46 protein-coding genes, 2 tRNA genes and 1 pseudogene (2 of these 49 only partly in view) are annotated in these 57,671 nt (G+C 39.5%); 20 read left to right on the top strand and 29 right to left on the bottom strand.

Annotation, left to right across the window (positions count from 1 at the left end; all coding sequences use genetic code 11):
- Nucleotides 1-393 (bottom strand): annotated as a pseudogene (radC, locus tag R2R28_RS06845) (RadC family protein) (it extends 305 nt beyond the left edge of the window).
- A gap of 73 nt (nt 394-466) precedes the next feature.
- Complete coding sequence (gene rpsT, locus R2R28_RS06840) at nt 467-721, bottom strand: 30S ribosomal protein S20 (protein WP_056871313.1); 255 nt, start codon at nt 719-721, stop codon at nt 467-469.
- A gap of 242 nt (nt 722-963) precedes the next feature.
- Here rpsT and R2R28_RS06835 point away from each other — a divergent pair, with 242 nt between their 5' ends.
- The gene (locus R2R28_RS06835) at nt 964-1,542 is read left to right on the top strand and encodes a phosphoribosylglycinamide formyltransferase (protein WP_316824959.1); all 579 of its coding nucleotides are present in this window, start codon (nt 964-966) and stop codon (nt 1,540-1,542) included.
- Between the two features lie 15 nt (nt 1,543-1,557).
- On the opposite strand, the gene R2R28_RS06830 is transcribed toward R2R28_RS06835, so the two are convergent.
- The gene (locus R2R28_RS06830) at nt 1,558-1,941 is read right to left on the bottom strand and encodes a hypothetical protein (protein WP_316824958.1); all 384 of its coding nucleotides are present in this window, start codon (nt 1,939-1,941) and stop codon (nt 1,558-1,560) included.
- 200 nt (nt 1,942-2,141) lie between these two features.
- The gene (locus R2R28_RS06825; protein WP_316824957.1) at nt 2,142-3,545 is read right to left on the bottom strand and encodes an MFS transporter; all 1,404 of its coding nucleotides are present in this window, start codon (nt 3,543-3,545) and stop codon (nt 2,142-2,144) included.
- A gap of 76 nt (nt 3,546-3,621) precedes the next feature.
- Here R2R28_RS06825 and R2R28_RS06820 point away from each other — a divergent pair, with 76 nt between their 5' ends.
- The 8 genes from R2R28_RS06820 to rodA all read left to right on the top strand — a co-directional run bounded on the left by R2R28_RS06820 (nt 3,622) and on the right by rodA (nt 11,683).
- Entirely contained in the window at nt 3,622-3,990 is a 369-nt protein-coding gene (locus tag R2R28_RS06820) for a helix-turn-helix domain-containing protein (protein ID WP_316824956.1), read from the top strand.
- A 17-nt stretch (nt 3,991-4,007) separates the two neighbouring features.
- On the top strand, nt 4,008-4,136 hold the full coding sequence (locus R2R28_RS06815) for a hypothetical protein (protein ID WP_316824955.1): 129 nt from the start codon (nt 4,008-4,010) through the stop codon (nt 4,134-4,136).
- A gap of 48 nt (nt 4,137-4,184) precedes the next feature.
- On the top strand, nt 4,185-5,711 hold the full coding sequence (purH, locus tag R2R28_RS06810; RefSeq protein ID WP_316824954.1) for a bifunctional phosphoribosylaminoimidazolecarboxamide formyltransferase/IMP cyclohydrolase: 1,527 nt from the start codon (nt 4,185-4,187) through the stop codon (nt 5,709-5,711).
- A gap of 232 nt (nt 5,712-5,943) precedes the next feature.
- Nucleotides 5,944-6,966 carry a rod shape-determining protein gene (locus R2R28_RS06805; RefSeq protein WP_010601761.1) on the top strand — a complete coding sequence of 341 codons (1,023 nt, stop codon included), beginning with the start codon at nt 5,944-5,946 and terminating at the stop codon, nt 6,964-6,966.
- A gap of 95 nt (nt 6,967-7,061) precedes the next feature.
- The gene (mreC, locus tag R2R28_RS06800; protein ID WP_316824953.1) at nt 7,062-7,901 is read left to right on the top strand and encodes a rod shape-determining protein MreC; all 840 of its coding nucleotides are present in this window, start codon (nt 7,062-7,064) and stop codon (nt 7,899-7,901) included.
- On the top strand, nt 7,894-8,409 hold the full coding sequence (locus R2R28_RS06795; protein ID WP_316824952.1) for a rod shape-determining protein MreD: 516 nt from the start codon (nt 7,894-7,896) through the stop codon (nt 8,407-8,409). Before mreC ends, R2R28_RS06795 begins: the two co-directional genes overlap by 8 nt.
- A complete protein-coding gene (gene mrdA / locus R2R28_RS06790; RefSeq protein ID WP_316824951.1) occupies nt 8,409-10,418 on the top strand; it encodes a penicillin-binding protein 2 in 2,010 nt (669 codons plus the stop codon). The genes R2R28_RS06795 and mrdA overlap by 1 nt, the downstream gene beginning before the upstream one ends.
- Before the next feature lie 2 nt (nt 10,419-10,420).
- On the top strand, nt 10,421-11,683 hold the full coding sequence (rodA, locus tag R2R28_RS06785) for a rod shape-determining protein RodA (RefSeq protein WP_316824950.1): 1,263 nt from the start codon (nt 10,421-10,423) through the stop codon (nt 11,681-11,683).
- A gap of 204 nt (nt 11,684-11,887) precedes the next feature.
- Here rodA and R2R28_RS06780 read toward each other — a convergent pair whose 3' ends face one another.
- Nucleotides 11,888-13,096, bottom strand: coding sequence for a hypothetical protein (locus tag R2R28_RS06780; protein ID WP_316824949.1), 1,209 nt, complete (start codon nt 13,094-13,096; stop codon nt 11,888-11,890).
- A 123-nt stretch (nt 13,097-13,219) separates the two neighbouring features.
- Here R2R28_RS06780 and R2R28_RS06775 point away from each other — a divergent pair, with 123 nt between their 5' ends.
- Nucleotides 13,220-13,801, top strand: a complete 582-nt coding sequence (locus R2R28_RS06775) for a thymidine kinase (RefSeq protein ID WP_316824948.1) — start codon at nt 13,220-13,222, stop codon at nt 13,799-13,801.
- A 211-nt stretch (nt 13,802-14,012) separates the two neighbouring features.
- The gene (locus R2R28_RS06770) at nt 14,013-14,807 is read left to right on the top strand and encodes an SDR family oxidoreductase (RefSeq protein WP_316824947.1); all 795 of its coding nucleotides are present in this window, start codon (nt 14,013-14,015) and stop codon (nt 14,805-14,807) included.
- A gap of 169 nt (nt 14,808-14,976) precedes the next feature.
- Here the strand turns inward: R2R28_RS06770 and R2R28_RS06765 are convergent, their stop codons facing one another.
- The 10 genes from R2R28_RS06765 to R2R28_RS06720 form a co-directional block, all read right to left on the bottom strand.
- Nucleotides 14,977-18,390, bottom strand: a complete 3,414-nt coding sequence (locus tag R2R28_RS06765) for a DEAD/DEAH box helicase (protein ID WP_316824946.1) — start codon at nt 18,388-18,390, stop codon at nt 14,977-14,979.
- 319 nt (nt 18,391-18,709) lie between these two features.
- Nucleotides 18,710-19,741 (bottom strand): GntR family transcriptional regulator, encoded by a 1,032-nt coding sequence (locus R2R28_RS06760; RefSeq protein ID WP_316824945.1) that lies wholly within the window; start codon nt 19,739-19,741, stop codon nt 18,710-18,712.
- Nucleotides 19,742-19,783: 42 nt separating this feature from the next.
- A complete protein-coding gene (locus R2R28_RS06755; RefSeq protein WP_316824944.1) occupies nt 19,784-21,169 on the bottom strand; it encodes an FGGY-family carbohydrate kinase in 1,386 nt (461 codons plus the stop codon).
- A gap of 14 nt (nt 21,170-21,183) precedes the next feature.
- On the bottom strand, nt 21,184-22,464 hold the full coding sequence (locus R2R28_RS06750; RefSeq protein ID WP_316824943.1) for a TIM barrel protein: 1,281 nt from the start codon (nt 22,462-22,464) through the stop codon (nt 21,184-21,186).
- A 319-nt stretch (nt 22,465-22,783) separates the two neighbouring features.
- On the bottom strand, nt 22,784-24,904 hold the full coding sequence (locus R2R28_RS06745; RefSeq protein WP_316824942.1) for a bifunctional aldolase/short-chain dehydrogenase: 2,121 nt from the start codon (nt 24,902-24,904) through the stop codon (nt 22,784-22,786).
- A 29-nt stretch (nt 24,905-24,933) separates the two neighbouring features.
- A complete protein-coding gene (rhaT, locus tag R2R28_RS06740) occupies nt 24,934-26,028 on the bottom strand; it encodes an L-rhamnose/proton symporter RhaT (protein WP_316824941.1) in 1,095 nt (364 codons plus the stop codon).
- A 443-nt stretch (nt 26,029-26,471) separates the two neighbouring features.
- Nucleotides 26,472-27,317, bottom strand: coding sequence for an alpha/beta hydrolase (locus tag R2R28_RS06735; protein WP_316824940.1), 846 nt, complete (start codon nt 27,315-27,317; stop codon nt 26,472-26,474).
- Between the two features lie 6 nt (nt 27,318-27,323).
- Nucleotides 27,324-27,797, bottom strand: a complete 474-nt coding sequence (locus tag R2R28_RS06730) for a nucleoside triphosphate pyrophosphohydrolase family protein (protein WP_316824939.1) — start codon at nt 27,795-27,797, stop codon at nt 27,324-27,326.
- A 217-nt stretch (nt 27,798-28,014) separates the two neighbouring features.
- Nucleotides 28,015-28,746, bottom strand: a complete 732-nt coding sequence (locus tag R2R28_RS06725) for a LytTR family DNA-binding domain-containing protein (RefSeq protein ID WP_316824938.1) — start codon at nt 28,744-28,746, stop codon at nt 28,015-28,017.
- A 65-nt stretch (nt 28,747-28,811) separates the two neighbouring features.
- Nucleotides 28,812-29,819 carry a sensor histidine kinase gene (locus tag R2R28_RS06720; protein WP_316824937.1) on the bottom strand — a complete coding sequence of 336 codons (1,008 nt, stop codon included), beginning with the start codon at nt 29,817-29,819 and terminating at the stop codon, nt 28,812-28,814.
- 209 nt (nt 29,820-30,028) lie between these two features.
- Here R2R28_RS06720 and R2R28_RS06715 point away from each other — a divergent pair, with 209 nt between their 5' ends.
- Entirely contained in the window at nt 30,029-32,443 is a 2,415-nt protein-coding gene (locus R2R28_RS06715; RefSeq protein ID WP_316824936.1) for an outer membrane beta-barrel family protein, read from the top strand.
- A 118-nt stretch (nt 32,444-32,561) separates the two neighbouring features.
- On the opposite strand, the gene R2R28_RS06710 is transcribed toward R2R28_RS06715, so the two are convergent.
- From R2R28_RS06710 to R2R28_RS06670, 9 genes are all read right to left on the bottom strand, one after another.
- Nucleotides 32,562-33,857, bottom strand: a complete 1,296-nt coding sequence (locus R2R28_RS06710; protein WP_316824935.1) for an esterase-like activity of phytase family protein — start codon at nt 33,855-33,857, stop codon at nt 32,562-32,564.
- Between the two features lie 266 nt (nt 33,858-34,123).
- Nucleotides 34,124-35,026: a metallophosphoesterase family protein gene (locus R2R28_RS06705; RefSeq protein ID WP_316824934.1), complete on the bottom strand. Its 903-nt coding sequence runs from the start codon at nt 35,024-35,026 to the stop codon at nt 34,124-34,126.
- A 119-nt stretch (nt 35,027-35,145) separates the two neighbouring features.
- On the bottom strand, nt 35,146-37,008 hold the full coding sequence (locus R2R28_RS06700) for an alkaline phosphatase (RefSeq protein WP_316824933.1): 1,863 nt from the start codon (nt 37,006-37,008) through the stop codon (nt 35,146-35,148).
- Nucleotides 37,002-38,525 carry a RagB/SusD family nutrient uptake outer membrane protein gene (locus tag R2R28_RS06695; RefSeq protein WP_316824932.1) on the bottom strand — a complete coding sequence of 508 codons (1,524 nt, stop codon included), beginning with the start codon at nt 38,523-38,525 and terminating at the stop codon, nt 37,002-37,004. Before R2R28_RS06695 ends, R2R28_RS06700 begins: the two co-directional genes overlap by 7 nt.
- A gap of 11 nt (nt 38,526-38,536) precedes the next feature.
- Nucleotides 38,537-41,767, bottom strand: a complete 3,231-nt coding sequence (locus R2R28_RS06690) for a TonB-dependent receptor (RefSeq protein ID WP_316824931.1) — start codon at nt 41,765-41,767, stop codon at nt 38,537-38,539.
- A 236-nt stretch (nt 41,768-42,003) separates the two neighbouring features.
- Nucleotides 42,004-42,951 (bottom strand): FecR family protein, encoded by a 948-nt coding sequence (locus R2R28_RS06685; protein ID WP_316824930.1) that lies wholly within the window; start codon nt 42,949-42,951, stop codon nt 42,004-42,006.
- A gap of 63 nt (nt 42,952-43,014) precedes the next feature.
- Nucleotides 43,015-43,578 carry an RNA polymerase sigma-70 factor gene (locus R2R28_RS06680; RefSeq protein WP_316824929.1) on the bottom strand — a complete coding sequence of 188 codons (564 nt, stop codon included), beginning with the start codon at nt 43,576-43,578 and terminating at the stop codon, nt 43,015-43,017.
- 601 nt (nt 43,579-44,179) lie between these two features.
- Nucleotides 44,180-45,184, bottom strand: coding sequence for an LLM class flavin-dependent oxidoreductase (locus R2R28_RS06675; protein ID WP_316824928.1), 1,005 nt, complete (start codon nt 45,182-45,184; stop codon nt 44,180-44,182).
- A 136-nt stretch (nt 45,185-45,320) separates the two neighbouring features.
- The gene (locus R2R28_RS06670; RefSeq protein ID WP_316824927.1) at nt 45,321-45,803 is read right to left on the bottom strand and encodes a GNAT family N-acetyltransferase; all 483 of its coding nucleotides are present in this window, start codon (nt 45,801-45,803) and stop codon (nt 45,321-45,323) included.
- A 229-nt stretch (nt 45,804-46,032) separates the two neighbouring features.
- Between R2R28_RS06670 and R2R28_RS06665 the strand changes: the two genes are divergently transcribed.
- On the top strand, nt 46,033-46,638 hold the full coding sequence (locus R2R28_RS06665; protein WP_316824926.1) for a hypothetical protein: 606 nt from the start codon (nt 46,033-46,035) through the stop codon (nt 46,636-46,638).
- A 123-nt stretch (nt 46,639-46,761) separates the two neighbouring features.
- On the opposite strand, the gene R2R28_RS06660 is transcribed toward R2R28_RS06665, so the two are convergent.
- Nucleotides 46,762-48,357 carry a S41 family peptidase gene (locus tag R2R28_RS06660; protein ID WP_316824925.1) on the bottom strand — a complete coding sequence of 532 codons (1,596 nt, stop codon included), beginning with the start codon at nt 48,355-48,357 and terminating at the stop codon, nt 46,762-46,764.
- A gap of 274 nt (nt 48,358-48,631) precedes the next feature.
- Between R2R28_RS06660 and R2R28_RS06655 the strand changes: the two genes are divergently transcribed.
- Both R2R28_RS06655 and R2R28_RS06650 read left to right on the top strand, forming a co-directional pair.
- The gene (locus R2R28_RS06655; RefSeq protein WP_316824924.1) at nt 48,632-48,988 is read left to right on the top strand and encodes a DUF1801 domain-containing protein; all 357 of its coding nucleotides are present in this window, start codon (nt 48,632-48,634) and stop codon (nt 48,986-48,988) included.
- 12 nt (nt 48,989-49,000) lie between these two features.
- Nucleotides 49,001-49,444 carry an SRPBCC domain-containing protein gene (locus R2R28_RS06650; RefSeq protein WP_316824923.1) on the top strand — a complete coding sequence of 148 codons (444 nt, stop codon included), beginning with the start codon at nt 49,001-49,003 and terminating at the stop codon, nt 49,442-49,444.
- 167 nt (nt 49,445-49,611) lie between these two features.
- On the opposite strand, the gene R2R28_RS06645 is transcribed toward R2R28_RS06650, so the two are convergent.
- Nucleotides 49,612-49,684, bottom strand: a tRNA-Phe gene (locus R2R28_RS06645).
- A gap of 354 nt (nt 49,685-50,038) precedes the next feature.
- Nucleotides 50,039-50,111: transfer RNA gene (locus R2R28_RS06640), tRNA-Phe, on the bottom strand.
- 229 nt (nt 50,112-50,340) lie between these two features.
- Between R2R28_RS06640 and R2R28_RS06635 the strand changes: the two genes are divergently transcribed.
- Nucleotides 50,341-51,636, top strand: a complete 1,296-nt coding sequence (locus R2R28_RS06635) for a (Fe-S)-binding protein (RefSeq protein WP_316824922.1) — start codon at nt 50,341-50,343, stop codon at nt 51,634-51,636.
- A 93-nt stretch (nt 51,637-51,729) separates the two neighbouring features.
- Nucleotides 51,730-52,518 (top strand): (Fe-S)-binding protein, encoded by a 789-nt coding sequence (locus R2R28_RS06630; RefSeq protein ID WP_316803965.1) that lies wholly within the window; start codon nt 51,730-51,732, stop codon nt 52,516-52,518.
- A gap of 126 nt (nt 52,519-52,644) precedes the next feature.
- On the opposite strand, the gene R2R28_RS06625 is transcribed toward R2R28_RS06630, so the two are convergent.
- Nucleotides 52,645-53,151: a hypothetical protein gene (locus tag R2R28_RS06625; protein WP_316824921.1), complete on the bottom strand. Its 507-nt coding sequence runs from the start codon at nt 53,149-53,151 to the stop codon at nt 52,645-52,647.
- 50 nt (nt 53,152-53,201) lie between these two features.
- Here R2R28_RS06625 and R2R28_RS06620 point away from each other — a divergent pair, with 50 nt between their 5' ends.
- Nucleotides 53,202-53,681: an ABC transporter ATPase gene (locus R2R28_RS06620; RefSeq protein ID WP_316824920.1), complete on the top strand. Its 480-nt coding sequence runs from the start codon at nt 53,202-53,204 to the stop codon at nt 53,679-53,681.
- 272 nt (nt 53,682-53,953) lie between these two features.
- A complete protein-coding gene (locus tag R2R28_RS06615; protein WP_316824919.1) occupies nt 53,954-56,368 on the top strand; it encodes an AsmA-like C-terminal region-containing protein in 2,415 nt (804 codons plus the stop codon).
- Between the two features lie 59 nt (nt 56,369-56,427).
- Here the strand turns inward: R2R28_RS06615 and mtgA are convergent, their stop codons facing one another.
- A complete protein-coding gene (mtgA, locus tag R2R28_RS06610; protein WP_316824918.1) occupies nt 56,428-57,156 on the bottom strand; it encodes a monofunctional biosynthetic peptidoglycan transglycosylase in 729 nt (242 codons plus the stop codon).
- Nucleotides 57,157-57,355: 199 nt separating this feature from the next.
- On the opposite strand from mtgA, the gene R2R28_RS06605 reads away from it, so the two are divergent.
- Nucleotides 57,356-57,671: the 5' portion of a DUF1080 domain-containing protein gene (locus R2R28_RS06605; protein ID WP_316824917.1), read on the top strand. 494 nt of this gene lie beyond the right edge of the window; the window shows 316 of its 810 coding nt (coding positions 1-316); the start codon lies at nt 57,356-57,358; its stop codon lies beyond the right edge, outside the window.

Below are 57,671 nucleotides of genomic sequence, written 5' to 3'. Positions count from 1 at the left end.
CTTCGTGATTGAGGTTGGCAAAAGTGTGGTGCATGTACCTGTACACGTCTCCAGAGGTGGTAATCTGGACAGTATCTTCTTCAGCAGTTTCTTTCCGCCGCAAACCGAGTTCCAGCGCTGCCATAATGGTTAGCGCCTTTGCTACACCAATGCCTTTAAACCGGGATAAATCCTGAATGGATGCCTTGCCCAGCCTGGTTAAATTGTGATCGTAAAAAGCCAGGATCCTTTTACTCAGATCAACAACGGTTTCAGTTTTACTGCCTGAACCAATTAAATTGCAATGAGTTCGGCATCGGTTAAATGCCTGCGGCCATGTAATAAAAGTTTTTCACGTGGGCGGTCTTCTTCAGCCCATAACTTAACTCCGAGTTTTTGTTCGTATTGTTCCATTTTTTTTGACAAAAAAAAGGCATCCCAACTTTTTGGTTGGGATGCCTTCCACTAATATCGTAAAAAAAATGGCTTATTTTAAACCGTTAACGAATTTCGTTAATTTTGATTTATTGTTTGCCGCTTTGTTTTTGTGGATAACATTCTTTTTTGCTAAACGATCTAACATAGAGATTACTTTTGGCAATAAATCAGATGCAGTTTTTTTATCTTCTGCAGCACGTAGTCTTTTAATAAAGGTACGTGTAGTTTTTGCCTGATATCTGTTACGTAAACGTTTTGTTGCGTTTGCTCTAATTCTTTTTAATGAAGATTTATGATTTGCCATTTCTATTTAGCCTTTTATTTTTCTTATTCGTTTCCTATAATTCGGGTTGCAAATATAGGATTAATGTTTTTAAAATGCAAAACACTTTTAACTTTTTTTTCGTTAAAATTTAACCCCGTTTCCCAACTGCAAAAATACATTAAAATTATTCATTAATAATACTTTAACTTAATTGAATAAAATTTCTTTTCGATTGAAAAAACAGCCTTAAAAATACTATTTTTGGGCAAAACGATTTTTGAGTGAAAAAACGAATAGCCATATTTGCATCAGGTTCTGGTTCTAATGCCCAAAAACTGATGGAGCATTTTAAACGGAGTAACGAAATTGAGATTTCTTTAGTGTTAACCAACAACGCTGAAGCTTATGTATTGCAAAGAGCTGATAATTTTGAAATCCCCACTCATATTTTCGACAAAAACGAGTTTTACAAAACCGATGAGGTAGTAGATCTACTCAAAAACCTGGAGATTGATTTTATTGTACTCGCTGGTTTCCTTTGGCTAATCCCCAAAAGCCTCATCCACGCCTATCCGGGCCGGATTGTGAATATCCACCCGGCTATCCTTCCTAAATTTGGCGGCAAAGGCATGTATGGCGACCACGTGCACAACGCCGTAATGGCAGCAGGCGAAGCGGAAGGCGGCATAACCATTCATTACGTTGATGAAAATTACGATGAGGGAGAATACATTTACCAGGCCCGCTATAAGATCGATAAAAACGACAACCTGGAAATGGTAAAATTTAAAGGTCAGCAGTTAGAGCACCAACATTACCCACGCATAGTAGAAACGCTGGTTAAAAAAATCAAAAAGTAAAACTAAGGGACATTCCTATTCTACCTTAAAAATTTCAGGGTCAGTTTTAGCGCACCACAACTTTAGGGTATCGCCAACCTGTAAAAAGTCGTTTCTATTGATTACTTCCTGCTTCCAGGTTTTATTATTTACTTTATAGGTAAATATAGCGTAAGGCGTTCGGCTGTTTCTATTTCTTTGCGTGTATAGTTTGGTCACAACCCCGTGAACAGGGACTCCATACTCGGCCAGCTGCCTTTTCATAAAAGATTGATGCATCAGAAACACAAAAACACCTATTGGTCCACCAACAAATAGAAAAAACAGAAATGACTTTAATTTATCCCACCTGCCACCATCACCCAACCATAAATCGCCTAAATAAAGCAGCGCCAAAATACTTGAAATGCTCAGCCACATTACCCAGTTAAACCCGAAATAACGATGAGAATGGTAAATGCCAACATAGCAACATATAAGAAGGAACAATACGATTATATAAGACCAGATTGTTTTACGTTTTGACTGAAACATTGCTTTGGTTAGTTATGAAGGGGCTAAAATAATAAAAATCATAACATTCTGTTCATCATCAATACCTACAGCCCTAAAAGGGTTTATTAACCATTATCCTGCTTCGTTTTTGACATTATCAACAATAACAAACTCACTACAACCAGGAATCCGATATTTAATAAAGTTGCCTTTTGGTAGGCTACTGCGAAACGCGTTACTATAGTTGAATGATGAAGCTGACTAAAAAACACCCCTCCAACTATAGCAACCCCAATGGCAACCGAAATTTGTTGCAGGGTTAAATAAATCCCTGATGAAGCACCCATTTTATCTTCAGCAATACTTTTTAAAGCAACTGTCATTAAAGAAGGTAAAATGGTACCACAGCCAAAACCATAAATAAATAATACGATAACGATATATAATTGTGGCGCATCATTAGAATTAAATAACATCAAATGAAAAACGAGCGCCATGATCATCATTACAGATCCGGCGAGCGATATATATTTGCCGTAACGGGCTACCAGTGGCGTAAAAAATATCGAGGCCATCACGTAACCGATTCCCTGGCAAACAAAGTACATTCCGGTACGGGCAGAACTTACGTTCATCCCACTTTGTAAATTAACGGTATTGATTAAAAAGTAAGAATCCTGAACGAGGTAATAAAACAGGGAAACTAAAAGCCCCATCCTGAAATCGAAGTTTTTGAAAAGGGAAATATTGATTAAAGGATTTTTTCCTGTTCTAATATTTAGCTGCTGGCCATAAATAAATACAACAAACAAAACCATTGATACGAGCAATAAAATAATGCTCCAAATTGGCCAACCCAGTTCCCTACCCTGAATCAAAGGATAAATAAAAGCGGTTAAGGTTAACATCAGCAATAAGCCACCTTTAAAATCAAACTTTTCCGTAATTTTTAAGGGCAATTCTTTAAGACACTTAATTCCGAGTATAACAGCCATTAAACCAATGGGTACGTTGATTAAAAAAATCAAACGCCAGCTTTGCGGAATGATTTGGAGATCAGGAATCAATCCGCCTAAAAACTGTCCGGCAACGGAAGCAATTCCGGCAATACTCCCATAAATCCCTAAAATCCTTATCCGCTCTTTTGGATCAGGAAATAAATCAGGAATAAAGGCCATGCCTTGTGGCACCATAAACGCCGCGCTTATACCTTGTATAAAACGTGCGATATTTAACTGGGTAGCCGATTGAGAAAACCCACAGCATAAAGAAGCGATGGTAAAAATCAGCATTCCGGATAAAAACACTTTTTTCTTTCCAAAATACTCGCCTGCACGACCTCCGGTAATCAAAAAAGAGGCATACCCTACAATATACATAACCATTACAAATTGCATATCAGCATCCGTACCTTTAACCCCGGCCTTAATAGATGGCAGTGCCACATTTACTATGAACAGGTCTAATACGGATAAAAATATGGCCGAACAAATAATGAGGAACAAGAACCACTTTCTGTTTTTTTTCATGCTTTTCTTATCTTTAAAATTCAAAGGAAGAAAAGGCTTAAGCAGCAATCAAGTAGTCATGTAAACCATACCAAGTATGCAAAACAGTACCAATAATGAGTATAAAGTAGTTACCAATGGAGATTTATTTTTAAATGACTCTCCATTGACGGGTGTATTTAAGGTAATTGGCGGGAAATGGAAAATTATGCTCATTAAGGCCATTGCTGCTAAATGCCCTAAAAGGTTTGGCGAACTTAAACGCGAAACAATTTTCTTAAGTCAGGGTACTTTGACCACGCAACTTAAAGAAATGGAGCGCGATGGACTTATCCTACGCGAGGCTTTTGCAGAATCTCCCCCACGTGTTGAATACAAACTTACCGATTTAGGAAAAACACTCCTTCCCGTTATAGCTGTTTTAGAAGATTGGTATGCCAGTTTCCAAAGCAATGTTAAACATTAAAAATTTTGGATAAAGTAATGAAAAACAAAGCGGTAGCACAAATTTTACAACTAGTGTTAAAACCTAAAAACATCATTGAAAGACAAAAAATACGGGGTAAAGAAAAATCTGTAAATAATTTCATTTTTATTGGTTTCACCACCTAAATAAATGCCTCTGTTTTACTACCTTTGCGGCTCAAAATTTTCAGTAGAATGAGTCAATCCATTAAAATCAAAAACGCTTTAATCTCAGTATATTATAAAGATGGTTTGGAGCCATTGGTAAAATTGTTAGCCGCACAAGGTGTAAAGTTATTTTCTACCGGTGGAACAGAACAATTCATCAAAGATTTAAACCTTCCGGTTACGGCGGTTGAAGATTTAACCGGTTACCCTTCTATTTTGGGCGGACGAGTTAAAACTTTACACCCGAAAGTATTTGGTGGCATTTTAAACCGCAGGGCGTTAGCGGGTGATCAGGAGCAGATTGCTGAATATGAGATCCCTGAAATTGATTTGGTAATTGTTGATTTATACCCATTTGAAGAAACCGTAAAAGCAGGAGGAACACCAGAAGAGATTATCGAGAAAATCGACATCGGCGGTATTTCTTTAATCCGTGCCGCTGCGAAAAACTTTAATGATGTGGTAATTATCGCTTCGAAAAACGACTACCCTACTTTACAAGCCCAATTAGAAGCACAAAATGGCGAAACTACCTTAGCACAGCGTAAATCGTTCGCTAAAACAGCTTTCCATACTTCTTCTCACTACGATACTGCAATTTTTAACTATTTTAATACAGAAGAACCTCTTGATGTTTTTAAACAGAGTGTAACTGAAGCCAAAACTTTACGTTATGGCGAAAACCCTCACCAGGGTGGTGTATTTTATGGCGATTTAGATGCCATGTTTACCAAATTGAACGGCAAAGAGCTTTCTTACAACAACCTGGTTGATGTGGATGCGGCTGTTGCTTTGATCGACGAATTCAAAGATCCAACTTTTGCGATCTTAAAACATACCAATGCCTGTGGTATTGCCTCACGCCCTACCGTTAAACAAGCCTGGATTGATGCCTTAGCATGCGATCCGGTTTCGGCTTTTGGTGGAGTATTGATTACCAATGTGGAAGTTGACCTGGAAACGGCACAAGAAATTAACAACCTGTTTTTCGAAGTATTAATCGCACCTTCTTACCAACCAGAAGCTGTAGAATTGTTCAGCAAAAAGAAAAACCGCGTTATTTTACAACGCAACGAGGTTGAATTGAGCAAAAAACAATTTAAAACCTTATTAAACGGGGTAATTGAGCAGGATAAAGATTTAATTATCGAAGGTCCGGAGCAAATGACTACCGTTACCGATAAAGCACCAACAGCACAAGAACTGAAAGATTTATTCTTCGCCAACAAAATTGTAAAACACACCAAATCTAACACCATCGTATTGGTTAAGGATGATGTGTTGATTGCAAGCGGTGTTGGACAAACGTCACGTGTTGATGCGTTAAAACAAGCGATTGAAAAAGCAGCTTCATTTGGTTTCAGCGTTAAAGGTGCAGCCATGGCTTCTGATGCTTTCTTCCCTTTCCCTGATTGTGTTGAAATTGCTGCAGATGCCGGAATTAGCGCTGTGTTACAACCGGGTGGATCGATTAAAGATGCTGATTCTGTTGCCAAAGCAAACGAAAAAGGTATTGCCATGGTAACCACTGGGGTAAGACACTTTAAACACTAACTAAGCTTAATATCTAAAGACTAAAGCTTAAAGCGAAGGTCATTATTAAATTTAAGGGGCTTAAAACTTTGGTCTTTTAGCTTTGGTCTTTTAACCTTTTATTTTCTAAACATTTTAATTGCCTTAAAAACAATTCAATAAGTAAAGAAAATAAAACTTAAAACAATAAAAAAGCTATTTTTACATTAGGAATAGTATAGATTTGACAAAATAAAGAAAACATACCTTATACATGGGATTATTTAACTGGTTTACGCAAGAAGTTGCCATCGATTTAGGCACAGCGAATACCCTGATTATACATAACGACAAAGTAGTTGTAGATGAGCCATCTATTGTTGCTTTTGATCGTACTACAAACAAAGTCATTGCTATAGGTCGTCAGGCAATGCAAATGGAGGGTAAAACCCACGATAATATTAAAACTGTTCGTCCATTAAAGGATGGAGTAATTGCCGATTTCAACGCTGCTGAAGCGATGATTAAAGGGATGATCCGTATGCTTAATGGCGGTAAGGGATGGATGTTCCCTTCTTTACGTATGGTAATCTGTATTCCATCAGGCATTACGGAGGTAGAAAAACGTGCAGTACGCGATTCAGCGGAGATTGCCGGAGCAAAAGAAGTATACCTGATCCACGAGCCAATGGCAGCTGCTGTAGGTATCGGAATCGATGTGGAAGAGCCAATGGGTAACATGATCATTGATATAGGTGGTGGTACCACTGAGATCGCGGTTATCGCTTTATCGGGTATTGTTTGCGATCAATCGATCCGCGTGGCCGGAGATAACTTCGACTCTGATATTGTTAACTACATCCGCCGTCAGCACAACATTATGATCGGTGACCGTACTGCAGAAAAAATTAAAATCGAAGTGGGTGCAGCTTTACCTGAATTACAGGATGCTCCTGCTGATTTTGCGGTTCAGGGTCGTGATTTAATGACTGGTGTTCCAAAACAGATTACTGTTTCTTATACTGAAATTGCACACTGTTTAGATAAATCGATCTCTAAAATTGAAGAAGCGATTTTAAAAGCTTTAGAGATTACCCCACCAGAACTTTCGGCAGATATTTACCAAACGGGGATTTATTTAACCGGTGGTGGTGCTTTATTAAGAGGTTTGGATAAGCGTGTAGCAGCTAAAACTAAATTACCGGTTCACGTTGCAGAAGATCCACTTCGTGCGGTCGTTCGTGGAACAGGCATCGCCCTTAAAAACATTGGCGGATATAAATTCTTAATGCAATAACATTTAGTTTGGAGTTTGGGGTTGTGAGCTTGGGGTTTTCCACTCATACGCCAAACCATTAACTCCCAACTCCGAACTTTTAACTCCAAACTCAAATGCGTAACCTTTGGATTTTCATCAGCAGATACAACGCATTTTTCCTATTTATCATTTTTTTTACCATTGGGATATACCTCACGGTGAAGAACAATTCCTATCAGCGCAGCGTAACCTTAAATTCTACTAATGGAGTTGTGGGTACTGCTTACGAGCGGTTAAATGTTTTTAAGCGTTATTTAAACCTGGGGATTGTAAATGATAGCCTTGCTGCAGAAAATGCAAAACTTAAAAGCCAATTACTGGGTTTAACCACCGTAGATACAGCTAAAGATGTAAAGGTTGTTGATACCATTACCAATCAGGATTACACCTATCTTGCGGCTAAAGTGGTTAAAAACTCCATTACCTTACGGAATAACATCATGACGATCAATAAAGGATCTGTTGATGGGATTAAAAATGGAATGGCTGTTATTGCGCCACAAAGAGGCGTTGTCGGTTTTATCCGGGATGTTTCGGAACACCTGGCCACTATTCAATCTTTATTGCATAAAAACACCAGAATTAGTGTAACCTTAAAAAAGAATAATGCATTGGGCTCTTTGGTTTGGGGTGATGGCAATTTCGATATCAAAAAGGCTTTTATCAAAGAAGTTCCCAACCACATTAAAATGTACGTTGGCGATACGGTAGTTACTTCGGCTTATAGTGAATTTCCTGCCGGAATTTTAGTGGGAAGAATCACCAAGCCAAACGTTGCCACCAATGATAATTTCTTATCAGGAGAACTGAATTTATTTACAGATTTTAGCACATTGCAATATGTATATGTGGTTAAATATAAAAAAGCTGACGAGCAAAAAGCGCTGGAAAGCATGATTAAACCGAATGAATAGTAGAATCATAATTGTAAATGTGATCAGGTGGTTTTTACTACTCTTTGTGCAGATATTTCTGCTCAAGAATATGGGCTTTTATGATCTTTCTACCCCATTTATCTACGTATTATTTTTGCTTCTGCTGCCTTTTGGCATTCCAAATATTGTATTGTATTTATTGGCTTTCGGAACAGGATTAACCCTTGATGCCTTTTACGATACCATGGGCGTACACGCTACAGCCTGTGTTGTTTTAGCATTTGTAAGAATATCTTTTATATCAATAAGTTTAAACCGCGACGCAATCGACGATCCCGAACCTTCATTAAGTTACATGGGTTTCCAATGGTTTTCTCTTTATGCTTTTCTCTGCGTTATCGCACACCATTTGGTGTTGTTCTTTTTAGAAACATTCAGGTTAACAGAAATCGGTTATACCTTAATGAGATGCGGCTTAAGTTGTATCTTTACACTGCTTATTATTTTATTGGTAGAGTTTATATTCTATAGAAGAACACCACGTTAATGGATCAGTTATTTAACCGAAAATATATCGTTCAAGGATTATTTATTGTAATCGCCCTGATTTTATTGGGAAAGTTATTCTATATCCAGATCATTAGCGACAAGGCCTTTAGCTCTGCCGAAAGCAACGTACTACGTAAAATTTATAAATATCCGGCCCGTGGAGCCATCCTCGACCGGAACATGAAGGTGATCGTACAAAACGAACCTGTTTACGATTTAATGGTAACCCCAAACGAGGTTAAACCTTTCGATACTTTGGCACTCGCCAGTGCTTTGGAAATTACCATGGAGGATGTGCGTAAAAAATTGAAAAAAGCAAGGGCACAATCCAATTACCAGGCTACGTTTTTCGAAAGGCAGATATCTGTACAAAGTTATGCCCGTTTACAGGAAATTATGTATCGTTTTCCGGGTTTCAGAACGCAGGACAGAACCATCAGGCATTATCCCGATAGCATTGCCGGACAGCTTTTTGGTTATGTTAAGGAAGTAAGCCCGAATGATATTGAAAATTCAGAAGGTTATTATAAACCAGGTGATTTTATTGGAAAAAGTGGCTTAGAGCGTTCTTACGAAGATTTTTTACGTGGAGAAAAGGGCGAAACCAGGATCCTTTACGATGCTAAAAATATTGCCCAGGGCAGTTACGCCAATGGAAAATACGATGTTAATGCGGTATCCGGCGATCGTTTGATTTCTTCTTTAGATATTCGCATTCAGCGCCTCGGCGAAGAACTGATGAAGAATAAAGTAGGTGCAATTGTAGCCATTGAGCCTTCAACGGGTGAAATATTGGCCTTTGTAAGTAGCCCGGGTTATGATCCTAACCAATTGGTGGGTAAAGATTGGGGCAAAAACTACATGAGTTTGATTGCAAATCCTTACCGTCCGCAGATTGTGCGCCCCATTGCCGGTCAGTATTCACCAGGATCTTCATTTAAACCTGTTGATGCACTTGTGGCCTTGCAAGATGGCGCTATTGATCCAAACACAACTTTCTTTTGTCCGGGTTATTATATGGCCGGAAACCATAAAGTAAAGTGCGAACACGTAGATGGTACCATTAACATGCAGCGCGGTATCGCCCGTTCCTGCAACACCTATTTCTGCCATGTTTTTCAGAGCATCATCACCAAAAACGGCATGAAAAACCAGCGTCAAACTTACGCCAATTGGCGTGAGCAGATTGCTAAATGGGGTTTTGGCGAGAAATTGGGTATTGATATGCCATTCGAAAAAGCAGGAATATTTTACCATTCTGAACATTATGATAAAATTTATGGCAAACGCTGGGGTTATACCACAGTAATTTCACAGGCAATTGGTCAGGGCGAGATTACCTCTACCCCATTACAAATGGCAAACGTAATGGCTGCCATTGCCAACCGTGGTTATTATTTAAAACCACACTTAATTAAAGGGATTGGCGATAAAAATGTAGTGAAGAAAGAATACGTGGTTAAAAACTATGTAGGTGTTGATGAGAAATATTTCCCGATTGTAATCGATGGCATGCGTGATGCCGTTAACAGTCCGTGGGGAACAGCGAAAGAGTCGCAAATACCCAATATCGTAATGTGCGGTAAAACCGGAACGGTACAAAACCCTCATGGTAAAAACCACTCCGTTTTTATTGGTTTTGCCCCAATGGACAATCCTAAAATTGCCATTGCGGTGATTGTTGAAAATGGTGGTTTTGGTGGTTCGTATGCCGCTCCAATATCAAGTTTCATTGTCGAAAAATATTTAACGGATACCATTAAACCACGTTCGAACGGTTATACGGTCAGAGCCTTCTCCGAAACCAATCTTTTACCAGCATTGATTGATAAAACAAAAAAGGTTAAATTGACTAAATTAGATAGTTTAAACATCAAAAAAGCCGATTCGCTTAAAAGGATTAAAGACAGTTTAAAAATAAAACCGGCCATATTAAAGCAAACCGTTGCCACAAAGCCAAAAGTAAACCAACCTATTGTAAACCATAAACCTGTAACCAATAAATAACAATGCAACAACAGGGAAACCGTTTCTTTTTTAACGTAGATTGGATTACCGTTTTAATCTACATTGCTTTATGTGCAGTGGGTTTTATCAATGTATACGCTTCTATCTATAACCCGGATAAAGCTGCAGGTTTCGATTTTGCAAGCAGTTATGGCAAGCAGTTAATTTATGTGATAACCGGACTAATTTTAGGCTTATCGCTCTTATTGTTTGATGGTAGGCTATTTAACGTATTTGCACCATTTATTTACGGCGCTACCCTCTTTTTGCTCATTGTAGTATTATTTGTAGGCCGGAATGTAGGCGGAAACCAGGCCTGGATCCCTATTGGTTCCTTTAGGTTACAACCCTCTGAGTTTGCCAAATTTGGTACAGCCCTGCTCCTGGCAAGGTATGTAAGCACTTTTAACCCAAAATTCAGGGATATTAAATCAATCGTGATTGCGGCATTAATTGTGCTTGCCCCACTATTATTAATCATGTTACAGCCAGATACGGGCTCTGCCCTGGTTTTCCTGGCTTTTATGTTTCCACTATACCGCGAAGGTTTATCAGGTTATTTTCTCCTTATTTTCTTAGGAATGATCGTGTTATTTGTTGCCGATTTCCTGGTACCAACTTATGTATTAATCTTTATCCTCAGCACCATTGGCGGGCTTTTCATTTACAATAACCGGAAGAAACAAAAAATCGTGATCTCTACCGTATTGGTAACTTTAATTGCTATTGCTTATCTTTTTGTAGTTAAAATTGCTTACGAAAAAGTTTTAGCCCCGCACCAGCGTAGCCGTATCGAATTAATGTTAGGACTTAAAGCCGATAATAAAGGTGCGGGTTATAATGTAATTCAATCGCAGATTGCCATTGGTTCAGGGCAGGCAACTGGTCGTGGTTTTTTACAAGGTACCCAAACTAAATATGGTTATGTACCGGCACAGAGTACGGATTTTATTTTCTCTACAATTGGTGAAGAGTGGGGATTTATGGGTTGCTCGGTTGTGATTGGCTTGTACATATTCCTATTGCTCAGGTTGATCAATCTGGCAGAAAGGCAGCGTTCTACTTTCTCCAGGGTTTACGGTTATAGTGTAGCCTGTATTCTCTTTTTCCACGTATTTATTAACATCGGTATGACGATTGGGATTATTCCGGTGATTGGAATTCCTTTACCCTTCATCAGTTATGGCGGATCATCACTTTGGAGTTTTACCATTCTCCTGTTTATCTTTTTAAAGCTGGATTCTAACCGGATGGGATTTATTTAAAAGTCGGGAGTCCGGAGTCTTTAGTCCGGAGTCGGTAGTCCGCTTAAATTAAGATACGTCATTTCGAGCGGAGTGCAACGCAGCCGAGAAATCTATATGAACAGATTTCTCCATTTCGCTACGCTTCAGTCGAAATGACGACCAAATCAGTAATATAAGGAGCACAATATTGTGTTATCTTCCAAACGCCAATCCGGCACTGCCTTACTTACTAAACCTTCTATTTAGCAACTCATAAAACTGATCAACCGTAGCCTGTTTAGCTGCCCAGTTATTTTTTGCAGCATAATTGTGCTGAAGATAGCTGTCAGCGGCCTCGAAACTGGCCATTCTATTGATAATATCTATCACTTCCGAATAGGCCAGGTTGTAGCCATTAAAAAGTTCTCTGATAAAAAGTAATTTTTCATTTAAGCTGATGGCCTGTTTTAAATCAGCAATTGGTGCTTTAACAGGTTCATTATTTTGACTATTAGTTTTCGCCAATAAATCGTTTAAACTAGGTGCTGGCCTGGCTGTTACCGGTTGTGGTGCTGGCTTTACCGGAACTGCTTCCGGGGTAAATAACGGGCGCTCCTGTTCTACCGGAGGCGAAATAATTGGTTCATCCAGTTTTACATCTTTTAGCGCTTCGATAGGTTCAGCAGGTATATTAACGGCTTCTTCTCTCTTAACTTCAACTATTGGTTCTTCTCTTTTTGCTTCAACAACAGGTTCTTGCTTTACAACCTCCTCTGGCTTTTCTTCTTCATGTGGAATTAAAAATGGTTCAGGACCAATTTCATCATCTTCTGCCGGCAATACCTCTTCTTGTACTGATAAGGATTCTTTTTCGTGAATTTTCTTCTTTTGTGCTAAAATTTCTGCTTCTTCTTTACTTAAGGGGCGATCAAAAATTTCCTCAACAGATTTAGCTTCATAATCGAACTGCGCATTTTCATCATGATTACCCAGTACGAATTCGAAAGTATGATCATCCTGATCGGGTTTGAAAAAATCTTTGTTCAAAAGCGATTCTGCCTTTTCTTCTTCAATAATTTCATCGTCCAGTATTTCCTGTTCAGCCCTTATGTCAACTCGTTCTTCTTCTTCAGCAATAGCTACATCTTCCAACTCCTGCGGTTCAAAGCTTTGCCGATCTTCTACGAGGCTTTCTTCAGTTTCAGGTAAGATGATCGTATTCTGTTCTGCCAACAAAGCATGACTTCCGGTTTCAGGTGCTCTCTCTTCTGCTACCGTATTTAACTTTTTAACGATATTAACGTGGTCGGAAAGAAAATGGGCATTAGCGAGAAAAAGCTCTAGCTCTAAATCATGTAATTGTTGAGGGTTTTGAGCAAGGAACTGGTATTGCTCATTTAATTCTGTTAAAATATTGCCGATCTTTCTGAAAATATCCTGTTGGTTCATCATAAAGTTAAAACGAATTTTTAGCCGATTTATGTTGGTAACTATGTGTCCAAAAATAACACATAATTCTCATATTTGTTCGGTTTAAAAATTATAGAGCGAACATAGGGGAATAAAAAATCGGGCATGTTATTTAGCGAACAAAATTTTAGAAGAAGAGGCGAATTTTCAGGGAGTATAGAAGTGGTATGTGGCTCTATGTTTTCTGGCAAAACCGAAGAACTGATTAGAAGGCTAAAAAGAGCCCAGATTGCTAAATTGAATGTCGAAATTTTTAAACCGCGCACCGATACCCGATACCACGAAACCGCAGTGGTATCGCATGATTTAAACTCCATCAACTCCACTCCTGTTGATAGCGCATCGGCCATTTTATTACTTGGCACCAATACGCAAGTGGTTGGCATAGATGAAGCACAGTTTTTCGATGATGAATTACCTGATGTTTGCAATAAACTTGCCCTGAGGGGAATCCGCGTAATTGTAGCCGGTTTGGATATGGATTTTACAGGCAGGCCTTTCGGTCCGATGCCAGCTTTAATGGCCATTGCCGAGCACGTAACCAAGGTAAATGCAGTTTGCGTTTGCTGTGGCAATCCGGCACTTTACAGCTACCGCACAGCTGCCGATGAAGCCACGGTTTTATTGGGCGAAAAGGAAAGTTATGAGCCACGCTGCAGGGCTTGTTATAATTTGGAGAAGGGATAATAAGGTTCAATAGTTCATTCATCATTGGTTCATTTGGTTAACCGGCTAATGGTATAAATTGGTTTAATCGGTTAACGGATTATTTGCTCATTCATCAATGGTGATTGGTTTACTGGTAACTGAAAATTGCCAACTGAGAATTGGTCTGCTGGTAATTGATTATTGAACATTCAATATCCGGGCGCCAAGCGCTCACCGCTAAACATATATCATGAAAATAAAAAACATATCTATATTAGGCTGTGGCTGGTTTGGATTGGCTTTGGCCAAAAAACTGGTCTCATTAAATTATACGGTTAAAGGTTCTACCACCAGTAAGGACAAATTAGCCATACTTCAGGCTGAAAATATACAACCTTATTTAATCAATTTTACTGCAGATGCAATTGTAGCAGAGGAAGCATTTTTTGAAGCGGATACCTTATTTATCTGTATCCCACCGAAGCGGAACTCCACTGAACTATTAGATTATCCCCAAAAGATAAAATCGATACTTGCAGCTTCGAAAGATAAAGCCAAACATGTGGTACTCATCAGCTCCACCAGTGTTTATACTGATGAGAACAAAGCCGTTAATGAAAATAGCGAGACCAAACCTGATACAGATTCGGGCAGGGTTGTTTTAGCTGCAGAAATTCTTTTTAAAGAGCTATTCCCTGAAAACTGTACCATCATCCGCTTTGCAGGTTTGATTGGTCCAGATCGTAACCCAGGAAGATTTTTTGCCGAAAAAAGCAATGTACCGAATGGTTTGGCACCCGTAAATTTGATACACCAGACCGACGCAGTAGGGATTGCGGTTAAGATTCTGGAGAAACAAGCTTTCGGGAGAACTTACAATGCCTGCTCGCCAAAGCATCCTGCAAAAATGGATTTTTACACCAGAGCCGCTAAATCTACCGGCCTTGCTGAACCCAATTTTATTGCCGAAAAGAAGGATTGGAAAATTGTAGAGAGTTTGAATGTGCCTGAATTTCTGGGTTATGAGTTTGAGGTAGCGATTTAGTTATTTACCTTATTTTGAGTTGCATTGATTAGCTGCATCGTCATTCCCAACTCGATTGGGAATCTTAAAGCTTATTGCACTACGATTCCCACCTGCGTGGGAATGACGGACAATTTTTGAATCTACTTTTGGCACGATGGTAATGCCTCCATGAACTAATAGCGAATATTTAACTCAACAAGCCCAATAATTCTTTCTTAGTTAGGTTTTTAAACAAACTACCATCCGTTTGGATTAAATCCTTCACCAAGTCTTTTTTAGTGGCCTGAAGCTTCATAATTTTCTCTTCGATGGTATCAGGGCAGATTAAACGCACTGCCATTACATTTTTGTGCTGGCCAATGCGATAAGCACGATCTATGGCCTGGTTTTCTACCGCAGGGTTCCACCATGGATCTACCAGGAAAACATAATCGGCTTCTGTTAAATTGAGTCCGGTTCCGCCAGCTTTTAAACTGATCAGGAAAACCGGAATATCCGCATTCTCCTGGAACGAAGCAACAGCTTCTGCTCTTTTACGCGTTTGCCCGGTGAGGTATTCGTACCGGATTCCACGGTTTTCCAACTGTTTTTTAATCAGATCGAGCATGGTTACAAATTGAGAAAAAACCAGTATTTTATGCATTCCGGCCTTACTTTCTATTTGTTCCATCAGCACATCTATTTTTGATGAAGCCTGTAAATACGACTTTCCATCGGCTAACAATGCGGCCGAATTACAGATTTGCCGTAAAGTGGTAATACTTTTCAGTACATGCATTGAACTTTTTGGCAGCTCATCTTCCTGTTTGCCCAGAATAAAATCCTGGATTTCCTTTTTATTGGCCTCATAAACTTCGCGCTGCTCGGCTCCCATTTCGCAATACAATACAATCTCTGTTTTATCGGGAAGTTCTTTAGCCACCTGTTCTTTTGTTCTGCGGAGAATGAAAGGCCTGATTTTTTTCTGCAGTTCTTCTGCCCTTCTGCTATCCTTAAACTGATCGATCGGGGTTGAATATAAATCAGCAAACTGCTGTTTACTACCGAACAAACCCGGACAAGCAAATGACAGCTGCCCGTACAGATCGAAGGTATTGTTCTCAATCGGCGTTCCCGTCATCACCACTTTGTTTCGCGATTGTAACATGCGAACGGCTTTGTAACGTTGCGAATCTGGGTTTTTAATCAGTTGAGACTCATCTAAAAAGATATAGTTAAAACGGTAATCTTTTAAGAAACGGATATCCGATAACAATGTTCCGTAAGAGGTTAATATAATCTCATAGCCATCAAAACTATCGGTAGTTTTTGTGCGTTCGCCAGCATAAATGGTTTTCACTTTTATGGATGGAGCAAATTTCTGCACTTCCGCTTTCCAGTTAAAGATTAATGAAGCCGGAACAACAACCAGGTTGGTATTGTGTTTTACTTTTTCCCGCTGCGATAAAATGAAAGCCAAAACCTGGATGGTTTTACCCAAACCCATATCATCAGCCAAACAGGAGCCAAAATTAAAATCATCCAAAAAGTTCAGCCAGTTTAATCCATCTTTCTGGTAATGGCGTAAAGTTGCCGTTAAACCCCTGGGCACTTCAACTTCCTGAATAGAATCTGTTCCTTCAAATTTCTGTTTATACAGTTTAAGTTCATTTTTCACCTCACCATCCAATAAAGCATCTTCATAAAGTTCGTTTATGGTAGCAAATTTAATTTTTGGTGTTAGTATGGTATCTTCAGTTATTTCACCTGCGCTGAAATAAGCTGTAAATTTTTCGATCCACTCCAATGGTAAAATGCCCTGTGTACCATCATCGAGCGTTACAAATTTGCTTTTGTTCCTGATGGATTTATGCAGGAGTTTTAACGCAACTTCCTGCTTCCCGAATTTCACTTTTACTTTGGTTTCGAACCAATCGGTTCCACTTAAAACTTCGATATTGATTTTCGCCTGAAATTGACTCAATTTATTGTTTTTAAGCTGATTGAAGCCTAAAATATGAATGCCTTTATTTCGCCATACTTCAAAAGCTTCGAGAAACCAACCTTCTTCTAAAAAGCGTTTTCGGTGCAGGTAAAAGGAATCATAGCTATTTTGCTCAAACAGGAAATCGTTTTCCATTTGCTCATAGAAGTACGGGTGCGACCTGATCACATTCGAAATAAACTGAAGTTCGGCCTTTTCATCACGATCAAGTTTAAAAACATTCCCCAGTTTATCCTTCGCCTGGATCTGCTTTTTCGACAGCACCGGAATTTCGAGGTTTCCATAACGCATTACAGGTGTAAGGAGGATATAATCTTCCGATTCGGAAAGGTAAATCAATTGTTCATTTTCGAGGTCAAAACCTTTTTCTTCGATCTGGCTTTGGGTGGCAGGTTTTAAATAAGAATAATCTACATGGATACTGCCTTCCAATTGAATGAGTATTGTTTTTTGGAATTCCGGATATTTCGTTTTATGTAAGATTAAACGATTGCTCTGCTTTTTGAAAAAACCAATAACACGTAAAAAATCAAGTCTGCCGATTAAATAAAGCTGATCTTTAAGTTTAACAAAATATTGATGAACCAACACGATATTATCGAGTTCGTAAGATTTCCCTTCTATGATCAAGCGGCCTGTGATTTCATAATAATCATCACGCTGGTTTACGGAGAGCCTTAAATCTACCTCCAATAAATGAGCTTTTACAGGAATGATAGTCGACGCCTGAATGGCAGATGATTGCTTGTTATCCTGCAGGTAAAACGGAACCTGTTGTGGATTTTTTACGATAGCCCTTAAGGCTTCTATTTCAGCTTCGCTTTGGTCGTTATTGTAATTCTGCTGAAAAGTCCCAATCCCGCTATAGAACTTTAACAGCTCATGATCATCGGTTTTAAAAAGCAGATCTGCCGGATTGATGCCTTTTAACGGATTTTTAATTTTCCCGCTTTTAGTAGTCTCGGCCTCGAATAATTCTACCGTTAAATTATTGTAGTAACGGTGCTGGCCTAGCACCAAAATCATTTTATCCTGGATATTTTTAGCTTCTACTTTTGGTTTAGGCTTTACGGCTGGCAATAAAAGTTCTTGCAATTGTTGCTGCGCTTCTTTATTGAAGGGCTGCAAGGCATCCATTTTAGGTTTGATCTCCAGCTGTCCGTGCCCGTACTTTAAATTAAAAAGAAGATCAAGGTTTTGTTCTTTTTCCAAACCATAATCCAGCGCAATTTTGGCCAGTTTTCGTTGACGGAGGTTACCGTCAAAAAAAATAAGTAAATCCTGTCGTTGAAGAATATTGTATAAAACCCGGGCCTGATGCTCGCAAAGTTTGTTTTTTGGTGTAGCGCAACGGCAGGAAAGTTTTACTGAATTTGAATGCTGTTGCACCTGAACAATCGGAAAGGGCAATCCTGAAGATTCATCGCTAAAAGCGGCATAATCAATTTCCAGCTGCTCCGGAAAAAGCTGATAAAAACCTTTAACATCGGTATGTACCAATCCGTTTAAATGTTTGAGGATAACAATCTGACTAAGGTTTTTCAGGTTAAAATCCTTTAAAATATAGTCGTACGGATTTTGATCTGAAACCTGATATGCTGTTACCTGTTCACTCATTTAAACTAAAATAGCTAAGTGATAAAAGTAATCATTAATAAGTTTTAGGTAAAACTCCATTTTGGGTTTTTATGCACAAAGCAAAGTTTATTCATAAGAAAAGACACCAATGCTATTAAGTTAGGAAAAAATCGAAAGAAGGTGTCACCCTGAGCGTAGTCGAAGGGCATCTCGTTTAATTTATCCACCTCTAGAAGTCTTCGACTACGCTCAGACGGACAACTACAGTGCTTAACTAAATAGCATAGTTTAGGACAAGTGGTGACGAACCGCATCTAATAGATTACTCGGCTGCGCTCGAAATGACGGATTTCCTATATTAAAGCGACTTACGCAGATTCAGATAAAAAGGCACTTCTATTTTTTCTGTTTTTCCGGTAAGGATAAATTCTGCCGCCAGTGCACCCAATTTGCTAAAATCAGTAGAAATAGTGGTAATTCCATCTAAAATAATCCTTTTTAACGGGGTTTCGTTGTAAGAAATCACGCCAACATCTTTCCCGATTTTGAGTTTCTGGGCGATTAAACGTTCAATAAGCATCACCAAATCATCTTCCATGAGGTTGATATACACTTCTCCAGGGCTGATTTCTTCGTCTTTAATATTGTGGATCACTTTGTGATCGAAGGCATATTGCTGACAGAAACGATAAAAACCTGTTAATATCTCGTGGGGAAAATAACTATTTTTGGGAAAGATAATTTTGAGGGTGCGATAATTCGAAAGACGATCCAGGGCCTGTTCCAAAGCCGCGTAAATATCCTGGGCAAAGTTTTCGTAGGCCGCAGCATAATCGCCAGTTATCCCTGGCAGGAGTTTATCCAAAATCACCAGTTTTTCTTTTGGGATGGTGTTGATGATTTCGTGGGCATTTTCGCCACCTTCTAAAAAATGCGGTATGATGACAAAATGAGAATAATCGTCGCGTTTGGCTACAATCATCTTTTTGAACAGCGCAAAATCGTTATTATAAATGTAAAAATCTATTGCAGCACGTTCTCCCAAAGTTTTGGTAAAAGAATCATAAATGATCTTTTTATGGGTACTGAGTTTGTTAAAAAGCAAACAGACTTTCAATTTCCGCGAAAAATCGGTGTTTACGATAAAGTATCCCTTGCCGGGCACAGAATCTACCACGCCCAATTTCCTGAGGTTGCGGTAACCTTTTTCGGCTGTATCCCTCGACATTTCCAAACTGAAACTCAACTCATTTATAGAGGGCAGTAAACTGTTTTTAAGCAGTTTACCACTTTCGATAGCGGCCAAAATCGCATTGGTTAACTGCTTGTATTTTGGCGTCGATGAATATTCGTCGACGATGATGTAAGGAATTAAATCTTCTGGTTTCAAAGTGGTTACATGGGTGTAGGGATTTCGAATATAGGGAAATTCTTAAAAATCCAGGCTACGTTGAATGGCAGAATAATATTTTAACTGGATGATATCGCTTGGCGCAGGGTTTTCGTTCCAGGCATCGTTTATAGCCAGTGCCGTACCTATTGCCGTTGCCTGCGAAACGGATGACGCATAAACTTCAATATCTGGAATAGATGTAGCTAACAAATGCATGTAAATGGCATTTTTACCAAAGCCTCCATCCACAAAAATTCTTCTCACACCAGCGTTTAAAATCAGTTTTAGCGAATAAATCTGCTGTTTAATCAGGTCGAAGATTAATTGGTGATAAGCTTCTTCTGCAGTCTGAAAAAGATTCAGATCACGGTTTGGAAAGGCAGAATTTGCTGAAAATCCCTGTTGCTCCTGCTGGTTTTCGGGAATTTTATTCGCCAGTTTCAGGATCATTGAAGGATTAAACTTCAGGTGTTTAAACAGATATGCCGCACGGTCGAAATGTTCTGCGATGCGTTTAAGCTGCACTTCATGCTCGTAACCGGCAAAAATACGCGAGGCTTTAACTGCTTTGCCTTTGTAGTGCATGTAACACAAACAATCCTGTTTAAGCTCCCCGGCGGTTAAAGTCTCCTGGTTGAAAGGATTTAAGCTGATACACCAGGTTCCGGTAGAAATGAGTACAAATGGCGTATTAAAATTAGCCAGGTAAGGAATCAATGCTGCAGAACTATCATGCAGGCCAACGCCAACATTTACGGTCTTGCCTTCAAAATTGGTCGCCAGGTTTGAATCTGCAGGGCTAAACGCTCCAAATTTCTCCTCGATTTTCTCCGCTGAAACCCAATGGTGGTATTGATTTTTACCAAAATCCCAAAGCTGGGTATGACAACCGATACTGGTAATATCGGCCACGGCTTTGCCGGTAATTAAATAACTTAAATATTGCGGCAGGTGTAAAGCCCATTTCACCTTTTGGAATATTTCAGGTTTTTCGTGCTTTAACCGGTACAATTGCATGCCCGAATTTAAGCTGCCCAAAATCGGTGAAGCGGTTTCTAAAGAAATCTTCTCTTCACCACCATATTCGGCATAAAAGGCTTTTTTAAGTCCTTCGGGGTATTCTTTTAAATAGTTATAGAGCGGAGTTAGTGGTTCTCCGTTTTCATCAAGATACACAAAACTGGCACCATAGGTAGAAAAATTGATCGCCTTAACATCAAATTCTTTTAACAGCAAAACCTGATGCAGGGAATCGTAAACGGAAGAACGCAGGCTCTCGAGGTTTTCGCAAGGCTCGCCATCTTCGTCTACAGTTTCTACAAAACGGGCAGAACGTTCGTAAACAATCTGGTAATTCTCGTCGATAAGGAACAGTTTTTTATTCGTTTTCCCAACATCAAATATGGCAATAACAGGTTTTGACATTTTTGTTCTCCTATTTATAAACCTGTTGCAACAGTATTTCCGCGGTGATTAACTAATTTACTTCTAACTTCTAAACCGCGATATAATGAGATAGGTGATAAAGCTGCACTTGCCCTTAACCTGGCTTCGGCTACCAATGCCCTTAAATCACTGCGAAAAGTATGCTGTAAAATTTCCTGGGCTTTGGCCACATCATTATTATCCTGCGCTTCGTTTAATGCTTTTCTATCGACTAAAAGTGCTTGTGCATAAGCGATCATTATTGCTTCAACAGATTGCAATAAATCCTCCAAAGGATCTTTCACGTTGTGAGAAGCATCGATCATCCAGCCCAGGTCTTTTGCGTGGTTCATGCCTTTTGCATCCATACCTTCTACCAGCTCGTTAAAGATCAGGAATAACTGGTAAGGTTTAATGCTTCCTGCAGTTAAATCATCATCACCATATTTTGAATCGTTGAAATGGAAACCCCCTAATTTCTCCTCCATTAATAATAAAGCAACAATCTGCTCAATATTGGCGTTAGGCAAATGATGGCCCAAATCAACCAAAGTATAAGCCTTTTTACCCAATTTGCTCGCATACAATAACGATTGTCCCCAATCGCCAACCGTGGTTGAGTAAAAGTTAGGTTCAAAAGCTTTGTACTCCACAAACATTTTCCAATCTTCAGGCAGTGCAGCATAAATCTCCTGCAAACTTTCTAAAGTATTTTCGAAAGCTTTACGGAAATTAAGCTGGCCAGGGAAACAAGAACCATCGGCAAGCCAAACGGTTAAGGCATCAGAACCCAGTGCAATGCCGTGTTTAATTACTTCTATATTATGCGCTATCGCTTGCTTGCGGATAGCTTTATTCACATTTTGTAATGAACCAAATTTATAGCTATGTGCAGAACCTTTCTGATCCTGAAAAGTGTTGGAGTTCATGGCATCGAACTTTAAGCCATAATCTGCAGCAAGGGTCTTCAACGCTTCGGCATTTTGAGGAATGTCCCATGGGATGTGCAGCGAAATGGCACCACTTGCGCCGTTAAGGGCATGAAGTAAACCAACATCTTCAATTTTTTCTTCAATGGTACGCGGCTCCCCCCCGGTAATGGCAAAACGGCCAAAACGTGTTCCACCTGTACCTAAAGCCCAGCTTGGAATGGCAATCTGAAAATCGACCAGTTTTTGGATTACGCTTTCCAAATCAACGTGTGACCAATCTTCTTTTAAAAAAGCAAGTTTGCGTTGATGTGAAGTTAAAAGGGAGTCGTTATGCTTTTCTATTTGGTTCTGCTCGATATTCATGAGGATATTTGGTTTTGTTAGGTTAATCTTTGTGACGATACAATCGCCGTTCCCGTTCATCCCCGCTACAAAAGAGGGAGATGATCATATTTACTAAATTTTAAAAGTCATTTTCGGTCTGCGCCAGGCACAGACCGGTTAAACAACTTACTAAAACTGAATTTTTCACCGTAGTTTGTTTCTCCACTGACTACTATTTTTTTTAGCCACGGATTTACACAGATACACACGGATTTTTATATCTGTGTGTATCCTTTTTACCTGTGGTTAATCATTATCTGCCGTGGTCTGTGTCCTCACAGACCACCTGGCTTATTTTCTATCTTACAAATGCCATGGCTACTCCGCCATCAACATTTAAAACGTTTCCGGTTGATTTTTGTAGCAGGCCACCCACAAAGGCGAAACAAGCATTGGCAATATCATCTGGCAATATAATTTGGTTCAATAAGGTACGCTTTGCATAATAAGCTGGCAATTCGGCAACGGTAATTCCGTAAGCTTTTGCGCGACCTTCGGCCCAGCCACCCGCCCAGATATTGCTATCGCTGATCACAGCATCTGGATTAACCACATTTACACGAATATTATCAGCTCCCAGTTCGGCAGCGTTTAACCTGCTTAAATGTAACTGTGCTGCTTTTGCACTGCCATAACCAGCATTATTCGGTCCGCTTACCAGGGCATTCTTACTTACAATATTAATGATATCGCCTCCAATATCCTGCTTTTGCATCGTATTTGTTGCAGCCTGGGTAATAAAAAACTGGCCTTTTACTAAAACATCGTATAACAGGTCCCAATCCTTTTCGGTATGACCGCCAATGGTTTTAGAAATTGACAATCCTGCGTTATTTACAATAATATCGACTCCACCGAAAGCAAGTGCTGCAGAATCAAATGCGTTTTGAATATCTGTTTGGCTGGTTACATCCAGAATGGCGGTGCTGTAAGAATCTTTACCGTATAAGCCTGCAAATTCTTTACCTGCTTCTTCTAAACGCTCCGCATTCATGTCGTTTAAGATTACCACACCACCTTCTGCCACGAACTTTTTGGCAATCGCTTTGCCAATGCCACCCGCACTGCCCGTAATGAGTGCAATTTTACCGGTTAAAGGTTTAGGCTTTGGCATACGCTGTAATTTCGCTTCTTCCAGCAACCAGTATTCGATATTAAAAGCTTCCTGATGTGGCAACGAAGTATATTCGGAAACCGCTTCGGCACCTTTCATTACATTAATGGCATTGATATAAAACTCTGCCGCAACCCTTGCTGTTTGCTTATCCTTTGAGAAAGTGAACATGCCAATCCCTGGATATAAAATTACTACGGGATTGGTATCGCGTATAGCAGGACTGTCCGGATGTTTACAAGCCTCGTAATACGCCGTATACATTTCCCTGTAAGCTTCAAACGCAGGCGTTAAAGTTTCTTTTAAAGCTTTAACATCCGATAAATCGGCATCGCTGGTTAGGGTTAAAACCAATGGACTTATCTTGGTGCGTAAAAAGTGATCGGGACAGCTGGTTCCCATTGGGGCAAGTCGATCGAGGTCATTTGAGTTGATAAATTCCAGCACACGGCTATCATCGGTAAAATGACCGATCATGGGTTGTTTAGAAGAACATAAACCACGTAAAACAGGTGCTAATGCAGCCGCTTGCTTTCTACGCTGATCTGCTGCTGCACTTTCTATTTTCTGTCCGCCAAAAACAGGGCCTTTTGTACCATAATTCTGGTTCAGGTACTCCGAACAGATTTCAATTACTTCCAAAGTATTCAGGTAACTTTCGTAAGCGGTATCGCCCCAGGTAAACAAACCGTGTGAGCCTAACATAATACCACGAATGCCCGGATTTTCATCCAAACATTGTTTTAATTGTAAGCCGAGTTCGAAACCGGGCTTTTTCCATTCTACCCAGCCGATCGTGCCACCGAATAACTCCTGGGTAATGCGTTTACCATCTTTTGCGGCTGCAATGGCAATGGCTGCATCAGGGTGTAAATGATCGATATGCGCAAATGGGAGGAAACCATGCAAAGGTGTGTCGATTGAAGGTGCCTTAGAGCTTAAGTCGAAAATGCAGTGGTTAAAAAGTTCAACCATTTCATCTTCATTTGCTACGCCACGGTAAATATTTTTCAGGCTGCGCAAACGATCAACATATAATGCTGCTAGGCCACTTTTCTTTAATGTGCCTAAATCGCCACCTGAACCTTTAACCCACATTACCTCAGTTTCTAAACCGGTAAGCGGATCTTTTTCCAATACTTTACACGAGGTATTTCCACCGCCATAATTGGTTAAGCGTAAATCTGCACCCAATAAATTAGAGCGATAAATTAAGAGGGCCACTTCATCACCAGCCAGTTTTGCGGCTTCTTCTTCATCCCACAAGTAGCTTACATGCTTATAATTTTTCGTATCGATCGACATTGTTATATTCTATTTTAATTTTTTATTGATTAAGCTTTTATTGAATTACCGTATCCTACAATAAGTACTGAAATGATAATGGTTAAGATGCCTGCTAAAACGGTAACGAAAGTTTTTTTAGATACGCCTTTCCACTCTTTTAATATCAACCCCCAAACATTGGCAATCAGGATAATAAAGGCCATATGCAGGATCCACGAGCTTGCTCCGTTACCCATTTTGCTTTCGCCCATACCGTAGAAAAAGAACTGTAAAAACCAGGTGGTACCCGCAAGTGCAGAAAAGATGTAATTTTTTAACAGTGGTGTTTTGGCATTGGTATAATCGCCAAATGTTTTGTTGCGTGCATTAAGCACCATACACCAGATAAAGTTGGTTGTTAAGCCACCCCAAAGCACAATGATATAGGTTACGTTGTTTGAGAACAGGAAATTTCCGTTTTCTGCAGGATTTGCTGCTTTCCAGATGGCATTTGCAGCATCGGCCATTGGTTTTCCGGCTTCGATACCGAAATTAAAACAAGCACTTAACACGCCTGAAACAATCCCGACAAATAAACCCAGGCCAAATTTATATTCTGTTTTTACCTCCATTCCATGCGGGTCGGTAACAGCAGCTTTCATTTCCTTTTCTTTCATCGTACCTGCCTTACCGCAGATGATAATGCCCACCACACAAACCAAGAGGCCCAATAATACCATTCGGCCCCAATCGGTATGCAAAAACATACTGAAAGTATCTTTACCTGCCTGAGGAAAAAAATCGAAGTAAATGGATGGCAGAATCGATCCTAAAACCATACAGAGGCCTAAAATGATACTGCTGCCCAATGATACACCCAGATAACGAACGCCTAAACCGTAAGTTAAACCACCTATACCCCAAAGGATCCCAAAGAAATAAGTAAGCCAAAGAATACCACCATTGGTACTGCTGATAATTTCGGTAAAGTTTGGTATGGTTAAATAAGCAGCCAGTGGAGGAACGATTAACCAGGAGAAAATTCCACCAACAATCCAATAACTTTCCCAGGCCCAGCCTTTAACTTTTTTGTAAGGGATATAAAAACTTCCGGAGGCGAAACCGCCGAAAAAATGAAAGATAACACCTAAAATTGCCTGCATGCTCTAATTTAATATTTGGTTGCCCTAAAATAGAATTTGCAGCAGCTTTAACTGTTATGCACTGTTATGGATTGGAGATGATCGCTTAGAATTTTAACCACAGATGAATAGGATAAACACAGATTAGAGCGTTATATTAAAAAAGGCTATTTATAAAATAAATGTTATCTAGAAGTTTAGTTTTTTAGAAAAACATTGTTATGCAGATTGATAGCTTGCTTAGAATCGTCATTGCGAGAAGGCTTTTTCAGCCGACGAAGCAATCTTGATAGCAAGGATCGCGGGCATGAAAGATTGCTTCGTCGTTCCTTCTCGCAATGACGATACTTTAAAGATTTAGCGCAAAGTTACTTTGAAACCTTACTGCAGTGTGCAGCGACCAATCAAAGTAACTTGGAAAGCTTCCACCGTAGGTGGCGGCAAATCATTGTAAAAACAGAAAATTAGCCCAGAATCCTTCCCGCAACATCCTCAATTAGATCCAGCGATTTAAGGATTTTGTAATGTCCTACACCTTCAAATGATTTTGCATTTATTGCAGGGTTTTTATCCAGAAATTCTTTCAGATATGGATATGGCGAAATATGATCCTCAGGATCGAAGGCCAGAAAATGATTTATATCTGGACGCAAACTGTAAAGTTCAGTTAGGTTAAAGTGGCTGGCCGGTACAGGAAACTCTTTGGCAAAATTGGCAAAAAAGATATCCTGATCTTTGGTGCCAATGCCTACCGAATCTAAACTTTGCTCAAAGTTTTCTTTCAAGCGGATCAATGGTGCAATGCTGATAAGCAGATCGGGAGTTATTCCCAGCTCCTGTAAAGCAATTACATTGGCCATACCTCCGAGCGAATGACCGATGAGTACATCAGGCTGTGCATAATTTTGCGCAATAGCTTTTACCGAATCGGCATACAACATCAGGTTGGAAAACTCAGAAACCGAACTTCCGTTTCCAGGTGCATCAAAAGCAATAATCTCGATGTCACCGATTTTCTGCAGTTCTATTATCAGTTCGTAAAAATCGAGCGCTTTTGAAGCCCAGCCATGTGTAAGCAAGACTTTACGTTTTCCATTACCCCAACTAAAACAGTTAATATTTACTTCTGCACGGGTAAAATAAGTATCAAAAACCGGGAGGCTAAACTGTTTTGAAGCTGCAATAAGCTGTTCCTGATGCAGGCGTAATGGCATTTTGGGCGAGTAAAAAATAAACTCGCGCATTAAAGCTGCATCGGGAGCTACCTGAGATAGTTTCAGGTCGGTTGCAATCTGTTTTAACCTTTTCAATTGAACTTAAACTAAGTGAGATTTTAAATCAGCAGGAGAATAATTGACCGATTTTAAAGTTTTATCGTCCGATTTCCTAAAAACCAGGAATAATCCGTCGATTTCTTTATAATAAGATTCAGTTTGATCTTTATCTAAATAAAACTGAATGGTTTGCTCGGCTTCTTCAACTGTTTTACAAGCTTTGCTCATGTTAGAACGGTGAACCTCATCAAAAAGGGTTTTAAATTTTGCACCTAAACCAAATTCATGGATGGCACCGGCCAAAACATACTGCAGATCGCAAAGGGCATCAGCCACTTCTACCAGGTCATCATTTTCTACTGCTTCCTGTAATTCTTTCAGTTCTTCGGCCAAAAGTGAAATACGCAAGTTAGCCCTTTGTTTTGAAGGAATAATTGGATTTTCGAGAATAGGATGTTTAAAGGTAGTATGAAATTCTGCAACCTGATTGAGCGAATTGGTTTCTTGTATGGCCATTTTTTAATTTTAATCTTTACGGCAGCAAACTTAAAAAAATCGGGAGAAATAATACGGAGAATTTATGCACAAGATCGGTTAATCGGTTAATTCTTGATAGCGGCTAATCTCACAATTAGCCAGTTAACCAATTTATACACTTAACAAACTATGCCTCAATTAGCCAGTTAACCAACACTTAAACAATCCAGCAATAAAACAATGAAACCCTAAGCAATTAGCCCTTCTTTCCCTCCCTTACCACTTTAAAAAACTCTTCCTTATAAGTCTCGCCAATCGGAATTGCCTGATCGTTAATAAAAACCGTATTACCATCGATCATTTTAATTTTCTCGAGCGAGATGATGTACGATTTATGGATGCGGTAAAAAGGTGGTTGTGGCAGCTCGGTTTCGAGTTCGCGCAGCGATTGATAAGTAATGATCCTCTGCGTAGCGGTGTAAACCGAAACATAGTTTTTTAATCCTTCAATATAGAGGATATCTTCGTAATTAACCTTGATAAATTTGTTCTTGGTATCGCCTTTTATGAAAATAAAATCGTTCCCCTGGATTGGCTGCTGTACAATTACTTCTTGCTGAACGGGCGCTACAGGCGCCAAAAGCTGTTGGGCCTTGGTTGCTGCTTTGTAAAAACGCTCGTATGAGATTGGTTTTAGCAAATAATCTACCACATCCAGATCAAAACCTTCTAAAGCATATTCGGGATAGGCGGTAGTAAGGATTACTTTACATTTACCTCCACAAATTTTTAGAAACTGAATCCCGGTAAGTTCAGGCATCTGGATATCCAGAAATACCAGGTCTACTTTACCTTCCTGTACCAGATTTAGCGCTTCAAAGGCATTGGTAGTGGTTCCTACCAACTCTAAAAATGGGGTTTTATTGATAAAGGCAGCAATAATGTCTGAAGCGTAAGATTCATCGTCAACAGCAAGGCAACGGATCATAATGGGTAGCGATTAGGGTTTGGCAGTAGGGTAAATTAATGTACTTCAATGATACAAATTATCCATTACAGATTTAAAATCAAAGTGCTTTTGTAGGTATTTCCATTGTTCGAAATCAACAGCTCATGTTTGTCAGGATAAATGAGGTCTAACCTACGGTGAATATTCACCATTCCTACCCCACTCGAATGGTCTTTTTGCGCATGGCTGATCTTGTTGCTCACCTCAAAACTTAAACGTTTATGCTGCACTTTCAGTTTAATGCGCACGGGTTGGGCTTCATCATTCACTACACCATGTTTAAAAGCATTTTCGACAAAAGGAATCAAGATGAGTGAAGCTATTTTCTGATCACTGATGCCTTCGGTTACAAAATCGACATAAAATTTCGGCTCAAAACGCATTTTAAACAATTCTACGTAACTTTCCAGGTATTCTACTTCTTTATCTAAACTCACTTTACCATCCGGACTATCGTTTAAAGTATAACGCATCAGGTCTGACAAGCGTAAAACGGCATTAGCCAGTTTATCAGAAACGGGAATAGCCAAAGAATACACATAATTTAAGGTATTGTACAAAAAGTGTGGATTGATCTGCGATTTCAGAAATGAGAGTTCGGCTTTTACCACTTCTTCTTTAAGTTTTAGGTTCACCTGCTCGGATTTAAAACTCTGCTCAATACCATAAACCGCAGCGGGTACTACAATAAAAGCAATGCTCCAGTAAATATTATCAGATATATAGTGCCATGCAGTTGTGCCATCGCTATAATTATGAAAACCAAACCATTTTAAATAAAGCACTTCTTCTATTAAATACCTAAGGGCGATAAAGATGGCTACAGTAAACAAAATACCACCAATTAACTGAAGCGTTTTACTCCTTTTCAAAAAATTTGGATAAACCCAGAGGTAACAGATATAAAACTCCACAATCTGGACAAAATTCATAGAAATGTTAAAGGCAGACTTAATAAAAGTTGTGCCCTGAATTAAATCGCCTCCGTAGAAATAACCCAGAACAAGTACCCAGCATAGTATATGTATAGAAATAATTTTAATTGTTTTCATGCCATAAAACTATACAAAGCTTTTTTAACAGCCTATTTTCTTATTCCATACCTCCAAATAATTATCCCAACCTACAGTTTTTAAGGATTAACACCTTTTATTACGCAAAAACGCATTGGGATAATATTTTAAAGGGTTGGGATCATATAATTTATAGGTCGGGGCAGGCTTATCATCTTTGAAACATCAATTATAAAACAAACATAAAGATGAACCGCTTAATAAAACCTGCCATTTTTTTCTTTTTCCTTTTCGGTATGAAAACCGTTTTTGCTCAAAACACCAAAATATCCGGAACAGTTACCGATAAAAACAATAAAGCACTTGATTATGCTTCTGTAGCGCTGATCCACCTGCCCGATTCTGCTTCGGTTGCGCTACAGGCAACTAACCAACAAGGTTTATACGAGTTTAGTAACGTTAAACCTGGCAAATATTTGATCAAAGCCTTGATGATGGGGTATGATAAAAACCATTCTGCAGCTTTCGAAGTAAAGGATGCAGCTATAAAAATGGCTTCAATTGTGTTGACGGATCGTTCGCAAAACCTGAAAGAAGTAAACATTATCTCTAAAATGCCGGTAATCGACCAAAAAGCCGACCGCGTGATTGTAAATGTAGAACAAATGAATACCGCTGGCGACAACGCACTGGAAGTAATCAGCAGATCGCCGGGTGTAAAACTGGATAAGGATGATAATATTGTGTTGAAAGGCAAGAAAGGAATCAATGTAATGATTGATGGTAAAATGAGCTATATGACAGGGCTCGAACTCACCACTTACCTTAAATCGTTACCAGGCTCGGTACTGAGTAAAATCGAATTGATTTCGAATCCACCATCTTCGTTTGATGCTGCAGGTACTGCAGGCATCATCAACATTAAACTGAAAAGAAATAAAATGCAGGGATTTAATGGCAACATGAATCTGGGTGGTGGTTATGGCCGTTACGAGAAAGTTTACGGCGGTACCAATCTCAACTACAATATTGGTAAAGTAAGCACTTATTTACGTTTAGATGCCGGCCATTATAACTCATACAACAGGTTAACTTTAAACCGGACCATCGGCGATGAACAATATAACCAGCTTAATTTCTGGCACCCGATTACCAACAGCTTAAATTACTCTACAGGTGCTGATTATTTTATTAATGATAAAAATACATTAGCGGTAATGGTGAAAGGTTATACCGCACCCGAAGACACGAAGGTGAACAGCAACTCGGTAAATTATAATGCAGCCGGAACAAAAACAGGTGGCACAAGTATGTTTAACCCTCAAAGCAATACCGAAAAAAACCATGCAATAAACCTGAATTACCGCTTAAAAACAGATACCCTGGGCGGGGAACTGGGTTTTGATGCAGATTATGTTCGTTACGATAACAGCAGGAATGAAACTTTTACCAACAATTACCTGGATGCAAACGACCAGTTGATTGGTACACCGGTTGATCTGCGCAATAATGGCATGGGCAAGGTATCCATCTATTCGATCAAGGCTGATTATACCTTAAACCTGAACAAAAAATTAAAAATGGAAACCGGTTGGAAAAGCAGTTGGGTAAGATCTGAAAGCGATGTCCGTTTTGATTCGCTAAAAACAGCAGGATGGATTAACGATCCACGGAGGACTAACGAGTTTCTATACAACGAGAACATTAATGCGGGCTACCTGTCGTTAGATCAAAGCTTTAAAAACTTACAAATTAAAGCCGGATTACGTGCCGAACAAACATTGGGTAATGGCAGTTCATCAGGCACCAATACCGTGATCGACAGAAAATACTGGAAGCTTTTCCCAACACTGTTTGTTTCTTTAAAACTCGATTCGAACAACCTGATCACCGCCGCCTACCGCAAAAGCATTAACCGTCCATCGTACAGCAGTTTAAACCCTTTCACCTTTTATAGCGATCCTTACACCGCCTTGCAGGGAAATCCATTGTTACAACCATCGTATGCCAACAGCTTCGAATTTAATTACTCGCTCAAAAATTTCAGGGTGTTAACCTTGAGTTATTCGGTTAACAATGGATCGATATGGGAAGTGGTGTATCAGAATGATGTTACAAAAGAAAGTATCTCGAGACCGGAAAACCTGAGCCGCACCACAAACTTTTACATGGCTACGGGAAGTCCTTTCGACATTACCAAATGGTGGAATAACAATACCGAAGTTTCTGCCGGATTTAACCGTACCCAATCGGCCGTACAAGGCAATGGTTACCATGCTTTCTCATGGAACTGGTCGGTTATGATGGATAATACCTTTACTTTGCCTAAGAACTACAGCATCAGCACCTATGCTTATTACGATTCTCCTTCTGTTTCGGGCCTGTTCCGTAGTTTAGGAAGTTACCAGCTTAATATTGGTGCAAAGAAAACCTTCTGGAACAAAAATGCAACACTGGCTTTAAAAGTTAACGATGTATTTAATACCAGTGCATTCAGGGCAAACCTGGAGTACAACAACATTAAAACCTATTGGAAAAACGAATGGGAAAGCCGCAGGGTAAATTTAAGTTTCAACTATAAATTCGGTAATATGAAAATTAAAACTGCACGAAAAAGAAATACTGGAACAAGTGATGAAGAAAACAGGGTTGGGAAGAATTAAAACTCAAGAGGTCGTCATTGTGAGGAGGCTTTTTCAGCCGATGAAGCAATCTTACAACGATCGCTACCAGCGTTCGCATTAAGATTGCTTCGTACCTTATAATGACGATATATATTAATTAAAGCTTAATTTTCACAAAATACAATCGGTTGCGATCAACCGAGTTGGTTAAAGGCAAAATTTTCTGCGCAAAACCACTTGCACCATTATCTACCACACCAAAATCATCATCGTTAGAAATCACCAGAATATTGCCTGGCAATAAAGCTAAACCTTCTGCTTTATCATGCGGATAAATGGAAGGAAGATCTTTTAAAAGATCCAACACCACAGTTTTGCTTACAGGCGTAATTCCGGCTCCGCTTAAACCAGCCGCATTATTCAGTTCTTCTACGGTTTTAGTACCATAAAGTTTACCTGTAGCGCCATTGTTCGCATCAGAAATATCAGTTGCACCGCTGATGTCGATTTTGAAAACTTTTTTAAATGCTGCTGGGTTAGTTGCAGCACCCCCATACAAACCATCACGTTCAATGGTTAAAAAGGTAGTGCTGTTTACGGCCACAATATCACTTACGCCAGTTAAGGTTACATTATCCATTAAATAGGCATATTGTTTGGTAGCACCCGTGGCAATATCAAAAGTTAAAATCCTTAATACAACCGAATTTGCAACGGCAGTTTTAGATGGATTGTACATGGGCGACTGCATCATGCCCACCAATGTTTTACCATCAGGGGTAATGGCCAGGCCTTCCATGCCACGGTTTGCCCTTCTATTGGCAAACACTGCCGGGATTTTTCGTCCGCCGGTTCCTGTTCCGAATGGGTTTATGCGTTCTATCGTTTTACCCGTTGCATCAACGTGTACAATGTGCGGCCCATATTCATCGCTGATCCAGAATGACCCATCGGCTGCCCTTACCAAACCTTCCGAATCTATACCATCGGCACTTGGGGTAATGATTTGTCCGTTTAAATCGTAGGCAGTTTCACCAGATGCACCCATACCGTCAGGATTAGGTAATCCATTCAGTTTACCTCCACTTGCATTTTTAAGCTCGATGGTTTGCTCGAGCACCAGTTTACCATCTTTTAACCTGAATTTACCGATCTGTGGATCAAAGTCCGGTTTTCCGATGATGATGGAATTTGCAAGCTGTCCGGCAACGTTCGATCCCCTATCGGTCATCATGTAAAAAACATCCGGCGAGTTGGGATCTGCAGCTACGGCCGAACCGAAACCTCCGTTATATACTTTTACGCCTCCAGCAGCGGTAAACAGTACAGAAGGATCGGAAACCTCTGCCATGGCAGGGTAAGCAAAATCTGTTGGTGTTTCATCGTGGTTCTTTTTGCAGGATACCATGCCGATAGATACGGCAGTTATTAAAGTGAGTAGATCTCTTTTCATTTATTCTTTTTTTCAACAAAGCAAGGATCTGGATATGAAGGTAATGTTAAGGCAATAACAATAATAGTTTTAGCAGATCAGTTGGTCTGGCCATAAAGTAATTTTCATTTATTGCTGTTGACCATTAAGAACATTAAGGTTTTATAAATTCTGCGGTAATCTTCTTAAATCTGCGGGAAACCAGTTGCCTAATGTTTCCCGCTGATATCGCTGATCAACGCAGGACCTACACATCATCCATTATACATTTCCCATCTTCCATTAACCTAATAATTCACATATTGCTCTTCAAAACGCCCATCCTCATACAAATCGATCAAACCATAACCCGGTGCGGTTTCCCTTCTATTTCCTTCCCACCAGGCGCCAGAAACGGCACCATTACAGAGGTAGGTAACACCATTGTAAACTACTTTATCGCGCATGTGCAAATGTCCGCTCAGGCAGAGTTTAACATTTGGATGCTGATAAAAAAGATTGATAATTTTAGCCGTATCGGTATGCATATCGCCCCCCAGCATGGTCCATTTGTTTACAATATCATCTTCTATCATTAAAAGGGCAGTGAGGATAGGAATATGCGACATTACCATTACAGGCATTGTTTTACTGGTATTTTCCAATTCATTTTTTACCCAGTTCAATTGCTCATCACCCAATTTGCCAATGTACCAGGTATTGTCGATATCGAGGTGGGTGCTGTCTAACACAATAATTTTCCAGCCATTCTGCACCAAACTGTAATAAGGTTTAGCCAGTTGCAATTTATCCATGGCATATTTTTTACCATAAAAAACATCCCCTTTAGAAGCCTCATTCCACCAGATATCGTGGTTACCTAAACAGTAGCGTACCGGGATGCTACATTCGTTTTTGATGGTTTCCTGTGCCAGTTTCCATTGATCGTTAATGCTATCAATATTTTCCTTATTCATATCGAAAACAATATCACCACCGTTTAAAATCAGGTTTACTTTTGGCGATTGTGCCTGTAAGTGATGCAGGCATTTGGCAAACCCGGCTGGTGCGTTAAATTGGTTCTTCAGGTGAACATCAGTAATATGAGCCACCCTTAAAACAGGTTTTTTATCGCTTGCTAACGAAACGTTAGACAGGGCAGGCAACAAAAACAGGCCACCGATATTTTTGAGTGCAGATCTTCTTTCCATTATTGATGCTTTACAGGCTTAAAATTAACATTGCAATGTTGCCTTAATATTAAGAAAAAAGCGGTGCTGTAGAACGTACAGACACCGCCGTGGGGATTTGTTTGGTTTATTATTTTAATTTATTGCGCTTTCTTTAAACGATAAGCTTCGATAATTTTATAAAAAATCTGGTGGTTAGGATATACGCCTATAAAGGCTTCCGAACCTGGCCCGTAGGCAAATACCGGTACCATGATATTGGTATGATCATCGGTACTGAAATTGCCGCGAACGGTTCCTTTTCTGTAAGCTGCATCCAAAAGCGACAGTCCGCCGGTTTCATGATCGGCAGTTACAATAACCAATGTTTCACCATCCCGATCGGCAAACTTTAAGGCTTCACCAACCAAACGGTCAAAATCCTGTTGTTCAGTTACCGCGAAAGGCAGGTCGTTGGCATGTCCGCCATGATCAATCTGTGCCCCTTCTGCCATGATGAAAAATCCTTTTTTATTTTTCGAGAGCAATTCAACCGTTTTTAAAAACGATGTTTTCAGCATTTCTCCGCGGCCCTCCAATATTTTCCTTGTAGCAGAATCATCTAAAAGTACCACTTGTTTACCTGCATTGGAGGCCACAAAACTTTTCAGGTCTTTCTGTAGTGTATAACCTTTGTCCAAGATTTTATCTATCAATTTCTGATCCGGATTTTCGGTAAAACTTTTGCGTTTGGAACCAACCAGGATATTAACATGACTGGTCTGAAAATCAGCTGCAATTTCCTTTGTCATGGACCGCTCCAGCTGATGGGCATAAAATGCAGCAGGTGTAGCATCGGTAATGTCGCCACTACTAATAATGCCGCTGGTAATACCATAAGGAGCCAAAATATCAGGAATGGACGGAAGGGGTTTACCTGTAGAATCGACGCTGATGTAGCGGTTATTGGTTTTATGCCCGGTGGCCATGGCTGTTGCACCCGCAGCAGAATCCGTAAAATCTGAATTTGAAGCTTCGGTACGCGACAGGCCAAGGTGTTTAATGGTGATCATATTGGATTGACCAAAATTGGCGCTCAAACCTGCCTGGATCTGCGCCAACCCCATGCCATCCCCGATGAGCAGGATTACATTTTTGGCTTTGGTTTTTAATCCGTCGCTTTTGTAAGTTGGCTGATAAGATTGATAAGCCTTCGGGCTGCTGTACTCAAGCTTAACCCTGTTTTGGTAAAAATCTTTTAACCAGGCAGGATGATCGGTTCCGATCCAATCAACCCCCATATGTTCCAGTTCTTTCCAGCTGTTCGGACTATCTTTAGTTGCCCAAAACCGGAACGGTTTACCCATTGCATGCACTTTGGCAATCACCGCCTTCATTTTTTCTAAATCGGCAGGCGTTGGCGTGCCTTTTCCATTCCATACTGAATAATGGGAAAGGTCATCGCTGATCATCCCGATGTGCGTTAATTGTTCTGCTGTGTACGGATTTGCCGGACGGCCATCAAAACTGATGATTGATGGATAATCCTTAAATTTTTCTGCTGGCGGAACAGCCCCGCTCATTACAATTTTAATGGCCGAAGGATTGGTTTGCTGATCGAAAACAGATTCGTTACCTTTTAAATCGGCCAGTAACTTCGGAATTACGTGTTCATAATCCTCTTTTATATCAATCACCAACTGAAGCTTTTGTTTTGGATCGGGATAAGGATGGTTGGCATGTTCTTTATAAAACGCCACCAATGGATCGATGTATAATTTTTTCAATGTTTTTCCTGCCGCAATTTCACTGCTTTCGTGGGCAACAAACAACTCTCCGTTGCGGTAAAATACATCTGCCTCAATAGAGCCCATACCGGCATAATAAGCCTCTAATAGAGGGATTTGTTGCTTATAATCATTATGACTATGCCCGTTACCGGCATTCAGTTTCTGCTGGGCAGAAACTGAATGTACACCTAATCCCAATAATAAAAATAGAATCAGTTTATTTGATTTTACCATCCTACGTTTTGTTTAATTACGCCCGCACTGTTATCGATTTCTCTTTGTGGCACTGCCCAAACATCATGCACCTGTGGGTTGAAGGCTCTTGCCGGCCAGATTACGCTTCCATCAAAATCGTGCAACGGTTTGGCATAAGCTGCTTGCGCATCGCCCCATCTTACTAAATCGCGGTGACGGTCGGCCCACTCGCCTGCCAGTTCGTTACGGCGTTCGCGTTTAAGGTCGTCAATTGTCATTCCACTCTTCGTACCTAAACCTGCACGTACCCTGATTTTGTTCAGTTCGGTATCGCCTGCACCAGCACCACTTAAGTTAATGGCAGCTTCTGCTTTAATCAACAATACTTCTGCATACCTCATTAAAGGTACGTTTAAATCGGTTGTTCCATTATCTCCGTTAGGGTTAACATGTGTTGGAATCGGGTTAGCGTAAGAAAAAGGCTCCATGTATTTTTTAAACTGGTAGTTTGAGGTTGCTCCTGCATCTTTGGTAAAGCTGCGTTCGGCACCGAAGAACATAAATTTATCGCCAGGTTTTAAAATAGTGGCTTCCCTGCGCTGATCGCCAGTTTCGTAAGAATCGTAAAGCTCTTTGGTTGGCAGATAATAACCCCAACCGTTATAAATACCCCAGGCCTTATTGGTTAACATTACCCCCGGTAACTTGCTGCCCCAGCCTGTACCACCACCGCTCGGGGTACAAACCACCGACCAGATATACTCTTTAGACCAGTTATTTGAAGCTTTAAAAACATCTGCAAAACCCGTGTTAATTAAATCGTGCTGACTGGAGCTAATAACCATATCGGCATACTTTGCAGCATTGGCATAATCTTTTTTGTACAGATAAACTTTAGATAAATAAGCCCAGGCAGCTGTTTTATGTGCTTTGCCATAATCAGCAGCTTTCATTGCCGAAAACAAAGGAAGGTTATCAGCAGCTTTTAATAAAAGCGAAATGATATAATCATAGTTTTCATTTACGTTTTTTGCACGGGGAATTGGTTTAGAAGCATCGGTTTCAGGCGTAACAATTGGAACACCTGCTTTATCGTTTCCATAGTTTGCAGCCAACTGAAAATAAACCAAACCAGCGTTAAAATAGGCATCGCCAATAATTTGTTTCTTCAGGGCTTCATCCATTGAGATGGCTGGCACATTGATAATAATATCGTTGGCGCGCTTAATAATGGCATAACGCATACTCCATTGCGTTTCGGTATAACCACCGCCTACATAAGTGCGGTTAAAGTTTTTAATGTTGTCGGCTTCTGGTTTATTACGGCCGGTAACCATATCATCGCTGGCATTAATAAACCAGAACATGCCACGACCGTAAAAATCTTCTGCATTGTAGTTTTCGTACATCCCGCCTTCGGCTTTCAGTGCATCTTCTTTTGTTTTCCAGAAATTCTGTGCAGAAGGAGATCCTTCAGGTACGATATCAAGCTCTTTTGTGCATGAAGAAAAAACAGCAATAGCTGCAAATGCGATATATTTTAAATTCTTTTTCATTGTTGTTGTGATTATAGGTTTACACTTAAACCAAGGATAAAACTTCGTGCCTGCGGATAACGCCCAACATCCACTCCGTTGTTATCCATTCCGATTTCGGGATCAAAACCTGAATATTTAGTAATGGTAAAAAGGTTGTTTGCAGTGGCATAAATCCTAACACCACCCGTTTTTAGTTTACTGGCAACCGATTTTGGTAAACTGTAACCCAGCGTTACATTACGGATACGCAGGTAAGAGCCATTTTCTACATAAAAATCAGAAGCGGCAAAGTTTCCGTTGGCATCGCTGGTCGAAATAACCGGCACTTTACCACCTGGATTCTCCGGCGACCAGGCATCTAAAATTCCCACCAATTTGTTATAAGAAGGTCCGGCAGCACTGTAAGTAGTACGTTTTACAGCGTTAAACAACTTGTTTCCTTGTACACCCTGTGCAAAAATGTTGAAGTCGAAATTTTTATAACTTGCATTAAAACTTAACCCATAAGAAAAATCAGGGTAAGCACTGCCTGCAAAATAACGGTCGTTACCATCAATTGATCCATCGCCATTAATATCTACGAATTTAAAATCACCCGCTTTTGCATTTGGCTGAATTTTAGTGCCTTTAGCATTTTTGTAATTATCGGCCTCTGCCTGACTCTGGAAAATACCATCCGTTTTTAATACAAAATAACTATATAACGGCTGTCCTACCCTATTGGTAAGCGGAGCAACTTCATTCCTGAAATTAGTCGGTACAACCTGGTTTTCTATTCCCGGTATAAGCTCCTCTATATTGTTGTTTATTTTAGTTAAAGTAGCATTTACAGAGTAAGTAAAAGCTGCATTTTTATCACTGTTGTAAGTTAAGCCTAACTCAATACCTTTATCTTTTACCTTACCTGCGTTAATGGTTTGTGTGCTTAAACCTGCCGTTCCAGGCAATGTTCTGATTAGGATCATTTTATCGATTTCTTTAATAAAATAATCAGCGGTAAGGCTTAACCGGCCCAATACTGTTGCATCGATACCAAAGTTTGTTTGTTTTGATTCTGCCCATTCTAAATTTGGATTGGCTAAAACCGTTTGGATATAACCATTTTGCAAAGTTGGTGTTTGTCCGAAATAACTTTGCGTTGGCGTTAACAATGGGTTAACCGCATCAGTAGTAAGCGAAGCTAAATTACCAAGGAAACCATAGCTTCCTCTTAGTTTTAGTTCATTTAACCAGCTTACATCTTTAAGAAAATCTTCTTTGCTCATTAACCATCCAATAGAAGCTGAACCATAATTCCTGGTTCGGTTATTTTTAGGCAGTAACGATGATCCATCACGGCGACCAATTAAGGATACCAGGTATTTTTCACGATAGTTATAATTTGCTCTAAAAAACAATGAGGACAGTGCCTGCGCCGTATAACCGCTCGAAGAAGGCTGTACTACTGTAGCATTCATCAAATACCTGTACTGTGGCGATTCATCATCAAAACCAGATCCAGAAGTATACAAATTTCTGTCTTGTTTCTTTTGAAACGAATAACCACCGGTAATATCGAGCTGATGGTTACCAAAGGTAGCTTTGTAATTTAAAACCTGCTCAGCAAGGAAATCGCTGTTGCGGTTACTGCTTTCTACTAAACTATTACTTAACACCGGTTTTCCTACCTCAGGTCTTTTAGGGGTAAAGCTTTTAAACGAAGCATCTGTTTTGGTGATACTTAAGTTAGACCTAAAGGTTAAACCTTTGGCCAGTTTAATATTAGCATAAGGATTAACGACCAAAACGTTTATAGGGTTATTGATATCGATACGCTTCAACTCAGCAACAGGATTAACAATATCGCCATAATCTCCGGCATATGGGCCCGGCAAACCTGCAAAACTGCCATCGGCATTGTAAGGTGTTCCGTTGGTTGGATAGTAAATGGCAGAAAGTAAAGCACCTGTATAATCGCTGCTGGTATTGGCACCGTTTCCATTGGTGCTGCTGTATGATAGGTTTTCACCAATTTTTAACCAATTGGTAACTTCATGTTCGGTATTGATCCTGAAATTGTAACGTTTGGTTTTGGTATTTAACACAATCCCTTCCGCATTGCGGTAATTAAAACTTAGGTAATAATTAGATTTTTCGCTGCCACCATTTATGGCTGCATTATAATCCTGCAATAAACCATCTCTAAACACTTCATCCATCCAGTTGGTACGTGTGATCTGACCGTCGGGATATTTTGACGCATCAAAAGCCGGCAATAGGTTGGTACCGCCATTTTTAGCTGCAGTTGCTGCTACCTGTGCACGTTGTTGCGCATTTAATGGTTCTAGTTTTTTCCAGGCACTTTGTTGCCCAACTTTGGCATCAAAACTGATTTGCATTTTGCCGCTTTTACCTTTTTTGGTGGTAATCAATATTACACCACCCGAAGCCCTTGCGCCATAAATGGCTGCTGATCCATCTTTTAATACCGATATAGATTCGATATCGTTAGGATTTAGTTGCGGAGTACCCGAAAAGATTGATCCGTCGATTACATAAAGCGCATTTTCGCCATTGATACCGCCTGAACCGCGAACATTGATACGCGGCATTGATGTAGGATCGCCCCCTTCGTTGGTTACAATTACTCCCGGGGTTTTTCCCGCGAGTACCTCTCCCACGCTGTTTAACGATCGCGAAGAAAGTTTATCCATGCCCACAATGCTAATTGCTCCGGTTAAAGTCTCTTTTTTCTGTGTACCGTAACCCACTACCACCACATCGGCAAGTGTAGAACGTTCTTCTTTCAAAACCATATTGATCACCTGGTTTTCGCCTGCTTTAGCTTCTTTAGTCTGGTAACCAATCATCGAGAAAGAAAGCACAGCTTCAGCCCCAACTTCAATCCGGTAAGCACCATTGCTATCAGTAATGGTACCACTTTGTGTGCCCAATACTTTTACCGAAACTCCCGGCAGCACTGAACCTGTAGTATCTCTTACTACCCCGGTAATAATACGGTCTGGTTTATTTAAAACAACATTGTTTAAAATAATATACTCGCCTTTTTCCAAAACCTGTAATCCCAGTCTGTCTAAAAGTGATCTTACCGGTTCTGTAGTGAAATCGCCACTTACAAACGTATTTTTTTGTTGTAACTGATCCGGGTTGTACACAAAGCTAAGTCCGGTACGCGACTCTATTTCTTTGATGATCTCGGTCATTTTACGGCCTTTGTTTATCGTAATGCTAACCGTGGTTTTCTCTAATTTTTGCGCCATGCCTGCCGAAGCGAGGATTGAGCTGCAAAAAATGCAGAGGATTGTAAATGTTAAACATGAGTATTTCATGATCTTATAAAGAGCTGGTGTCCTCTTAGCGGAGGTTGTTTTCATTGCTTAATTTGTTTGATTTTTTTTTGTAAAGCTTTAATTATACTGGCTTTTATTGCCAGAAAGAAAGATTACGGTAGCCGGTCTGACCGGTACCGCAGATGATTCTATATCATATCCTTATCTCATCTGTATATATTAAATGTTTTAGGATTTTTTGAGGTATTGAACTTGAGGTGGTGGAGACTGCAGATAATATCCAGAATCTCCTCAGGCGATTGCCTGCTGCTGAAAGAAGCAGTGGTTTTAAGTTTAGCCAGCGTAACATCATTCAGCAAAATTTTAATGCTATAGGTATATTGAAGCTTGTTGATAACCTGCTCCAGCGTTGCGCCATCAAAAGCAAACTCAACAAAAGCAAGCGCTTTTATTTTACCAATGGCAGCACGGCCAACGCTTTTATCATAAGTTAAAATTTCATCTTTAACCAGCGTCCCCAGCTTCCCATTCTTGTTGCTCACGGCAACTTTACCCGTAACTACGGCCACTTCGAACTGTTTACTGGCCCGGTAAGATTTAACCTTAAAAGAAGTTCCTAAAACCCTGATATCTATTCCTGAGGCTGTATGCACCGTAAAAGGTCTTTTCTCCTGGTGCGCAATATCAAAAAAGGCTTCTCCCTCTTTTAACTCAATCTGCCGGTTATTTGAAGCAAATGCTTTTGGATAGCACAATTTTGCAGCCGGACCAAGCAATACTACCGAACCATCAGATAAGGTGATGCGTTTCTGCTCTTTTACTCCGGTAATGATGGTAACCTGATTTCCTGCAGGTTTTGTCTGATTGCTGATTTTCCATACCGATAGTCCCATACTTATTACAATGAGTACCGCCGCTGCAATCTTACCAAAAGTTTGAAGTTTAATTACCTTAATCCTCTTTGGCTCCTTGTACATTGCGGCCTTCAGTTGAATAAACATCTGTTGTCCTATTTCCGCTTTTTGATCGGCCGGCAATACAATATTCTTTGCCTGGAGCGTGGCATACCACTCCTCAACTATTTTTTGTTCTTCGGGATTTGCCTGCTGATCGAGATATTTCTGCAGCAGTTCCTTTGCCTGTTCTTCTGTCATTTAAATACATGTCAGTTTAAAAGCAAAGAGGTACTAACCAAAAATGTTATCTGTAAATTAACTTTATGTTAAGCCGATCAAAGCAGCAATTAACAGGATGTAGGAAAGACTTTTTTTGAGGATTTTTAGCGCTGCAGAGATCTGGTTTTTCACCGTTTGCACCGAAATATCCAGTTCTGAGGCTATTTCTTTGATGGATTTTTCCTGTTTTCTGCTCATGGAGAAAACCTGTTGCATTTTTTCAGGTAATAAGGCAATGGCAGCGTCTACTTCAAGATGAAGTTCTTTTAAAATAAGTTTATCATCTGCAGCGGCGCTATGTTGTTCGTCCATTAAAGCAGTGAGGGCAGTTTGATGCTGCTCTTTAAGGTTCCCGGACCTGAAATAATTAATTACCTTATATTTTACCGCACCATGCAGGTAGGCAACAAGACTTCCGGATAGCTTAATCGTTTTATGGTTTTCCCAAAGGGAAATAAAAATCTCCTGTGTAATATCCTGCGCAATGGCTTCATCACCGGTTTTTTTCAGCGCAGCGTCAAAAACACCTTCCCAATAAACCTGGTAAATTTCTTCCATAGCCTGGTGGCTTCCGCACTGTAAAGATGAAAGTAGGGTTTCGCTCAAGGGATGCTGTTTTATTCGCCGCAAAGCTAGCAGCCCAATATTCCCTTATTATTAATAAATCTTAAAGAGTAGGTAATGGATGTGGAATAAGTCCGAAAGTCAGAGGTCTGAAGTCGGAGGTTTGGGTGGTAAAAAATAAGCGATAATTAATGATGGTAGAGGGAAAATGTAAAATCGAAGATGGAATCAAATTCTGCGGTGATCAACGATATCTGCGGGAGAAAATTAAGCAATTAGTGTTCCGCTGATTTAAAGAGATTGCCACAAATTTTATATCAAAAGGGCTCTGTGTTTCTCTGTGATCTTTTCTCTGTGAACTCAGTGGTTAATAATGGAAAATGGACTCGATTCTGCGCCCATCAGCGATATCCGCGGGAAACAAATTATCGATAAAAAGTTTCGTCATTGCGAGGCACGAAGCAATCTTAATGTGCACGCAAGGTAGCGATCGTAAGATTGCTTCGTCCTCGCAATGACGAATTTGGACGCCTAACCGTTGCGCTAGGATTCTTCTTTCAATAATATTGACTTTTATTCAATAAATTATTCCTTATAATGACGACAAATTGGGTAGCATTATTTAACAATTAAAGCCCATCGTTTACCCAAACAGCCCTGCAAAAATCTTATTCGAATGCAATTTAGCCTGATGATCGTAAATATGCGAAGTGCTCATTACCTCATTTACCCCATAAGTATCAACAAAAGCAGTTAAATTTTCTTTAATGGTTTCGGCGCTGCCGATGAATGAGTAATACAACATCTGCTCTACCGCTTCTTTTTCCATGCGGTCCCAATACAGGTTAATATCATCTATTGCGGGTTTTAACAATTCTCTTTTACCTGTAATTACGCCTAAAAACATACGTTTTACAGAACTCGACAAACGTTCGGCTTCTTCATCTGTATCAGCAGCAACCACATTTACACAGGCCATTACATAAGGTTCCTGTAAAAAGGCTGATGGCTTAAAGTTATTCCGGTAAATGGAAATGGCCTGCTCGAAATAGGTAGGTGCAAAATGACTCGCAAAAGCATAAGGCAAGCCTTTTTCTGCAGCTAAACGGGCACTATCCGTACTCGAACCTAAAACCCAGATTGGAATATCCAATCCTTCACCCGGAATGGCCCTTACGCTTGCACGATTATTGGAAGCCGAAAACAGCTGTTGTAACCTTTCTATATCTTTTGGAAAATTATGCGCGGCATTAAAATTTTCACCACGAATAGCCATCGCTGTAACCTGATCCGTTCCTGGTGCCCTGCCCAAACCCAAATCAATACGATTAGGGTAAAGTGAAGCCAATGTACCAAACTGCTCGGCAACAATTAAAGGTGCATGGTTTGGTAACATAATACCACCAGAACCTACACGGATACTTTTTGTACCCCCGGCAATGAAACCGATAAGCACAGCAGTAGCCGAACTGGCCACACCTGCCATATTATGGTGTTCTGCAAACCAATAACGCTTATAACCTAAACTTTCAGATTGTTGGGCTAAATCCAGGCTGGTTTTAAAGGTATCAGCTGCGGTATAACCATCTAAAACAGTTGCAAGATCGAGTACAGAATAAGGTATATTTTTTAATGATTGATCAGCCATACACTAACGGGATAAAATTTATGCTGCAAAATTATCTTTATTAACTCCAACTCTACTTTATTAAAGTTGATATGACGTTTAACCTACACTAAACTTACGCTGCGATTAAATTTCTCATCATGGGTAATTAATTTGATTACAATACCAACAACATCCAAACGTTACAAGCAAAATGGCCTGAATTGCCCAATGGCGCCGAAAGTTTTTTAAACCCTGCTTTTTCATACATAGAAATTGCCGTAGTAAGTTCGGGAAACGATTCTAAATACATTTCATTATACCCAAAATGCTGAGCCGATTCGATACTTTTCTCCATTAATAATTTACCAATGCCTTTTCCACGAGAGGCTGCAGAGGTATAAAGCTTTACCAGCTCCACACAACCTTCAGGCAAACCTTCGGTAGGGTAAATGCCGCAGCCACCAATAATTACTCCGTCTTCTTCAGCAAGCCAATAGGTTGATCCCGAATGTTCGAAAAGCGTAAATAAATCATCAGTTGTCGGGTCGGTATAAACGGTGCCTGGTTTATCAATTTTAAACTCCCTTAAAATTGTCCTGATCATCTCTGCGGTCGCTTTATTATCTGCTTTTTCTATCTTTCTAACGGTAAGGGCCATGTTGATTTATTTTTTTGCCAAAGATAAGGATAAAGGTTAAATGTATAAATTGGGTAGAGTTGGTTAACTGGTTAATTGCGGATTAGTATATTAACAATTCAACAATAGGTTCTTATCTCCAGTTAACCAGTTTAAACAATTACCGATTAACCATGCTCAACAATTTAGCAATGGAACAATTAACCCTACCCATCTGAAATAGTTTTAGTAATTTGGCGTTATGATTAACATGAAAAACACACTAATGATTTGCCTATTTACCGTAACAACCATATTTGGTTGTGGCATTAACAAACAGGCGCAACAGATAAAGGCTTTAGAAAATTGCACTTATAAGATTACTAACGTTCAAAATATCTCTATTGCAGGTACAGATGTAAAAAAATTAATGGATCAGCAGAGCTTTAGCTTAACCAGTTTGCCAGGTGTAGCTTTAGGTTTGTTAAGAAAAGATATTCCGTTAAGGGCCAATTTAAATTTAGAAATCACCAATCCATCCAGCTCTTTAGCGGCAATCAATCAGTTTGAATATAAAATACTGGTAAATAATACCGATCTGGCCGAAGGATTAGTTAACCAGAATGTAAGCATTGCACAAGGTCAAACGGTAACCGTTCCGGTACAGCTGGTGAGTAATATTTATGGATTGATATCAAACGGAAATGTTTTTAACGATATTATTAAAGCAGCCCAAAAAGGTTCATCATCCAAAGATGAAAAATTAGGCTTATTAACCATAAAAATTAAACCAACCTTTATGCTGGGCAATACACCGGTAAAATACCCAGGTTATATTACCATCAATAAAGATATTAGCAGCAAAATATTGTTGTAAAGCAATGGTCGACGCAGTTAGAGAAGATTAAATACCGCAATTCGGGATTTACATTCCTCCCTTCACAAAAAAAAGCCCGATCAACTTAATGGTGTTGACCGGGCTTTTTTGATATCAATTTTACTAAAACTTTTTATTCGGCGTCATCACCATTCCTTTAAATCCATGAGGATCTAAACGTTCACCAACTGATTTAAGTTCTTCTGCCGATAATTTTGCAGGCATAATGGTGGAGGTTGCGCTTAAACTTGCTGTTTTCGCTGCTGTAGTGATAAAACTTCCTGTTCTGGCATATAATAATGCATAACCCAAAAGGGTTTCAGTCTCATCTCCAAAAGCCTTGGTCAAATCCTCGAATGATGATTTATCAACAGTTAAACCTGCATAATAACCACCAACTCCGTTTTGGTTTTTGGTTTCAAACTCCGGAATATACATGTCCACTTTATCAATCCTGATCGGGAAAAAGCCAACCGGTTTCCCGTAAGTGGTGCTACCAATCAACTTTACATCCATTACCGGTTTCAAACTGTTAATCGTTAGCTCACTTGCTGATGCGGTAGATCCTGTAACCAGAAAATAAATTCTGCTAAGGGTCAACGTACCTGATTTTGCAAATTTTTCAACATTATCTTTCGCTGTAGGCGAATAATCATAATCTGCATAGGTGGCATATTTTTTATTTACCCCATTGGTAAAAGTTTGCAGTTTTCCTTCATCATCAAGCAATGGCTGGTGGGCTAATACAGAGGCTTTACGCTGCGCCGTAGTAATCGATTGCAGGTAATTGTTATAATAAGAAGTAAACATGGTATTACCCGTTTGTGCTGCCGGAGCTGCCAAATTGATAATCTGTGTGGCTGTTGATACATAACCACCACCATTGTAACGTAAATCAACAACCAGTTCGGTTACACCCGCCGTGGCAAAGTTAGCAAAGGCCGTATTCAAAGCTGCAGATGCGTTATTGGTAAAACTGTTAAAAACAATATAACCCACCTTTTTTGTACCAACCGTATAAGTATTGGTATATAAAATAGGATTAACCGTATAAAGTTTACTGATCACAACAGCTGTTTTCGGATTACCATTGATATCATTAAATGCCAGGTTGATACTCGGATTGCTACCAAAAATGGCATTATTTAAAAAATCAATACTGGTTTTATTATAAGTGAGGTCTCCCCTTCCGTTTACACTCGTTATCCTACAGCCACGCGTTAAACCTTGTTGGGCTGCAGGTGAATTTGGATATACATATTTTACCCTTAAATCTGTTTCTGTATTATAACTTACCGAAAAACCATAATCATTGGCCGAGCCGTTCACATCAGCTTTTAACGCACCGGTTTTACCTGTGGCAGCTGCGGAATAATCAAAAAACGAATATTTAGGTTCTCCAGGTGTGCTGCTTACATATTCGTAGGGCTTACCTGTTAACGGATCATTAGAATACTGCGTCATGGCATAAAGCTCTGCCTCGTTCGAACTAAAATTACGCGGATTAAAACCCTCATAAGTTGGTAATGAGGTATTCCAGTAATACAGTTCCTTACCGTATAAAAAGATCGAATCCTTCGTTAGTTCATCCCGGGTGCCACTTGGGGTAGTTGGCGTAACCGGTTCTTCGGGCGTTATGCTGTTTTTTTTGCAGGCAGGAATTACACCCAAAATTAAAAAACCCAACAAGATCAGGTGGGTAAATCTGTTATTTTTCATAGGTTTTGTGGCATTATGTACTTATATACGTGTAGATTAAAGGTTAAGTTGTTTGAAAATAAACTTTTATTTACCATTCAACTAAATATAAGGTAAAATATTGTGCAGGCATATAGATGTACCGTCCAATCAGGTAAATCTATCGATTAAATTACTTTAATTATATTAAAAAATCATAAAAAAATTAGTCCTTCCAGCCCCTGTAAGTTGTCGCCTTTACACCGCTTTATATATTGGTACACTTTGCAATTTTACTTTATAAAATTCAGGCCTTATGAGCATTAGCAAAATGAACACCTTTATGGATAAGTTAGAGCATCCCCTAAAAAAAGAAATGGAGAAAGTAATTTCCATTATTACTGCTGCCGACCCAAAAATAGAAAGTGATATTAAATGGGGAGGGCCAAGTTTTAAATTTAAGGAAGATATGGCCAGCATAAACCCAAAAATCAAAAATTATGTAATGGTTGTTTTCCATAAAGCATCGTTATTAAATGATGGTTTCGGATTTTTGGAAGAACAGACCAAAGGAAAAGCTTATGCCAAATTTTATAATATGGCAGATGTAGATCAACACGCAACAGGACTAAAAAAGGCTGTTAAAGCCTGGGTAAACCTAATGGAAAACTAAATAAAAGGAAACATGGAAAAAATTGAATTTAAAACAACCATTAATGCCTCAGCAGAAAAAGTATGGAATGTACTTTTCGGAGTAAAAACCTACCCTCAATGGACAACTGTTTTTGCGGAAGGATCGCAGGTAGATACCGACTGGCAAAAGGGAAGCAGAGCCCTGTTTCATGATGGCAAAGGAGATGGAATGGTTGCCGTTATTAAAGAAAACATCCCTAACTATTACATGTCTGTTAAACATATTGGCGAGATAAAAGACGGAAAAGAAAACCTGCACGATTGGGGCGAATCGCTCGAGAACTATACGCTACACGAAAAAGAAGGTAAAACCGAACTTTTAATCGATATGGATATTACCAAGGAATGGCTTGAATATTTCGAAAAAACCTGGCCAAAGGCTTTGGATAAAGTAAAAGAAATGGCAGAAAAAGCACATGACCATATTGAAACATAAGATCTGTAAATAGAGGAGTTGGAGATATTAATTTTTTCCTCTTTAGGTTAACAAGATTATTTGCTTAGTCCAAAGATTTTGTAACTGATCCTAAATAGAACCCACATTTTCTTAAAGAAAATATCTTAAACCAAAAAAGCCTTTCATTTCTGAAAGGCTTTTGGAAGTGGTGCCACCTGGATTCGAACCAGGGACACAAGGATTTTCAGTCCTTTGCTCTACCGACTGAGCTATGGCACCATCCGTTTGGGATTGCAAATGTAGTGTTCTTTTTCTCAATTCCAAAAAAGGATTTCAGTTTTTTTCCTTCAAATGCAACCAAACAAGGCCATCTTTTTGATAAGCAGAAAGATATATTAGAAAAATATTTTCATTTTATTTGATATCGTTTGTAAATAAGGCATCTCACTACTTGCTTTTTACGCTGCTATAAATTATTAAGGCTTCTAACCACACCATGCAACTTAGATGATCTTAGGTGATGAACAATATCTAAACCATGCTAAACTGTTTCAGATAGATTCAGCTCATGTGGTTCCAGCAAAAATGCCATAAAACCAAAAAAGCCTCACATTTCTGTAAGGCTTTTGGAAGTGGTGCCACCTGGATTCGAACCAGGGACACAAGGATTTTCAGTCCTTTGCTCTACCGACTGAGCTATGGCACCATCCGTTTGGGATTGCAAATGTAGTGTTCTTTTTTCAAAAGCAAAACTTTTTTTTAATTATTTCAGTGTTACTCTGATTATCAATTAATTAATTTTTTATCAAGCACTAAATACGCTTCAATTGTTGCTTAGAATGAATACAAACAAATAATTTTATAGTTTTTTTTATGCATGCATAGTATTTTTTTAAGATTAATATCCTAATTTAGCGTAAACAATCTAATATTGCATGGTGGCACAGATCCTCTTTCTAGTACTTACACTTGCAGCAAGTGCGCTGTTTACAGTTAACCTGCGTAAAATAATTCGCAATATCCGGCTAGGCAAAGCCGTTGATCGTAAAGATCAGCCTCAAAAAAGGTTAATCACCATGCTTCGTGTGGCTTTTGGTCAATCTAAAATGGTGGTGCGCCCTATCCCGGCCTTCCTTCACTTTTTCGTTTATATCGGTTTTGTAATCATAAACATCGAAGTATTGGAGATTATGATTGATGGTTTATTTGGCACACACCGCATTTTTAATGGTTTAGGTGGACTATATAATTTCCTGATCGCTTCTTTTGAAATTCTCGCCTTTACCGTTTGGGTTTCTTGCGCCATTTTTCTTATCCGCAGAAATATACTTAAACTTAAACGTTTCAGCGGGGTAGAGATGAAAAGCTGGCCAAAATCTGATGCCAATTACATCCTGATCACCGAAATTTTATTAATGAGTGCTTTCCTGCTCATGAATGCCGCCGATGCTAAACTACAGCTTTTAGGCGTTAGCCACTATGTAAACGCAGGCGCTTTCCCGGTGAGCCAGTATTTAATGAACATCCTTCCTTCAACAGAGGGCGCACTGGTAATTGTAGAACGAAGCTGCTGGTGGTTTCACATTATTGGCATTCTGGCTTTCTTAAATTACCTGCCTTATTCAAAACATTTTCATATTCTTTTTGCCTTTCCAAACACTTATTTTTCTAACCTGGAGCCAAAGGGTGAGTTTACCAATATGGCTTCGGTAACCAATGAAGTAAAAGCCATGCTCGATCCTTCATTTGTTCCGGCAGAAACCGAACCTGGCAAATTTGGAGCAAAAGATGTGACTGATTTGAGCTGGGTAAACCTGATGAATGCTTATACCTGTACCGAATGTGGACGGTGTACTTCTGTATGTCCGGCAAATATTACAGGCAAACTTTTATCACCACGCAAAATTATGATGGATACCCGCGATCGCATCACAGAAGTGGGCCAGAATATTGATAAACACGGCGCAGAACATCAGGATGGCAAAGCCTTATTAGACGATTATATTACCAGAGAAGAAATCTGGGCCTGTACCAGCTGTAATGCCTGCGTGGAAGCCTGTCCGGTAAATATCGATCCTTTACAAATCATTATGGAATTACGCCGTTACGCCGTGATGGAAGAATCGCAGGCGCCAGGCAGTATAAACGCCATGTTAGGAAACATAGAGAACAACCAGGCACCCTGGAAATACTCGCCAGCCGATCGTTTTAACTGGGCGCAGGAAAGTTAGCAATTGACAGTTTTCAGTTGGCATTGAATTAAAATAATAATGACAGCAGGTCTTGATACTTAACACCAAAGACTTGTACTAGATACGACACAAATGGAATTTAAAGTCCCTACAATGGCCGAATTAATGGCCGCAGGTGAAGAACCGGAAATATTATTTTGGGTTGGATGTGCAGGAAGTTACGACGAACGGGCACAAAAAATTACCCGCGACATCTGTAAAATCTTACATCATGTAGGTATAAAATACGCTGTTTTAGGAACAGAAGAAAGCTGCACCGGCGATCCGGCAAAAAGGGCTGGTAACGAATTCCTTTTTCAGATGCAGGCCATGACCAATATTGAGGTTCTGAATGCCTATAACATTAAAAAAATAGTAACCGGCTGTCCGCACTGTTTTAATACCATTAAAAACGAATATCCGGGCTTAGGCGGCACTTATGAAGTGATTCACCATACCCAATTAATCCAGGACCTGATTAACGAGGGCAAACTAAAGGCTGAAGGTGGTGAAAGCTTTAAGGGCAAAAAAATCACCTACCACGATCCTTGTTATTTAGGCCGCGGAAACGGCATTTACGAAGCACCAAGAAAAGCGTTAGAAGTTTTAGATGCACAGCTGGTCGAAATGAAACGCTGTAAAAGCAATGGCTTATGTTGTGGCGCTGGTGGTGCCCAGATGTTTAAAGAACCTGAAAAAGGAAATAAAGACATCAATGTAGAGCGCATTGACGAAGCGTTGGAAACTAATCCAGAGGTAATTGCAGCCGGCTGTCCATTCTGCATGACCATGCTAAGCGATGGTATTAAATTAAAAGATAAAGAACAGGAAGTAAAAGTGCTCGATATTGCTGAAATAACGGCAAGGGCTAATGGGTTGTAATTTTTTTTTTACGAAAATCCCCTTACGGTTTCGTCATTTCGAGTGGAGTGAAACGTAGTCGAGAGATCTACATATATAGATCTCTCCATTCCGCGATGCTCCAGTCGGGATGAAGATAAACAGCAACTAATCTTCAGATTTTACTTCTGCTTTAGATACTTCAGCTGGCGGCAGCTTAACAATCTTCTCCAGGTTATCCCTGATCAGGTTTAAATCTTCTGCCTCCATATTTTTTAGCGGAATAATGATCTGCGTAGCCATAGAGTCTACATCGCCTCCCCTATCCTTATAAGTTTGCACAATTACATCGTCGCCTTTGGTGTGGATATATAGTTTACCCGAATTCGTCGTACCATAATAATCCATATCCTTAAATTTCGATAGTTTAAACGCGAAATACTCCGTTTTACCATTATTAAAGTAACGTTTGTAACGGCAAAAACCATTGTTGGTAACATTTAGTTCATAACGTTTAATCTGAGCACTTTCCTGACCGGGATCGTAATGATCAGTGAGCGATTTTTGCAGGTAGCCTACATATTGTTCCATAGGTTCGGGATCGGAAAAAGCGTATAAAAACACACAAAAAGCCGAAACAAGGGATATTTTCAAGCAGAATGTAAACTTTTTCATCAGGTTAGCGTTTTAAACACAGCAAATTAATTAAAATCATAAATTTGTATATGAGTTTTTCTCCACAATCAAGAGTTTGGATATACCAAAGCGATCGCAAATTTACTTCTACAGAAGAAAATGAGATCCTGAACAAATTAGCGGCTTTTACCAATCAATGGAAAGCACACGGAAACGAATTGCTTGCAAAAGCAGAAATCAGATATGGTTTTTTCATTATTCTTACCGTTGATGAAAGTCGGGCAGGCGTAACCGGTTGCTCTATCGATAGCTCTGTACGGTTAATTAAAGAAATTGAGCAAGAATACCATGTTGATCTTTTTAACCGTTTTAATATGGCTTATAAGGTAAACGATGAGGTTGTGGTAAATAGCAAAGAAGATTTTGAAACTTTGGTTAATATTAAACAGGTAACTCCAGAAACCATTGTGTTTAACAACATGGTACAAAACCTGGCTGAACTGGAAACCAAATGGGAAGTTCCTTTTCAAAACAGCTGGCATTCTACTGTTTTTGCGCACCTGTTGTAAAATATAATTTAACCACAGATAAAAAGGATGCGCACAGATATAAATCCGTGTTTATCTGTGGTTAAAAGCAAACTGAAGAACCCTTTCTACAAACACCGCCTCGCCGATTTCACCAGCTCACAGTTTTTAACTTCAAAATACCATCCCGATCTCGAATTACTTTTAAAATAACTGGCTTTTAAAACTTAAGGTGCTAATACTGATATTTTTCACTACTAACCAAACAATTAGCCTTTAAAAAACATTATATTGGTTAAATCAAACTAATGTGTATGAAGCGCTGGCTTAAAATCTCTTTAAAAATCGTATCGGTTTTAGTTGTCCTGATTATATTAACCTGGCTGGCGGGTGCATTTTACATTAGCCGTAATAAGAAAGAAGTGCTGGCTTCTATCCTCTCGCAACTCAATAAAAATTTAAACGGAAAAATTACGGCCACCAGCATGGAGCCTACACTTTTAAAAAGTTTTCCTGGCGTTTCGGTATCATTAAATGGCGTTTTATTAAGGGATAGCTTATGGGCTCAGCACAAACACGATCTTTTAAAAGCGCAGGATATTGATGTATCATTAAACGTCCTCTCACTTATTGTAGGCAACATTAATATCAAACAGATCGCCATTAACAATGCTGCGATATACATCTATACCGATTCTACAGGTTACAGCAACACCAGTATTTTTAAAAGTAAACCTAAAACCGATAAAAAATCATCGCCGAAATCTTCCGCATTAGAGGTAAAGAAAATAGACTTTAATAAGGTAAGTTTAATACTCGATAATAAAAAAAGGTTTAAGCTGTTCAATTTTGATATCGACCAGATCCAGGGCAGGATGGAATATCCGGATAGCGGCTGGACAGGTAAAATCAAACTGGCAACTAAAGTAAACAGCTTTGCTTTTAATACCCGTAAAGGAAGCTTTTTGAAAGACAAAACCCTGAATGGGACTTTACTGGCACATTATAGCCGCGATTCGGATGCCGTAATTTTAAAACCAGAAGTATTAAATATCGGTGGTCACCCTTTTAAAATAGGTGCAAAGATAGACCTTTCTAAATCTGCCTTTGCCATTAGCATCGCTGTTGATGATATTTTATTCAGGGATGTGGCTTTACTGCTTTCGCCCAATATTTCTTCCAAACTTTTAAAATTTGGCATTGAAAAACCGATCAGTATCCGTGGAAATATCATTGACGATGGATCTGGCAAATACGGAGATCCGCTAATCAAAGTGGGCATTATGGTACGCGATAATATCGTTTCTATTCCCGCAGGTAAATTAACGGCCTGTAATTTTGATGGATCATTTACCAACCGGGATACTGTTGGCGGCATTATCGGTGATGAAAATTCTTCGATCAAATTTCACAAACTCACCGCAAAATATTTTAATGCACCCCTCAAAATCGATACTTTTACCGTAAATAACCTCTCCCAACCCATCGCAACAGGACTGGTAACTTCTCAATTCCCCTTATCTAACTTAAACAATTCATTAGGTACCAACGATTTCGAATTTAAAAACGGAACCGCCAACTTAAGGTTATACTGCAAGGCCGATATCGATAATTTCAGGTTCACCAAACCGGTGGTTTCAGGTAAAATACAGATTGCCGATGCTGATATTCTTTATATTCCAAGGAAACTTCATTTGGTAAAAAGTGCCTTGAATATCAACTTTAACCAAAATGATTTATCGATCCAGAACGGACATTTCCAACTGGGTAAAAGCGAGCTGAATGTAAGCTGTAGCATCGCCAACTTTGCCAATTTATATTATACCGCACCCGACAAAATATTGGTGAATTTAAAAATGACTAGTCCACAGTTGTATTTAAAAGAATTTTTACCTTTTTTAGGTCCAAGATCTAGCAATAAACCTAAATCAAGTGGAAATAAACGGGTAGTTTCAAAAGAACTGAGCAATGTACTCGAACTTTCCAAAATGAATATTCGTTTAACCGTAGATAAAGCAATCTATGATAATTTTACTGCCAAAAACCTCGATGCAGATATTTCATTACGTGGCGGCGGAATATTTTTCAATAAAATAAGCGTGGCCCATGCGGGTGGTTTGTTATCTTTAGATGGGAATATCATGCAGGAAGCTGCTTCTAACAGCTTTAAAATCAATTCGAAAATCAGCCATGTAAGCGTGAAGGATTTCTTTTATTCTTTTGATAATTTTGGACAGAATACCATCACGAATAAGAACATAAAAGGCTACCTGTCTTCACTGGTCAACATTTCTGGCAGAATATCCCATACCGGTAAAATTCTTCCCCGCTCGATAAATGGAAAAGTGGTATTTAACCTGAACAATGCAGCCCTTGTTAATTTCGACCCAATGGTAAAGGTTGGTAAATTTGCCTTTGCTAATAGAAACTTATCAAACGTAGAAATCAAAAACCTGGATGGAACACTTAACATCAGAGGTGATAAGGTTGATATCAGTCCGATGCAGGTTAACTCAAGTGCTTTAAACTTTAACGTTAAAGGAACTTATGCTTTAGGCACCGGAACCAATGTAGCGATGGATATTCCATTGAGAAACCCTAAAGGCGATGAAAACCTCACCAAGGCTGAAAAAAGAGAAGCCCGTATGCGTGGTATTGTGTTACACCTGAAGGCCGTTGATGATGAAAAAGGCGGGATTAAGATCAGATGGAATAAAGACCATGATTAGTCTTGAGTCCCAAGTCTACTGCTTATAAATATAATAGACTAAGGACTTTGGACTGCTGACTAAAAATCAAGCGGTCCTAACCTGTTCATGTTCCTTAAAATCAGGTATTGGCGGTGCCTGATGTATGGTGTGGCATTTTTAGGCGTCCATCTTCTTGGATTTGGAAAACAGGATGCAATTAAAGCGGCCTGTTTTTTAGTGAGTTTGGTGCACGATTTACCATAATATTCCTGAGAAGCCGCTTCTGCACCATAAATACCATCGCCCATTTCAATTACATTTAAATAAACTTCCAGAATCCTTTCTTTGCTCCAGAAAAGTTCGATCAGCAAAGTAAAATAAGCTTCAAAGCCTTTCCTGATCCATGACCGGCCGGGCCATAAAAAAACGTTTTTAGCTGTTTGCTGCGAAATGGTACTTCCGCCTTTCACTTTCTTGCCTTTAGCATTACTTGCAAAGGCTTTCTCGATCGCTTTCATGTCAAAGCCGATGTGTTTTAAAAAAAGCTGATCTTCGGCAGATACCGCAGCCCTTTTCATATTGTCGGACATATCATCAAATTTCACCCACTTTTTCTCTGTTTTAAAGGGCTTTCCATCGGCTTTACGCTCAATGTTACGCAATACCATTAAAAGTGTGATTGGTGGGTTAATGAAACGCAGTGCAATTACCCAAAATACAGACACCAGCAAAAAGTATAAAAATACCTTAGTAGCAATATTGGTGATTTTTTTTAAAAGCGGATGTTTTGCTTTACTTTTCGTTCTGGTTGTCCCGGTTTTCGCCATAGGCCAAAGATAATTAAAGGGATGGAAGATGGGAAATACAGCTAGCAGGAATAATTTCTTTTTTTGATCAAAAATATCGTTCTAAAAAAGTTAAAATGCAAAATTCTCGTGGTAAACCCTTAATGTGTAGTAAAATCACTTTGTTTATGTATTTTGTGATTCAGCGTTTTAAACGGACCGGAAAATCAACTTTAACCAAATGAAAAAACTAAGCTATTTACTTCTCGCTCTTACTTTATGGGGCTGCAGCAGCACGAAAAACATCAATAACAATTCAGAAAAATGGATTACACTTTTTAACGGGAAGGACATTAAAGATTGGAATGTAAAAATCCATCACCATGATTATAATGTGAATTATGGAAACACTTTCAGGGTGGTTGATGGTACAATACAAGTGCGTTATGAACAATACGGTGATTTTAATGACCAGTTTGGCCACCTTTATTACAAAACGCCCTTTTCTTATTATCACCTTAAACTGAAATACCGCTTTGTTGGCGAACTGCAAAAAG

Source organism: Pedobacter miscanthi, assembly GCF_032678605.1.
Taxonomy (GTDB): Bacteria; Bacteroidota; Bacteroidia; order Sphingobacteriales; family Sphingobacteriaceae; genus Pedobacter; species Pedobacter miscanthi_A.
The sequence above is the reverse complement of the archived record's forward strand: the minus strand, read 5'-3'. Positions and strand labels throughout refer to the sequence as shown.

What these genes read in the sequence shown, in the direction of transcription:
- rpsT (WP_056871313.1), bottom strand. Translation starts at nt 721, where the DNA reads ATGGCAAATCATAAATCTTCATTAAAAAGAATTAGAGCAAACGCAACA.
- R2R28_RS06715 (WP_316824936.1), top strand. Translation starts at nt 30,029, where the DNA reads ATGAACCGCTTAATAAAACCTGCCATTTTTTTCTTTTTCCTTTTCGGT.
- R2R28_RS06635 (WP_316824922.1), top strand. Translation starts at nt 50,341, where the DNA reads ATGGTGGCACAGATCCTCTTTCTAGTACTTACACTTGCAGCAAGTGCG.
- purH (WP_316824954.1), top strand. Translation starts at nt 4,185, where the DNA reads ATGAGTCAATCCATTAAAATCAAAAACGCTTTAATCTCAGTATATTAT.
- R2R28_RS06820 (WP_316824956.1), top strand. Translation starts at nt 3,622, where the DNA reads ATGCAAAACAGTACCAATAATGAGTATAAAGTAGTTACCAATGGAGAT.
- R2R28_RS06775 (WP_316824948.1), top strand. Translation starts at nt 13,220, where the DNA reads ATGTTATTTAGCGAACAAAATTTTAGAAGAAGAGGCGAATTTTCAGGG.
- R2R28_RS06830 (WP_316824958.1), bottom strand. Translation starts at nt 1,941, where the DNA reads ATGTGGCTGAGCATTTCAAGTATTTTGGCGCTGCTTTATTTAGGCGAT.
- rhaT (WP_316824941.1), bottom strand. Translation starts at nt 26,028, where the DNA reads ATGCAGGCAATTTTAGGTGTTATCTTTCATTTTTTCGGCGGTTTCGCC.
- R2R28_RS06725 (WP_316824938.1), bottom strand. Translation starts at nt 28,746, where the DNA reads ATGATCCGTTGCCTTGCTGTTGACGATGAATCTTACGCTTCAGACATT.
- R2R28_RS06780 (WP_316824949.1), bottom strand. Translation starts at nt 13,096, where the DNA reads ATGATGAACCAACAGGATATTTTCAGAAAGATCGGCAATATTTTAACA.
- R2R28_RS06675 (WP_316824928.1), bottom strand. Translation starts at nt 45,184, where the DNA reads ATGGCTGATCAATCATTAAAAAATATACCTTATTCTGTACTCGATCTT.
- R2R28_RS06700 (WP_316824933.1), bottom strand. Translation starts at nt 37,008, where the DNA reads ATGGTAAAATCAAATAAACTGATTCTATTTTTATTATTGGGATTAGGT.
- mreC (WP_316824953.1), top strand. Translation starts at nt 7,062, where the DNA reads ATGCGTAACCTTTGGATTTTCATCAGCAGATACAACGCATTTTTCCTA.
- R2R28_RS06670 (WP_316824927.1), bottom strand. Translation starts at nt 45,803, where the DNA reads ATGGCCCTTACCGTTAGAAAGATAGAAAAAGCAGATAATAAAGCGACC.
- R2R28_RS06750 (WP_316824943.1), bottom strand. Translation starts at nt 22,464, where the DNA reads ATGAATATCGAGCAGAACCAAATAGAAAAGCATAACGACTCCCTTTTA.
- R2R28_RS06695 (WP_316824932.1), bottom strand. Translation starts at nt 38,525, where the DNA reads ATGAAAAAGAATTTAAAATATATCGCATTTGCAGCTATTGCTGTTTTT.
- R2R28_RS06665 (WP_316824926.1), top strand. Translation starts at nt 46,033, where the DNA reads ATGAAAAACACACTAATGATTTGCCTATTTACCGTAACAACCATATTT.
- R2R28_RS06690 (WP_316824931.1), bottom strand. Translation starts at nt 41,767, where the DNA reads ATGGCGCAAAAATTAGAGAAAACCACGGTTAGCATTACGATAAACAAA.
- mtgA (WP_316824918.1), bottom strand. Translation starts at nt 57,156, where the DNA reads ATGGCGAAAACCGGGACAACCAGAACGAAAAGTAAAGCAAAACATCCG.
- R2R28_RS06815 (WP_316824955.1), top strand. Translation starts at nt 4,008, where the DNA reads ATGAAAAACAAAGCGGTAGCACAAATTTTACAACTAGTGTTAAAACCT.
- R2R28_RS06795 (WP_316824952.1), top strand. Translation starts at nt 7,894, where the DNA reads ATGAATAGTAGAATCATAATTGTAAATGTGATCAGGTGGTTTTTACTA.
- R2R28_RS06730 (WP_316824939.1), bottom strand. Translation starts at nt 27,797, where the DNA reads ATGGCCATACAAGAAACCAATTCGCTCAATCAGGTTGCAGAATTTCAT.
- R2R28_RS06710 (WP_316824935.1), bottom strand. Translation starts at nt 33,857, where the DNA reads ATGAAAAGAGATCTACTCACTTTAATAACTGCCGTATCTATCGGCATG.
- R2R28_RS06620 (WP_316824920.1), top strand. Translation starts at nt 53,202, where the DNA reads ATGAGTTTTTCTCCACAATCAAGAGTTTGGATATACCAAAGCGATCGC.
- rodA (WP_316824950.1), top strand. Translation starts at nt 10,421, where the DNA reads ATGCAACAACAGGGAAACCGTTTCTTTTTTAACGTAGATTGGATTACC.
- R2R28_RS06825 (WP_316824957.1), bottom strand. Translation starts at nt 3,545, where the DNA reads ATGAAAAAAAACAGAAAGTGGTTCTTGTTCCTCATTATTTGTTCGGCC.
- R2R28_RS06705 (WP_316824934.1), bottom strand. Translation starts at nt 35,026, where the DNA reads ATGGAAAGAAGATCTGCACTCAAAAATATCGGTGGCCTGTTTTTGTTG.
- R2R28_RS06720 (WP_316824937.1), bottom strand. Translation starts at nt 29,819, where the DNA reads ATGAAAACAATTAAAATTATTTCTATACATATACTATGCTGGGTACTT.
- R2R28_RS06745 (WP_316824942.1), bottom strand. Translation starts at nt 24,904, where the DNA reads ATGTCGATCGATACGAAAAATTATAAGCATGTAAGCTACTTGTGGGAT.
- R2R28_RS06630 (WP_316803965.1), top strand. Translation starts at nt 51,730, where the DNA reads ATGGAATTTAAAGTCCCTACAATGGCCGAATTAATGGCCGCAGGTGAA.
- R2R28_RS06660 (WP_316824925.1), bottom strand. Translation starts at nt 48,357, where the DNA reads ATGAAAAATAACAGATTTACCCACCTGATCTTGTTGGGTTTTTTAATT.
- R2R28_RS06650 (WP_316824923.1), top strand. Translation starts at nt 49,001, where the DNA reads ATGGAAAAAATTGAATTTAAAACAACCATTAATGCCTCAGCAGAAAAA.
- R2R28_RS06655 (WP_316824924.1), top strand. Translation starts at nt 48,632, where the DNA reads ATGAGCATTAGCAAAATGAACACCTTTATGGATAAGTTAGAGCATCCC.
- R2R28_RS06685 (WP_316824930.1), bottom strand. Translation starts at nt 42,951, where the DNA reads ATGACAGAAGAACAGGCAAAGGAACTGCTGCAGAAATATCTCGATCAG.
- R2R28_RS06615 (WP_316824919.1), top strand. Translation starts at nt 53,954, where the DNA reads ATGAAGCGCTGGCTTAAAATCTCTTTAAAAATCGTATCGGTTTTAGTT.
- mrdA (WP_316824951.1), top strand. Translation starts at nt 8,409, where the DNA reads ATGGATCAGTTATTTAACCGAAAATATATCGTTCAAGGATTATTTATT.
- R2R28_RS06770 (WP_316824947.1), top strand. Translation starts at nt 14,013, where the DNA reads ATGAAAATAAAAAACATATCTATATTAGGCTGTGGCTGGTTTGGATTG.
- R2R28_RS06625 (WP_316824921.1), bottom strand. Translation starts at nt 53,151, where the DNA reads ATGAAAAAGTTTACATTCTGCTTGAAAATATCCCTTGTTTCGGCTTTT.
- R2R28_RS06805 (WP_010601761.1), top strand. Translation starts at nt 5,944, where the DNA reads ATGGGATTATTTAACTGGTTTACGCAAGAAGTTGCCATCGATTTAGGC.
- R2R28_RS06765 (WP_316824946.1), bottom strand. Translation starts at nt 18,390, where the DNA reads ATGAGTGAACAGGTAACAGCATATCAGGTTTCAGATCAAAATCCGTAC.
- R2R28_RS06755 (WP_316824944.1), bottom strand. Translation starts at nt 21,169, where the DNA reads ATGTCAAAACCTGTTATTGCCATATTTGATGTTGGGAAAACGAATAAA.